Raw genomic sequence first — 57,480 nt, 5'->3', positions numbered from 1 at the left:
TCGCGAGACGGTGATGGGGGCCTACAAAAGGGAGAGGACCGGCCGTCTGGAGGCGAACGTCTCCGACCGGACCTACTCGTTCGTGCTGGCGCCCGTTCTTGAATCGGGATACGTGAACATCTACGGGCAGGACGTCTCGGAACTCAAGCAGTCCGAGGTGCTCCAGTCTGTGCTTTTTCGCATCTCGGAGTCGCTGAACGACGCCGCCGACCTCAAGGAGATGCTGGACACGATCCGCACGGACCTCGGGCGACTGCTCGACACGACCAACTTCTATGTGGCCCTCTACGACCGTGAGGCCGGGACCTACACGTTCCCGTGTCACTACGACGAGCAGGACGAGATCGACGACGTCACACCGATGGAACTCAAACGAAGCCTGACGGATTACGTTCGCCGGACCGGCAGGCCTCTGCTGGTCGACGAGGAGGTGCATGCAGTGCTTCAGGAGGAGGGGGAGGTCGATCTCGTCGGGACCGATTCCCCCATCTGGCTGGGCGTGCCCCTCCGCACGAGACAGGAGGTCTTCGGGGTCGTCGCGGTCCAGCGATACGACCAGGCGTCGGTCTATACGGAGAAGCACCTCGAGATCATGACCTTCGTGTCGGGCACCATCGCGGCCGCCATCGAGCGGATGCGCGCTCAGGAGGAGCGGCGGGAACTCGAGGAACAGATGCGGCACGCGCAGAAGCTCGAGAGCCTCGGTGTGCTGGCGGGCGGCATCGCTCACGATTTCAACAACCTGCTGACGGGCATTCTCGGAAACGCCGACCTCGCGCTCATGTCAACGACGAGCGACACGGCGGTCGGGAAGAGCCTCAAGGAGATCAAGAAGAGCGCGGAGCGCGCAGCGGATCTATCGAAGCAGATGCTCGCGTACTCAGGCAGAGGCAACTTCGTCATTGAGCCGATCGACCTCAATGACGTCGTGGCCGAGATGAGCAACCTCCTCGAGGTCTCGATCTCGAAGAAGGCGACGCTGCGCTGCGATCTGTCGAGCGGTCTTCCCCCCGTCACGGGAGACCCCACCCAGGTGCGTCAGGTGATCATGAACCTGATCACGAACGCCTCGGACGCGATCGGCGACGAGGACGGCGTCATCTCGCTGTCGACCGGCGTCGGCGAGTGCACCCAGGCAGACCTGGCGCAGTGCTACGCGGGCAGCGAGCTCGCCGAGGGGACGTACGTCTACGTCGAGGTCTCGGACACCGGGTGCGGCATGTCCGAGGAGACGCTCACGAAGATCTTCGACCCGTTCTTCACGACGAAGTTCACGGGCCGGGGTCTCGGGCTCGCGGCGGCGCTCGGCATCATCCGTGGGCACAAGGGAGGCATCCACGTTCAGAGCCGCGAGGGACGCGGCACGACGTTCCGCATCCTGTTCCCGGCCGATGAGGCACGTCCGGTCCCGGACGGAAAGCCCGCGGTGCAGTCGACCGCAGGGGCGTCTGACGGCACGGTGCTGCTGGTGGACGACGAGGAGACGGTCCGACTGGTCGGCGCCAGCATGTTGGAGCAGTCGGGCTTCAAGGTCGTGACGGCATCCGACGGGAACGAGGCGGTCGAGTACTTCAGGGACCACCAGGACGAGGTGGGCTGCGTACTGCTCGACCTGACGATGCCCCGCATGGACGGACGCGAGACCTTCGACGAACTCAGACGCATCCGGGAGGACGTGCGTGTCGTGCTGTCGAGCGGCTACTCCGAGCAGGAGGTGTACGGTCAGTTCGCCGGCGAGGGGATCGCCGGGTTCGTACAGAAGCCGTATCTCATGGACAGCCTGGTGAGCGAGGTCCAGCATGCCATGACGGACGGGACGGTTCCGCACTGACGGAACGTCACGCCAGTGTGACCAGCGCGACGCCGCCGAGCGCCAGCCCGACGGCGATGAGCTTCCTCGGCGTGATCGGCTCACGGAGCATGAGAGCGGCGACCGGAAGCACGAAGATGGCGCTCGTCTGATTGAGGATGGAGGCGATCGAGACGGGCGCGAACTTCATCCCCGCTATCCACACCAGCATCGTGAGGTACGTCCCGATGACGGACGCCGGAAGAGCGATCCTCCAGCTTCTGTGCGGGACGAAGGCCCTCCACGCGTTCCTCAGCCTCGGGACGAAGAGCGCGATGAGCGCCAGGGTGAGCACGCCTCCCGCGAGGCGGGCCGTGGTGGCCCAGAGAACCGGCGTGCGGTTGAGAACAGGCTTGCCGATGACGACACCGAGCGCGTTGAGCGCCATGGCGATGGTGCAGAGTATGATGCCCTTCCTGAGCTCGGAGGGCCCGACGCCGCGCGGCGGGTCGTGCCGGGCGGAGATGAAGATGCCCGAGAGGATCAGCACGGCACCGAGTCCGTCGCCGGGGGTGATCCGCTCGCCTAGTGCGAAGAACGACATCAGGATGACGAATGGGCTGTACGAGCAGCTGGCTATCTGAGAGAGGCCCGCGCCGACAAGGTTGAGGCCCTGGAAGAAGACGGTGTCGGCCACAGCGATGCCGACGGCGCCCGCCAGGAAGAGGATGAGAATGTCGAGCACGTGACCGCCGGGTGCATAGCCGCCTCCGAAGAAGTAGAGCGTGGGCACGAGAAGCAGGAGCGCCACGGCGCTCTTGAAGAGATTGAGGCCCACGGGAGTCATGCTCCGTCCCGACATGCGGAAGAGCACGACCGAGAACGCCCACAGGAGGGCTGAGAGCAGAGAGAGCAGCTGGCCGAGCATGATGTCGGGCACGTCGTCACCTTCACCGTGGGTTCTCGCGCTCCAGCGCGGCGTCGCCGGGCGAAGCGCGCGTTTCGTGTGCGCTTCCGGGGAGGATAGCACGGCGGCCTCCGGGGCGGAAGCACGATGGCGCCGCCCTACTTGCCGCTTGACAGAGACGGAGGAGCCGCTATAGTATGGGGGTTCGTAGCAGAGACGTGATAGACGGACTATCCCGAGGAGGAGATGTGAGCTACGCCGTCGTCCGGACCGGAGGATACCAGTACAGGGTGTCCGAGGGCGATCGGATCCGCGTCCCGAAGCTCGAGGTCGAGCCCGGAGACACGGTCCATCTCGACGAAGTGCTTGCCCTGAGCCGCGATGGCGAGCTCACCGTGGGCACGCCGCTCGTCGAGGGGGCTGCGGTCGACGCCGAGGTCGTCTCGCACGGGCGCCGCCCGAAGATCATCGTCTACAAGAAGAAGCGCAGAAAGGGCTACCAGAAGACGCAGGGTCACCGGCAGGACTTCACCGAGCTCAGGATCAAGGGCATCCAGGCGTCCTGACGCCGCCGGGGACTCGTTCTCAGGAGGTTTTTCGTGGCACACAAGAAGGGCGTCGGCAGTTCAAGGAACGGTCGCGACTCCAACGCGCAGCGCCTCGGGGTCAAGCGCTACGGAGGCGAGTTCGTACGAGCTGGTACGATCATCCTCAAGCAGCGCGGGACGAAGTTCTACCCCGGCGAGAACGTCGGGAAGGGTGGAGACGATACGCTCTTCGCGCTCAAGGACGGTCACGTCCAGTTCGAGCGCTGGGGGCGCAACAGGAAGCGCGTGAGCGTTCAGTAGCGTGCCGACCATGCCCGGACGAGGATCGCGTAGCGACGACGTGGGTGGCGAAGGCCTGGGCGAGGACCAACCGCCGGCCGAACCACCGGGGAGTACGTCGGAGCGCCGGATCGGAACGAATCGCAGGGACGCAGCGGGGCGAACCACACCTCGCGTGGCGTCCCTGTTTTCATTGTAAGGTGATACCGCACCGTCGGCAGGGTCGTGGATGAGGAGGAGAGTCGACAGAATGAGAATCACCTGGCTAGGACATGCGTCATTTCTGATCGAGTCGAAGAGCGGGACCCGCGTCATCACCGATCCGTTCGAAGCGGGCTCCTATGATGGTGCCGTGGGATACGAGCCGATCTCGGAGCGCGCCGACATCGTCACAGTCAGCCACGACCACGCGGACCACAACGCGGTCGACACGGTGACGGGCTCGCCGGAGATCATCCGTGGGACCGAGCCGAAGACCGTGCAGGACGTGGCCATCCGCGGATACTCGACCTACCACGACGAGACCAGGGGCCAGGAGCGGGGCCGGAACACGGTCTACGTCATGGAGGTCGACGGTCTCACGGTCGGCCACCTCGGCGACCTGGGACACGAGCTTTCGCCTGAGGAGGCCTCCGAGATCGGGAACGTCGATGTCCTGCTGGCGCCGATCGGTGGATACTACACGATCGGTCCCGACGAGGCCAAGAAGGCGGCCGAGGCGCTCGGGGCGCGCGTGATCATCCCGATGCACTACAAGACCGAGGCTCTTGGTTTCCCCATCCAGCCGGTCGACGACTTTCTGAAGCTCATGGAGAACGTGGACCGGGCGGGCGGAAGAACCGTCGAACTGGATACCGAGAACCTGCCGGAGCCGCCGCGCGTCGTCGTGCTGGACTACGAATAGACCGGACGGTCGCACAGAGCGGACTCCGTGTGCCGGGAGGGGACATTGTCCACGGGCGTCGTCGGTGTGATCCCTGCCAGACTGGGCTCGACCCGCTTTCCGGGTAAGGTGCTCGCCGACCTCGCCGGACGACCGGTCGTGTGGCACGTACACGAGCGACTCGCGGCCGCAGAGCTGGTCGACGCAGTCCTCGTGGCCACCGACAGCGACGAGGTCGCCGCAGCGGTCAGGGGGTTCGGGGGAGAGGCCGTGCTGGTGTCGACCCCGTGCTCGACCGGGTCCGACCGGGTCGCCGAGGCGGTCCGGGAGCGCGAGGCCCACGCGGTCGTCAATCTCCAGGCCGACCAGCCCCTCATCGAGCCGTCCGACATCGACAGGGCCATCGAGGTCCTGCGGGCGGACAGGTCGCTCGACATGACGACGCTCGCCTTCCGTTCGGATGACCCGGCCGCTCACGCAGACCCCCACGTCGTCAAGGTCGTCACGGACCACTCCGGACGAGCGCTCTACTTCTCCCGCGCCGCGATACCCTCCTCTCCGGAGGCGGGGGCGGGAAGAGGTTGGTATCTCCACCACGTTGGTCTATACTGCTTTCGTCGCGAGGCCCTGATGCGGTTCGCGGCGCTCGAGAGGTCGCCCCTCGAGCTTCGCGAGTCGCTCGAGCAGCTGAGGGCCCTCGAGAACAGCATGGCGATCGGCGTCGTGACGGCGTCGACCGAGACGTGGTCGATCGACCGTCCCGGCGATCTGACGAAGGTCGAGCGGCGGCTGGCGGAGGGATAGACACCTCTCCGGAGACCGGCGACCGGCATCCCACCGACGTCCACACGACTGGAGTCCCAGCAATGTCGAAGTACATCTTCGTCACCGGCGGCGTGGTATCCGCTCTCGGCAAGGGCATCGCCTCGGCGTCGCTCGGCTATCTCCTCAAGTCGCGCGGGCTGTCGGTGACACTCCAGAAGTGCGACCCGTACCTCAACGTCGACCCCGGCACCATGAGCCCCTTCCAGCACGGTGAGGTCTTCGTCACGAAGGACGGTGCGGAGACCGACCTGGACCTGGGCCACTACGAGCGCTTCATCGACCGGGAGCTCTCGCAGGCCAACAACGTCACGGCAGGACAGATCTACGACGCCATCCTGACGAAGGAGCGCCGCGGGGACTACCTCGGCGGAACCGTCCAGGTGATCCCCCACGTCACGAACGAGATCAAGGATCAGATCCTCCGTCTGGGGACGCCCGACATCGATGTGGTGATCACGGAGATCGGGGGGACGGTCGGCGACATCGAGAGTCTGCCGTTTCTCGAGGCCATCCGCCAGATGCGTCTCGACCTCGGCGCCAGGGAGACGCTCTTCGTCCACCTGACGCTCGTGCCGTACATCAAGGCCGCGGGCGAGCTGAAAACCAAGCCGACGCAGCACAGTGTCCGCGCCCTCAGAGACATCGGCATCCAACCCGATATCCTCCTGTGCCGCACGGAGCATGCGCTGTCGAGCGACCTCAAACGGAAGATCGCGCTCTTCTGCAACGTGGAGGAGAAGGCGGTCATCGACGCCCGCGACGTGCCGACGGTCTACGAAATCCCCATCTGCTTCCATCGCGACGGTCTCGACGATATCGCCCTCAGCAAGCTCGGCGTCGAGGCGCCGGACCCGGACCTCAACCCTCTCGATGACTTCGTCGAGCGCATCAAGGAGCCGACCGGGACCGTCAGGATCGCCGTCTGCGGGAAGTACATCGACCTGAAGGACGCCTACAAGAGCATCGTCGAGGCCTTCGTCCACGCGGGGGTCGAGAACGACGTCCGCGTCGAGCTCGTCTGGACGAACGTCGAGGACATCGAGTCGGGCGGCGACGCATCCGCATTCCTCGAGACGTGCGACGGGATCCTGGTACCGGGGGGATTCGGCGAACGCGGGATCGAGGGGAAGATCGCCTCGGTCGGCTATGCGCGTACCAGCGGGACGCCGTTCCTCGGGATCTGCCTCGGCATGCACTGCGCGGTCATCGAGTATGCACGGAGCGTCTGCGGTCTCACGTCGGCCCACTCGACCGAGTTCGATCCGGACACCCCGGAGCCTGTGATCGACTTCCTGCCCGACCAGCGAGGCATCGTCAACATGGGCGGGACCATGCGCCTCGGCGCATACCGGTGCGATCTGAGCGAGGGCACGAGGGCACGGGAGGCGTACGGCGAGCCGTCGGTCCGTGAGCGGCATCGACACCGGTACGAGTACAACAATGAGCATCGCAGCAGACTCGAGAACGCGGGACTCGTCTCATCGGGCATCTACCCGGAAGCCGACCTCGTCGAGATCGTGGAGCTTCCGGACCACCCCTGGTTCGTGGCCTGTCAGTTCCATCCGGAGTTCCGTTCGCGCCCGAGGCGTGCGCACCCACTCTTCCGGGAGTTCGTCGCGGCGGCGAAGAGAAAGTCCCTGGGATCGGAGGTGGAGCGTGTCGAAGAGCGTGCGGGTCGGTAGTGTCGAGATCGGCCCGGGACTGCCGCTGGCGCTCATCGCAGGGCCGTGTGCGCTCGAGAGCCTGGACCTCGCTCTCCGCGTCGGAGGGCGGGTGAGGGATCTCTGCGCCGCACTCGGGATTCCCTACGTGTTCAAGTCGTCCTACCTCAAGGACAACCGGACGTCTCCCGGTTCGTACGCCGGGCCGGGGCCCGAGAGGGGCCTGGAGATGCTCGGGGTGATCCGGGAGAAGCTCGGCGTCCCCGTCCTCTCGGACGTACACGAACGCGCGGAGCTCCCGGCGGCGGCTGACGCGCTCGACGCTCTTCAGATACCGGCGTTCCTCTGCCGGCAGACGCGGCTCGTGCGCGAGGCCGCGCGGACCGGGAAACCGCTCAACATCAAGAAGGGGCAGTTTATGGCCCCCGACGACATGGTCCGGACGGCCGGTAAGGCCATCGCCGAGGAGAACCGGAACGTGATGCTGACGGAGCGAGGGTCGTCCTTCGGGTATCATGATCTCGTGGTCGACATGCGCTCGATCGCCGTCATGCGACAGGCCGGTTTCCCGGTGGTCTTCGACGCCACACACAGCGTGCAGAGACCCGGCGCCGCCGGAGGCGTCTCGGGAGGCTCGCCTGAGTACGTGCCGCTGCTCGCTCGCGCCGCGGTCGCAGCGGGCTGTGACGCGCTCTTCCTGGAGACGCACCCCGATCCGCCGTCGGCGCTGTCCGACGCGCACTCGATGGTGCCGCTGGACGCGCTCGAGGAGATCCTCAAGGCCGCGCGGCGGGTGGCCGGCGCGGTCGGCAGACCCACCGGAGATTCGGCATGATATCGTTCGATCGGGACGCCGCTTCGCGCGTGAAGCTCGTCGTCGCGGACGTCGACGGGACCATGACCGACGGGTCGTTGGTCATCGGCAGAGCCGGAGAGGAGATCAAGAGCTTCTCGGTCCGCGACGGTATCGGCATCAAGTTCGCTCAGGAGGCCGGTATCCAGGTGGCCCTCCTCTCGGGCAGGCGATCAGAGATCGTGGAACGCCGCGCCGAGATGCTCGGGATCACGCTGATCCGACTGGGTCACGACCTCAAGCTCCCGGTCGTCGAGGAGCTGGCCGCGTCGCTCGGCATCGGCCTCGAAGAGGTCGTCTACATCGGCGATGACGTGGTCGACCTCGTGCCGATCCGCGAGGTCGGACTCGGTGTCGCCGTCGCCGACGCGGCGCAGGACGTGCTGGAGGCGGCGGATTGTGTGACCGAGGCGCGCGGCGGCCACGGGGCCGTCAGGGAGACGATCGAGGCGATCCTGAGGGCGCGCGGAGACTGGGATGATGTGGTGACGCGGTATCTCGCGAGGAAGGGGAGCGTGGCTTCCGGAGGTGTCGCATGAGCGGGCGCTCCGACGCCGACATCGTCGCATCGGGACGGGAGGTTCTCCGGCTCGAGTCCGACGCCGTCGCCGCGGTCGCGGAGCGGCTGGGACCCTCGTTCGCCGAGGCGGTCAGGACCGTGCTCGGGGCGAAGGGGACGGTCGTCATCTGCGGCACGGGCAAGTCGGGAACGGTGGCGAGGAAGCTCGCCGGGACCCTCACGAGCACCGGCACCCCGGCAGTCTTCCTGCACCCGGCCGATGCCGCCCACGGTGACGTGGGTGTCATCGACGGCGGCGACGTGGTCATCGCCATCTCCAAGAGCGGCGAGGGCGAGGAGATCCTGAGGATCCTGCCCGTCTTCCGGGAGATGGCCGCAGCGATCATCGCCATCACCGGGAACACAGGTTCGTCGCTCGCGTCGGAGGCGGACGTCGTCCTCGACGCATCGGTCGAGCGGGAAGCCTGCCCGATGGACCTGGTGCCGACGGCGAGCACGACGGCCGCCCTGGCGCTGGGTGACGCACTGGCCGTGGCGGTTCTCGCAGAGAAGGACGTCGATCCGGCGATGTTCGCTCGCTATCACCCCGGCGGGGCGCTGGGACGGAGGCTCCTGCTGCGCGTCGCCGACGTCATGCATTCCGGAGAGGACGTTCCCACCGTCCCGCGGGACGCAACGATGCGGGAGGCGATCTGCGAGATCGCGAACAAGCGGCTCGGCATGGTCGCCGTGACCGGTGTCGACGGGCGGCTTGAGGGCATTGTGACCGACGGCGACCTCAAACGCATCATCATGCGCCGAGCGGACATGCTCGACGCTCGGGTCGCGGAGTTCATGACGACGTCACCCAGGATCATCGGCCGCGATGAGCTGGTGGTTGCCGCTCTTCAGAAGATGGAGAGCGAGGGGCCGATCACGTCGCTCATCATCGTGGACGAGAGCGGTCGACCCGACGGCGTCATCCACATCCACGATTGCCTTCGCGCCGTCGGCTGAGACAGATCCCCCTGAACTCTCTCTCGGTGCGCTCCACCCCTGCGACCCGCCACATCAGGCAGACGATGGTGCATCTCTTGCACTGTAGGAGCCGAGGCGGTATTCAGTCCTCCATCCCCTGAAGACCAGGAACCGCGGGCACTCCTTGAGAGCGCCGGCCAACTCGGGTATATTGGCGCCGGTGGTATCGCGTCCGAATCGAGTCTCTGGAGGGTTGGTTCCCGTGCGCGTGTCCCGGATCGTGTTCGTGCTGTGTGCCGTGACGCTGCTCGTTCTCGGCGGGTGTCGCAGTCAGTCGCCCCCGGGAGAGGAGGAGGGCGGCGTCGTTCCCGATCAGGAGATCGACGCGTTCTCGCTGACCCAGACGCGCGAGGGCACACCCATCTGGCGCCTCGACGCTGACCGCGCGCTCGTCTTCGAGGATGCCGGTCGCATCGAGATGACCGGTGTCAGGGCCGTCTTCTTCGAGAAGGACGGCAGCGTGCGATCGACGCTTCGAGCCCGGGAGGGCGTTCTTCACGAGCGGACGAACTCGATGGAGGCGACCGGAGACGTCGTTGTCACGGCCGAGGACGAAACGGTGCTTGAGACCGAGTACGCTACCTGGTCGGAGCGGACCGGTACGATCGAGACCGACCGCTTCGTACGCGTGACGCGCGGCGACGACGTCATGACCGGAACCGGTCTGACGGCCGACCCCGATCTCAGGAACATCAAGGTCCACTCCGACTTCGAGGCATACATCAGAACCCCCGAGGGAGAGCTCGTTGAGGAAGAGTGAGGCGGCTCACGACGCCGCGCCCGGCCCGTCGCTCGCCGGACAGCGGGTTCTCGAACAGGGGCCGAGGAGTCTGGCGGCCCGCGGGCTCGTTAAGCGCTACGGGAGACGGACGGTCGTGGACGAGGTCGACCTGGATCTCGGCAGAGGTGAGGTCGTCGGGCTTCTCGGGCCGAACGGTGCCGGCAAGACGACGTCGTTCCACATGATCGTCGGACTCCTCTCGCCCGACGGCGGCGCTGTGCTGCTGGACGGACGCGATGTCACGTCGCTTCCGATGTACCGGAGAGCGAGACTCGGCGTCGGCTACCTGTCGCAGGAGTCCTCGATCTTCAGGGGACTCACGGTCGGTCAGAACATCATGTCGATACTCGAGACCATCGAGCCCGACCGGCGGGAGAGGCGCCGGCGCATGGAGCAGCTGCTCGGCGAGCTGGACATCGGAGCCCTCAGGGACCGGTCGTCCGACACGCTCTCGGGAGGTGAGAGACGGCGTGTGGAGATCACGAGGGCGCTCGTCGCGAGGCCGGCCTTCCTGCTGCTCGATGAACCGTTCGTCGGCATCGACCCCATCGTGGTGCAGGACATCCAGGCGATCATCCGGCGCCTGAGGGACCGCGGTATCGGCATCCTGATAACGGACCACAGCGTCCGAGAAACGTTGTCCGTCACCGACCGCGCGTATATCATGTACGAGGGTAGGATTCTCCTCTCAGGCAAAGCCGACGAGCTCGCCGCGAACGAGGAGGCGAAGAAGCTCTATCTCGGAGAGCGATTCCGGTTGTAGACTGACGGCGTCCGGCGCGAGACGAGGCCAGGGCGCGACACGTCCACCCCCGCTGCCCCAGAGGATCACAACCATGGAGATGAAACAGCACGTCGGCATGAAGATGCAGCAGCAGCTCGTCATGACGCCGCGGCTGCAGATGGCGCTGAAGATCCTCCAGGTCTCCACGCTCGAGCTCGAGCAGTTCCTGAAGAACGAGCTTCTGCAGAATCCGCTTCTGGAGCGGCTCGAGGAGGGCGACGAGCCCGAGAGCGAGGAGCAGGAGGAGTCCTCGAGCGAAGAGAGCGGGGACGACGATTCGGGCAAGGAGTCGACGGCCGACTCGGAGTCCGAGCAGGCCGATGCGGGTGAGGACGAGCGTCCGGACGACGCGGGTGACCTCGACTGGGACGACTACCTGGACGACGTCTATTCGCACGCCTACGGACAGAACCTGGCACGTGACGAGGACGACGAGGTCGAACGCGTGCCCGTCGCCGTCGCTACTTTTGAGGACGCGCTGAAGAACCAGCTCCACATGGAGTGCGCCGAGGAGGACATTCTCGGTATCGGCGAGTACATCATCGACGAACTCGACAGCGACGGCTACGTGCGCGACTCCGTCAGCGAGATGGCGGAGCTCCTTCGCGCAGAGCCCGAGAAGGTCGAACGCGCGCTCGAGATCGTGCAGTCGCTCGACCCGCCGGGGATCGCCGCGCGCGACATCGAGGAGTGTCTTCTCAATCAGCTCAGTCGCAAGGACATGGGCGACAGTCTGGCCGCCCGCGTGGTCATGGAGGCCTTCGACGACCTCAAGGCGTGCAAGCATGACCAGATCCGGCGCAGGCTGGGGGTGACGACCGACGAGCTGAGAGAGGCCATCAACATCATCTCGAAGCTCAACCCGCGCCCGAGGACCGACCCGACGCTTCCCGATCCGGCCTATATCACCCCCGATCTCGTCGTGGAGGAGGTCGACGGAGAGTACGTGGTCTACCTCAACGACTCGCACATCCCGCGCGTGCGGATCAGCCCGACCTATCGCAGGGCGCTGGCCGACGGCGCCAGCGGAGAGGGACGCGACTTCATATCGAAGAAGCTCAAGGCCGCGCGCTGGATCGTCCAGAGCATAGAGAACAGGCGGCGGACGATGGTGCGCGTCATGGAGTCGATCGTGCGCGCTCAGCGCGGCTTCTTCGAGAAGGGTGTATCTGCGCTCAGGCCTTTGACCCTGCAGCAGATCGCGGATGATGTCGGCATGCACGAGTCGACGGTCAGCCGGGTGACCCGCGGCAAGTACGTCCAGACGACCAGGGGCACCCTCGAACTCAAGTACTTCTTCTCGAGCGGCATCAAGACGCGGGACGGGACGGAGATGTCCTCCAAGGCCGTCAAGGACGCGATGCGGGAGATCATCAGCAAGGAGGACAAGCACAAGCCGCTCTCCGACCAGAAGATCGCCGGTGAACTCAAGAGAATCGGATTCACCATCTCGCGCCGAGCGGTCGCCAAGTACCGCGACCAGATGAACATACTCCCGGCGCGGCTGCGCAAGGAGATATGATCGAATGCAGGAGGTACCATGGTGAAGGACGTCGTGCTCGATGCGACCGAGTCCGACGCGGAGGAGTTCACTGTCTCGTTCTGGAAGGTCGACGTCGGGGGAGCCGTGAAGCGGGGCGACGAGCTCGTCGTCCTTGAGTCGACCGAGGAGAAGACCGCCCTCGCCGTCCGGTCCCCGTTCGACGGTACGGTGACGTCGGTAGTCGCTGGAGAGGATGAGACCGTCAGACAGGGTGACGTTCTGTGCAGAGTGGAGACCGGTTGAGAGAACGACCGAGACTACCTTCCTGGCTGACCAAACCGCTGTCGGATCCCGCGCGTGTGCGGGCCGTCCGTCAGACGCTGGCCCGATGTCATCTCAACACCGTCTGCGACGAGGCGAAGTGCCCCAATCGTGTGGATTGCTTCACGCGGGGCACCGCGACGTTCATGGTTCTCGGTGACGCGTGCACGCGGGACTGCCGTTTCTGCGCGGTGCGGCACACGACGCCCGTGAGCGTCGACGATGATGAGCCCGAGAGGGTCGCCGAGGCGGCGCGCTTGCTCGGCCTCTCTTTCGTTGTGCTCACCTCGGTGACCCGGGACGACCTCCCGGACGGGGGCGCCGGTCACTTCGCGGCTACGGTCGATGCGGTGCGCCGCGCTCTCCCGCAGGCCGGCATCGAGGTCCTCGTTCCGGACTTCCATGGCAGCAGGGAGTCGATCGACAGGGTGCTGGACCCTGGTCCCGACGTCTTCGGACACAACGTCGAGACCGTCTCGAGGCTCTACGCAGCGGCACGTCCTGAGGCGGACTACGCGCGAACACTGTCGGTTCTGAGATACGTTGCTGAGATGCCACACGCACCGATCGTGAAATCGGCCATGATGCTCGGTCTGGGCGAGACGACGTCGGAGATCGAGTCGACGCTTCGGGACCTCCGGACCGCGGGGGTCGAGATACTCTGCCTGGGACAGTACCTGAGTCCCTCCGATGTGCATCTTCCGGTCGAGCGGTTCGTTCCGCCCGAGGAGTTCGACCAGCTGGCCGACCTGGCCCGTGACATGGGGTTCGCTGCGGTGGCCTCAGGCCCGTTCGTCCGCAGCTCGTATCTGGCCGATGAATCGGCGGCCAGGGCACGTGACGAGAGAACTACCCAGACGACCTTCGCCCGGCGAAAGGAGCACGCATGAGAGTTCTGGTCACGGCGCGGCACTTCGACCTGGATCCGGCGCTCAAGACATATGTCAACGAGAAGGCCGAGCATCTGACCAGGTACTTCGACCGCATCGACGAGGCGCACGTCGTCCTCGAGGCCGAGGGGCATCGGCGGATCGCCGACGTCACGGTCCACGCCTCGAGGGTGATCGTCTCCAGCGAGCAGGAGGCCGAGGACATGCGGTCGGCCATCGACCTGGCGTTCGAGAAGGTCGAGCGGCAGATCAGACGCCACAAGGAGCGTGTCAGGAACAGAAAGGGAGCGACGCCCACGGCGGAGGCCGCGAGAGCGCTCGACGGGGCTGCCCCGCGGACGATCGGCGTGGCCTCGGAGCAGCTGGGCGAATCGCCGATGACACCGGAGGAGGCGCTCGCATCACTGGATGAGCTCAAGGTCGGCTTCCTCGTCTTCCTGAACTCAGAGACGAACTCGCTGAACGTCATCTACAGACGAGACGACGGAGACTACGGTCTCGTCGAACCCAGGGGACAGGCAGAGTGAGCGATCAGGCCGAAGCGACAGGGGCGAGCGGCGGAACCACGAACGTAGGGCAGCTCCTCGAGAGCGTTCGCGGCCGCGTCGAGCTCAAGCTGGTTGCCGGGACGACAGAGGTCGTCCGCGACATCACGAGCGCCGAGATCCACAGACCGGGGCTCTTCCTCGCCGGCTTCGAGGAGGGCTACGAGCCGGACCGCATCCAGGTCCTCGGCGGGCAGGAGATGGCCTATCTGGCGTCCCTGGAGGCCGACGAGCGACGTCGCTCACTCTCGCGTCTGCTGACGAGGTCGCTCCCGTGCGTCATCGTGGGAGACGGAGCCCGGGCGGGCGAGGAGCTTGTGGAACTCGCCGGAGAGCGCGACGTCCCGGTCTTCGAGAGCCCGGTGCCGGCGGCGCGTCTGGCCCGGCAGATCGGAGCGATGCTCGAGGACCTGCTGGCGCCCTCGACGACGATCCACGGTACGCTGGTCGACGTCTACGGCGTCGGTATGCTCTTCACCGGCAAGTCGGGGATCGGCAAGAGCGAGTGTGGACTCGACCTCGTCGAACACGGGCACCGCCTGGTGGCCGACGATGTCGTGCAGGCGTTCCGCACGCCGCAGGGGTATCTGGTCGGCACCGGTTCAGACCTTCTCAGACACTACATGGAGATCCGGGGCGTCGGCATCATCGACGTGCGGTCGATGTTCGGCGTCAGAGCGACACGGCAGAAGAAGCGCATCGAAATGCAGGTCAACCTCGTCCGGTGGGCCGAGCTCACAGACTACGAGCGTCTCGGCTTCGAGGACGAGATGACCGAGATCCTCGGCGTGAGGATCCCGGTCGTCGCGCTCCCCCTCGTGCCGGGGAAGAACATCACCGTCATCTCCGAGGTGATCGCGCTCAACCATCTTCTGAAGCTTCGCGGCGTCCATCCGGCCCGTGAGTTCGACCAGCGACTCAAGGCGCTCACGATGGCGAAGGGCCGCGCCGACAGGATCCTACGGAGCGACAGCGAATGAGCGACCTTCCGAAGAAGACCGGCTGTGTCATCGTGGCGCACGGGAACGTGGCGAAGTGCTTCATGGAGGCCGTCGAGGGTATCCTCGGCACCCAGTCGCACTGGACGGCGGTGACGAACAGCGGACTGGGACTCAAGGAGCTCAAGAGAACCGTCACGAACTCGATCGACGAGCTGTGTGAGACGTGTCGTGTCGTTGTACTGAGCGACATGCCCGGTGGCAGCTGCCATCACGTCTGCCAGGAGATCGCGCGGGAGAGAGACGACGTCAGAACGCTCTCGGGCGTCAATCTGATGATGCTCCTCGAGTTCTTCGTGAAGCGGGACCGCCACGACGTCGACGAGCTGGTCGGTCTTGTCATGCAGCGCGGGCGCGACGCCGTCCGGATGCTCTAGAGGAGGCGCGGTGCCCGTCATTCTCGCCCGCATCGACGACAGGCTCATCCACGGTCAGGTGACGGTGGCGTGGGGCGGATGGCTCGAGCCCGACCGCATGGTTCTCGTCAATGACGAGGTCGCGACCACTGAATGGCGACGCGAACTCTACGCCGAGGCGGACAGCCTCGGCGCAGCCGTGTCCGTGATGACCAAGGCCGAGTTCCTCGAGGCGGCGTCGGCGGGCCGCTGGGCGTCCCAGCGCGTGATCGTCATTGTCGAGACGCCGGCCGACATGCGGGACCTGATCGAGGGCGGCTTTCGACCGGAGACCGTCAATGTCGGCGGAATGCACTTCTCACCCGGCAAGAGGGAGATCCTGTCGTACGTCTACGTCGATGACGTCGACGTCGAAGCCATGCAGAAGATCATCGAGGAGGGCGTCGAGCTGACGGCGCAGGATGTGCCGCAGTCGCAGCCTGTCGACATGGCCCGAATGCTCTCCGACGCATCGAGCACCGACTAGAAAGGCGGGAGGCCAACGGTGAAGCGGACCACCCTCATCCTCTGCATCCACAATCACCAGCCGGTCGGCAATCTGCCGCACGTCTTCGAAGAGGCGTACGAGAAGGCCTACAGACCGTTCCTCGACGCTCTGGAGCGACACCCGGGCGTCAGAATGGTCCTGCACAACACCGGTCCCCTCCTGGAGTGGTACGAGGAGCACGCCCCGGAGTACATCGACCGCGTGAGAGCGCTGGTGGAGAGCGGACAGGTTGAGCTCCTGACGGGCGGCTTCTACGAGCCCATCCTGTCGGGCATCCCCTCGCGCGACGCCGAGGGACAGATCCGCATGCTCACGGAGTACACGGAGCGGGTCTTCGGCGTCCGTCCGCGCGGTATGTGGCTGGCGGAGCGCGTCTGGCAGCCCGATCTTGCCGCGACGATCCGCAGCGCCGGCGTCGAGTATCTCCCGCTGGACGACTACGAGTTCCGCCTCGCGGGTCTCTCGGACGATGAACTGACGGGGGACTTCATGACGGAGCACGAGGGCGGCACGGTGCGCGTCTTTCCGATCAGCAAACGCCTGCGATATCTCATACCGTTTCAGGACCCCGAGGAGACACTCCGGCACATGAGGGATCTCGCCGACCGTGGGTTCGGGCTCACGGCCGTGTTCGGCGACGACGGCGAGAAGTTCGGCATCTGGCCGGGAACCTACGACCACGTTCACTCCGGAGGCTGGCTCGAGCGCTTCCTGGAGGCTATCGAGGGTGCCTCGGACTGGCTCGAGACCGCCACCTTCGCCGACGTCATCGACCGCTGCGAACCCAGGGGGCGGGTCTATCTGCCGACATCCTCCTATCCCGAGATGATGGAATGGGCTCTACCGACGCCCGCGCGGCGCACCTACGCCCGTCTGCTCAGGGAGGTCGACGAGAGCGGCAGGGGAGACGAGTGGCGACCGTTCCTGTCGGGCGGTATCTGGAAGAACTTCCAGACGAAGTACGAGGAGTCGAAGCTGATGACCCGCAAGATGTGGCGCGTCAGCGACAAGCTCCTCGAGGCCGAACGGTCCGGCGGCGGACAGGACGTTGCGCGCGAGCTCGGCGAGGAGACGAGGGCACACCGGGGCACGCCGACAGCGGAGGATATGAAGGGGGCCAGGACGGAACTCTGGCGCGGGCAGTGCAACTGCGCGTACTGGCACGGCGTCTTCGGAGGGCTCTACCTCCCGCATCTGCGTTCGGCGGTGTTCGAGCATTTGATCCGGGCCGAGAACCTCCTGGAGGAGAAGCGCGGCACGTCCTGGGACGCACTCGACGTCCTCGACCACGACCTCGACGGGCGCGACGAGGTTCTCATGGAGACACAGTGGGCCAATGTCTACGTGTCGCCCGAGCGAGGAGGCTCCATCTTTGAGCTCGACCTGCGGCGCGAGGGCGTCAACCTGCAGGCCACGATGGGACGCTACGAGGAGGCGTACCACGAGGACCTCCGGCAGGCGTCTCACGACGACGGGGAAGACGGTACGGTCAGCATACACGACGTGGTACGGGCCAAGGAGAAGGGGCTCGAGGCGTTCGCGCATCCGGACGATCATCCGCGCTGGTCGGCGTTCGACCGTGTGCTCGCGCGGGACGCGGGCCCCGACTCGATGGACGATCCCTCGTCGGACCTCGGCGACTTCGTGGGAGCCGCCTACGATTGCTCGCCCTGCCGCGACGGCGGGCGGGTAGCCGCGTCACTTTCGACGAACGGCTTCGTCCACGACGGCGGTCTCGTGCTGCCGGTGGCCCTCGAGAAGACCATACGGCTCAGCGTCGAGGGGGAGCTCACCGTCGAGAACGTCCTGAGCTCGGACGCCGACCTCGACCTTCGCTTCGCATCGGAGTGGAACCTGGCCTTCCTGACCGGCCACGGCGACTACTCGACCGTCTCGGCAGGGGGCGGGCCGGTCGCGCTCGACGAGCCGGTCACGTTCGAGGAGACCGGCGGGGTGCGCTTCATCGACAGGCTCCGGGGCTTCGCGCTCGACATGAAGCTCTCGCCTGAGGCGCAGGTGTGGGTGCGTCCGCTCGAAACGGCCAGTCAGTCCGAGGGCGGCTTCGAGCGCGTCTTCCAGGGCGTCACCGTCTGGTTCGTCCGGCCGCTGCGGGCACGGGGCGGGGCGCCGCAGGAGTTCGAGATCACCATTTCCACCAGCAGGCTCCGGGAGGAGACGTGAGTCCGAACGTCGCGTTCGGTCTGATCCTGTTGGGCGGAGCCCTGTCGCTCGATACGACGGCCTTCCTGCAGGTGATGGTCTCACAGCCGATCGTCAGCGGGGCTCTGGCCGGCTGGATCGTGGGAGACCCGGTCCTCGGCCTCGTCCTCGGCGCGGTGCTCCAGCTCGTGTGGATCGGTGTGCTTCCGGTGGGAGCCACACCGTTCCCTGACACGGCGCCGGCAACGGTCGCGGCCGTAGGCGCCGCGGTGACGATCTCGAACGGTCTTCCTCCCGGTGCCTGGGCTGTTGCCATCGCGCTTCTCATCGCCCTGGCAACGGGTATCGCGGGACAGCGTGCGATCCTCATGCTCCGGCGCCTCAATGTCCGCCTGGCGGAGCGCGCGTTCGAGGGGGTGGAGCGGGGTAACACCGCGGCGGTCGGGACGTCCGTTGCGGCCGCGCTCGCGGCCCGTTTCGGAGCCGGCTCTCTCCTGACGGCCGCGGCTCTCGGGATCGCCTGGGCCGCGGCGCCGGCCGTGCCGTCCGGTGGAGGAGCCCTTCCGCTGGCCGTCTGGGCGGCCCCGCTGGCGGCCGCAGGAATCGCCGGCGTCGGCCGCCAGAGCGAACGGAACGCCGTCGGGGTCGGACTCCTCGCCGGGCTGGTCCTTCTCATTCTCGTGTAGGAGGGTGCGTGGCTGACAGACACTGCGGCATGCGGCTCCCCCTGGGACTGAGGCTGGCGATCTTCCTTCGGTCGTTCCTGCTCCAGTCCGTCTGGAACCCTCAGGGGATGCAGCACGTCGGATTCTGCTTCGCGCTCCTCCCGGTCGCGTCGAGGAAGAGCGACGAGGAACGGAGGGCCTTCGCGAAGCGCCATCTGGAGTTCTTCAACTCGAATCCCGTGCTCGCGTCGTACGTCCTGGGCGCCAGCGCGGCGGCCGAACTGACCGCCGACGATGCTCAGTGCATCGAGGTCGTCCACCTCAAGCGGAGCCTCGTCGGTCCGCTCGGCATGGCCGGCGACGCGCTCTTCTGGGGGGCGCTCCGCCCTCTGGCGGGGCTGGCCGCCGTGCTCGTCGCAATCGGAGGCGGGCTGTGGGCGCCGCTGCTCTTCCTGGCGGTCTACAACGTCCCGCATCTGGCGCTCAGGTGGCGCGGTCTTGGCCGGGGAGCCGAGCGCGGTCCCGGCGCGGCGCGCGAGCTTCTGGGACCGGTCTACCGGAGTACCGTCAGACGGCTGCGGCTCTCGGTGGCCTTCCTGGCGGGCCTCACGGCCACAGCCGCCGTCGGGCTGGGACAGGGGGCGACGACACCCAGAGCGGCCGTCGCGCTCGTCTTCCTCGCGGCCGGGTTCATCGGGGCGAGGGTCCACATCCCGGCGTCCCTTCTGGGAACAGCGGGGGTGCTCTGCGGGCTGATCCTGGCACTGACAGGAACGATAGGGGGGTAGCTTGGTCGAGCGGACTGTCGTGCTCGCGAGCGTGCACGGGCTTCACGCCCGGCCGGCCGCGGAGTTCGTCAAGCTGGCGTCCCGCTTCGAGGCGGACGTCAAGCTCAGAAAGGACGACCTGACGGTCGACGGGAAGAGCATCATGGGCGTCATGATGCTCGCGGCCGAGATGGGAAGCCGTCTGACGCTGATCATCGACGGAAGCGACGAGTCGCAGGCACTCGAGGAGCTGGCTCGATACCTCGAAACGAACACAGAGGAAGAGGGCACGTGATCGATCTGAGCGGCATAGGAAGGGCAAAGGTCATCCAGGGCATTCCGGCCTCGCCGGGGATCGTCATCGGACCGGCGTTCATCCTCGACACCGAACGGCCTCACGTCGAGGAGGAGACCATCCCCGAGGACGAGATCGAGAACGAGGTCGAGGCCTTTCAGAGCGCACTCGACGAGACGAGACTCGAGGTCCGGAAGTTGAAGACCGAGCTCGAGGACGAGATCGGCGAGCGCAAGGCGCGCATCTTCGATGCGCACCTCATGATGCTCGAGGACTCGATGATCGTCGAGGGCACCGTCAAGCGGATCCGCGAGACGAGATCGAGCGCCGCCCTCGCCTTGACCGAGGCCGTCGGGCACATCATCACCGCGATGAAGCGGGCCGACGACGAGTACCTGAGAGACCGGATCTACGACATCCGCGACCTCGAGCGGCGGCTCCTGATGAAGCTCCTGGGGAAGAAGCCGAAGACGATACGTCACCTCGATCACGACGTGATCGTGCTCGCACACCAGCTGGCCCCCACGCACACGGCGGCCATGCACAAGGAACGCGTCATCGGCTTCGCGACCGAGGCGGGGGGCAAGACGTCCCACGCCGCCATCATGGCCCGGTCGCTCGAGATCCCCGCCGTGGTGGGGCTCCACGAGGCGACCGGCTTCATCCGGCAGGGCGAGCGTATCATCGTCGACGGGACGTCCGGCGCGCTCGTCCATGACTACGACGAGGCCGTGCTCGCGTACTACGAACAGAGGAAGCGTGAGTTCGAGGAGTTCGAGCGGGAGCTTCTGAAGTTCGCTGAGTACCCCGCCGAGACGAAGGACGGCCGACGGTTCAAGCTGAGGGCGAACATCGAGATCCCCGAGGAGGTCGACTCGGTCATCTCCCACGGGGCCGACGGGATCGGCCTCTACCGGACAGAGTACCTCTTCATCGCCCGCGATACCCTGCCGGACGAGGAGGAACAGTACGAGGCCTACCGCTCGGTCGTCCAGGCGATGGCGCCCTCAGAAGTGGTCATCCGCACGCTCGACGTCGGTGGTGACAAGTTCGGCGCCGGGACCGAGGAGGGGAGCGAGGCCAACCCGTTCCTGGGATGGCGCGGCGTCCGCTACAGCCTCTCGCATCCCGACCTCTTCATGACCCAGCTCCGGGCGGCGCTGAGAGCGAGCGCGCACGGTTCGGTGCGCATCATGTTCCCCATGATATCCTCGGTCGGTGAGGTCAAGGACGCGGTGCAGGTCCTCGAGGCGGCGCGTCAGGAGCTCCGCTTCAAGCGCGTCCCGTTCGACGAGAAGGTGCCGGTCGGGATCATGATCGAGACCCCCGCCGCCGCGACGGTCGCCGACACGCTGGCGGCCGAGGTCGACTTCTTCTCGATCGGTTCGAACGACCTCATTCAGTACGCCCTGGCGGTCGACCGCGGCAACGACCGCGTGGCCTATCTCTACGACCAGTATCATCCGGCGGTCCTCAGGCTGATCTCCCAGACCGTTCAGGCCGCGCGGCGCCACAGAACGGGCGTCGGGCTCTGCGGAGAGATGGCGGGTGATCCGCTGGCTGTGCTCATCCTCATCGGCCTCGGGATCGACGAACTCTCGACCAGCCCTCGGATGCTGCCGGAGATCAAGAGCATCGTCCGGTCGATCACGTATTCGTTCGCCCGCAAGGTGGCGGGCCGCGCGCTCAAGATGAAGAGCGGGCCTGAGGTCCGGCGCTATCTCGAGCAGATCCTCCTGAAGCGGTTCCCGCGCATCAGCGCGACGGAGATGATATCGTGACCAGGCTGGACAACAGAGAGCACATCGAACGCAACGACCCCGACGGCATGCTTGGCCACATCATGTCGTTCGGGGATCATCTGAGGACCGCGGGCAGGACCGCGGGCGGCGCGCTTGCCGGCATGTCCATCGAGCGTCCCGCTGCGGTCGTCGTGGCGGGCATGGGAGGCTCGGCCATCGCGGGCGACCTCATCAGGGGGGCGCTCGCTGACCTTCTTTCTGTGCCGATGAGCGTCGCGCGGGGATATGTTCTGCCCGCGTTCGTCAAGCGGGATACTCTCGTCGTCGCGTCGAGCTACTCGGGCAATACGGAGGAGACGCTCTCCGCCCACGCGGACGCGGTCGCACGGGGGGCCAGGGTCGTCTGCATGACCACGGGAGGCAGGCTCGCGGAACTCGCGGATGCGAGGGGCGAGCCGGTGGTTCCGCTCGCTGCGGGTCTACCGCCGCGCGCGGCGCTCGGGCACGGCCTGGCATCGCTGCTCAGCGTGCTGGCGGCGGCCGGGCTGACCGCCGACCCATCGGACGAGCTCGCGTCGATGGCGTCGGCAGCCGATTCGGCTGCAGCGCGCTTCGCTCCCGAGGTGCCGTCGGACTCGAACGGGGCGAAGGGGCTCGCGGTCTGGCTGGACACGGGCGTCCCGGTCGTCTACGGCGCCGAGCCGCATACTGCGGCCGTCGCCACGCGATGGGTTGGCCAGCTCGCGGAGAACGCAAAGACGGTCGGACACGCGAACGTGCTCCCTGAGATGAATCACAACGAGATCGTGGGATACGGCGATCGCAGAGCACTGGGCGGCATGCAGCGGGTCGTGTTCCTGAGGGACGCGGACGACCACGAGCGGATCGCCCGGAGAATTGCCATCACGGCCGACGTGCTCTCGGAGGAGGGGGTTGAGAGCCGCGAGGTGCGGAGCTTCGGCGACACGCGCCTGGGCAGACTCGTCTCGCTCGTCCTTGCCGGAGACTACGTGAGCGTCTATCTTGCGGCTCTCCGGGGCATCGATCCGACACCGGTCGAACCGATCGACCGTCTCAAGCGGGCGCTGTCCGAGTGACCTGCCGCGCCCGAGGGGGACCTGTGAGCACCACGCCATGAGAGGAGCGCCATGAAAGCGATCATACCTGTCGCGGGCATCGGAACCCGTCTGAGACCGCACACCCACACGATCCCGAAGGCTCTCGTTCAGGTAGCCGGAAAACCGATCCTCGGACACATACTCGACGAACTCGTCCCGCTGGGGGTCGAGGACGTCGTGCTGGTGACCGGCTATATGGGCGACAGGGTGCGCTCCTACATGGAGCAGGCGTACGCCGACCTCAACGTCTGCTACGTTCATCAGGAGGAGCGACAGGGACTCGGACATGCGATCTTCCTGACGCGCGAGTGCATCGGCGACGAACCGGTCCTGATCATTCTCGGGGACACGATCGTCACGGCAGACTACTCCGCGCTCCTGTCGGACGAGCGAACGCTCATCGGCGTCAAGGAGGTCGAAGACCCGACACGCTTCGGCGTCGTGGAGGTCGAGGACGACATGGTGCAGGGCCTCGTCGAGAAGCCCGACGTTCCGCCCAGCAATCTGGCGATCGTCGGCCTGTACAACATCGCCGAGACGGGAGCACTCTTCGACGGACTCGCCGAGATCATCGACCGCGGCATCACGACGAAGGGCGAATACCAGCTGACTGACGCTCTCCGCATCATGCTTGAGGCCGGGATCGAGATGGGGACGTTCGAAGTAGAGGGTTGGTATGACTGCGGTCTGCCTGATACTCTACTGGAGACCAATCGATTTCTCCTGGAGCGCTCGGGCGGCAACGGCTCGGGCGTCGCCGGGGAAGACTCGGTGATCATCCAGCCTGTGTCGATCGACCCGACGGCCGTCATATCGAGGTCGATCGTCGGACCGTTCGTGTCGGTGGCGGCCGGATCGAGGATCACCGACTCAGTTGTGCGAGACAGCATCCTGAACGCGAACGCCGAGGTGGAGCGCAGCCTGCTCGACAGGTCGCTCATCGGCGAGGGCGCGCTGGTGCGGGGGCACTACCAGCGCCTCAACGTAGGCGACTCATCGGAGATCGTCATCGGCGCGTGACGGAACGGACCACGTGGCGGTAGGGAGAACGGAGGGAACGTTGGAGAAGCACCTGTTCACATCGGAATCCGTGACGGAGGGGCATCCGGACAAGGTCGCCGACCAGATATCGGACGCCATTCTCGACGCTGTACTGAAGGACGACCCCGAGGGCCGCGTCGCCTGTGAGACGCTCGTCGCGACGGGGTTGGCTTTTGTGTCGGGCGAGATCTCGACGAGCGGGTATGCCGACATACCGTCGATCGTGCGCGACACGATCGAGCGCATCGGCTACACGGAGGCGAGCTACGGGTTCGATCACGAAACGTGCGCCGTCGTGACGTCGATCAGAGAGCAGTCTGCCGACATCTGGTGCGGCGACGACTCGGGACATGCCGTCTCCGGGGGAGGCGCAGGCGATCAGGGAATGATGTTCGGATACGCGACGAAGGAGACCGAGGAGTACATGCCGGTTCCGATCAACCTGGCCCACAAGCTGTCGCGCAGACTGGCGAAGGTCAGGAAGGAACGGATCCTGGAGTACCTCAGGCCGGACGGCAAGACCCAGGTGACGGTCGAGTACGAGAACGGGAAGCCGACGCGGGTCGATACCGTGGTCGTCTCGACGCAGCATGACCCGGACGTGACGCTGGCTGAGCTCAAGGACGACATCGTCGAGAAGGTCGTGCGGCCTGTTCTGCCGTCCGGGATGGTCGACTGGGACCGCCTGAACGTGCATGTCAACCCGACGGGCCGCTTCGAGAAGGGCGGACCGCACGCCGACTGCGGACTGACGGGACGGAAGATCATCGTCGACACGTACGGCGGCGTCGGGAGCCACGGCGGCGGAGCGTTCTCCGGCAAGGACCCGACGAAGGTCGACCGGTCGGCCTCGTACGCAGTGCGGCACGCTGCGAAGAACATCGTCGCGGCCGGGTTGGCGGAGAAGTGTGAGCTTCAGGTCGCCTATGCCATCGGCGTTCCCGAACCGGTCTCGGTCATGGTCGACGCCAAGGGGACCGGGGCGGTCTCCGATCGGGAGCTCAACGAGATCGTCAGGAAGCACTTCGACCTCAGACCCCGCGCCATCATCGAACGACTGGATCTGAGACGGCCCATCTTCAGCAGAACCGCCGCGTACGGGCACTTCGGCCGGGACCACGACGATTTCACGTGGGAGCGGCTCGACATGGTCGACGACCTCAAGCAGGGCTGCTGAGTCGTCGGCTGCCCCATCGCAGCCTCACAAGGGAAACGGAGCACTTGATGAAGCACGACATCGCCAGCAGGGATCTCGCCGACGCGGGACGCTTCCGAACGGAGTGGGCCGCCCAGAGCATGCCGGTCCTCCAGAGCATCAGGGAGCGCTTCACGGCCGAGAGGCCCCTGGACGGCATTACGATCGGCGCATGTCTCCATGTGACGACCGAGACGGCCAATCTCATGATCGCGCTCAAGGCCGGCGGGGCCACCGTGGCGCTCTGCGCCTCGAATCCCCTGTCGACGCAGGACGACGTCGCGGCCCATCTCGTCGAGCATCACGAGATCCCGGTCTTCGCCGTCAGGGGAGAGGACAACGACCGGTACTACGATCACATCAGGGCGATCCTCGACATGAACCCGGACATCACGCTCGACGACGGCGCCGACCTGGTCTCGACGATCCACCAGGAGCGGACCGAACTCATCGACAGCATGCTGGGGAGCATGGAGGAGACGACGACCGGTGTCATCCGGCTCAAGGCCATGGAGCGCGACAAGGAGCTCAAGGTTCCGATCATCGCGGTCAACGACGCCAACACGAAGCACATGTTCGACAATCGCTACGGCACCGGACAGAGCACGCTGGACGGCGTTCTCAGGGCGACGAACGCGCTGCTGGCCGGCTCGACGTTCGTCGTGGCCGGCTACGGATGGTGCGGTCGCGGCCTGGCGCATAAGGCGCGCGGGATGGGGGCCAACGTCATCGTGACGGAGGTCGATCCTCTCAAGGCACTCGAGGCGGTCATGGACGGCCTCCGTGTCATGCCGATGGACGAGGCCGCTCCCGTAGGCGATGTGTTCGTCACTGTGACCGGCGACATCCGCGTCATCGCGAGGCGCCACTTCGAGGCGATGAAGGACGGAGCGATCGTCGCCAACTCCGGGCACTTCGACGTGGAGATCGACCGGGAGGCTCTCCAGTCGCTGGCGAAGAACGTCGAGACGCCGCGCGAGTCGGTCGAGACGTACATCATGGCCGACGGGCGGCGCATCAACCTTCTGGGACAGGGGCGGCTCATCAACCTCTCGTCCGCGGAGGGGCATCCGGCGTCGGTCATGGACATGAGCTTCGCGAACCAGGCCCTCTCGTCGGAGTTCCTCGCCAAGGCCGACGAGAAGCTCCCTGTCAGGGTCCACGGCGTGCCGGCCGAGATCGACGCCGAGGTCGCGCGCCTGAAGCTCGAGGCGATGGGGATCGAGATCGATACCCTGACCGACGAGCAGCGGGAGTACCTGGCGTCCTGGACGGTCGGCACCTGACGGAACCGATCCAGTCGGACTGCAGGCACGGGGCGGCGGCCGGCACGGCCGCCGCCCCGTCGCGCGTTCCGGGCATGGAGAGAGACGGCGGGGTGGCCGGAGTATCTACTTGGGGGTTCTGACAAGCAGGTAGACGCCGAGGATCCCGAAGATGATGTTCGCCATCCAGGCCGCGAGCCAGGGCGGGAGAATGGTCTCCTCACCGAGGACCTGGCCGATCTGGATGACGCCGTAATAGACGAATGAGATGGCGAGCGCGGAGGTGAAGGCGATGGCGAAGCCGCTTCTGCGCGTTCCGGCGGCGAGCGGCGCTCCGAGGAGGGTCATGATCAGCGTCACGAACGGGAACGCGATCTTCAGACGAAGCTGGACCTCGAGGTCACGGGGGTCGTTGCCGCCGGCGCGAAGCCGCGCGATGTAGTCGCGAAGATCGAGGTACCCCATCTCCTCGGGCTCCACGGGCCGAGCCGCCAGTTCCTCGGGGGTCGGCTCGTCACCGGGCAGCGGCACGCGGTCGAACGAGCGTATGGTCTCCTCGCCGTCCTCGAAGCGGCGAACGGACCCCCCCTCCAGCACCCAGCGGTCGCCCGTCCAGCGTGCCAGCGGAGCGTCGATGCGTCGCGTCGGCAGATGCCCCTCGCCGAACTCCTCGTAGGTCACATCCTCCATCGTGCCGCTCCGGAGGTTGAAGCGTCGAGCGAGCAGCACGTTCCCATCGGGGTACATGTAAATGAGGTCGGTGCGGATCATCCGGGACGGCTTCCTGTCGATCGTCTGCTCCTCGATGTCGAGTCTGCGCTGGGTTGCGGGCGGCAGCAGCTCCTCACCGACGACGAGTGTGACCAGACTCAGGCAGAGAGCCAGCAGGAGGACGGGAGCGAGGATCCGGTAGAGACTGACCCCCGACCCCTTCATGGCCATGATCTCGTTCTTCCGCGACAGGCGTCCCAGTGCCAGGAGCGTGGCCAGCAGCATGGCGACCGGCGCTGTCAACACGATGATCATCGGCGTGTAGTAGAGGTAGTAGAGTCCGACGAGCTGGACCGGCACGTCGTTGTCGATGAACCTGTTGGCGTGGTCGAAGAGGTCGACGAGGATGAAGATCCCCACGAACGTCACGAACACGAGGATCAGAGGAAGCGCGATCTTCCGGAGTATGTAACGATCCAGGAGCTTCATCGCTCATCCTCCACCGGGCGGGACGGCCGCGGAGGTCGAAGCACGAAGTCGATCACGCGCATGAGGGGACGCATGCGCCACTCGAACGATACGGCGAGGGTCAGGAGCGCGCCCAGTCCGCCGAAGATGATGTTCGGCGCCCACATCGCCCACACCGGAGAGACGATGCCGCGGTCTCCGAGCTGCTCGCCTCCGATCAGGAACAGGTAGTAGATCAGGAAGAAGAGGATCCCGATCCCAGCGCCGATGCCGACGCCTCCGCGGCGGCTCCTGATGCCGAGGGGGGCTCCGACCAGGACGAAGACGATGCATGAGAACGGGATCGAGAGCTTCTTGTGATACTCTACCTGGAAGCTCCGGATCCGCTTCATGCTCGTCTGGATCTCCCGGACCGCCTCGTCGATGTCGACGCCGGCGCCGACCGCGCCCTCGCGGAGACTCCGGCCGATATCGGGCGTGAGAGCGATCTCGGGAAGCGAGGGCAGGTCCCCGGCCGCCGAGCCGACCAGTTCCGCCAGCCGTTCCCTGGCGCGCTCGGCGTCCGAGCGGTTCCTCTCGATGCGCTCGGCGAGCTCTTCGAGCGACAGCTCGCGGTCGCCGCGTCTCGAGGAGTCGCTCCTGCTGAGTGTGCCGCCGGACTCGACGACGTTGATCGCGTGGCGGTCGAATACCAGTCGGTTGTAGCGCGTCGGATCTTCAGGGTCGAGCTCGTGGATCTCGCCGTCCATGAGCTCGATCTTCAGCAGGTCGCGCGACGGGACGGTCGACACGACGCCGCTTTCGGATATGATGGTCTGAACGGGCTTCTCACCCTCGAAGCGGTGGATCCGGACGTCGAAGATCTCGTTGGTTCCGCGGTCGATCTCCGAGACGAGGATCATGTAGCCGCCCGGAAGCTCGGTCAGCACGCCCGGCTCGATGGTCGCGAGCGGTCTGACCTTGTGGATGTCGACAAGGAGCGTCTTGAGCCGGTGGTTGGCCGTCGGAAGGAAGGCGTTTCCGAACGTGAAGAGCCCCGCCGCGACGAGGACGGAGGCCGCGAGCACGGGGAGGATCAAACGGAACACGCTCGTTCCGGTGGCCCGGAGCGCCGTGATCTCGTTGTCGCCGGCCAGTCTGCCGAAGGCGGTAAGGACGGCGACCATCACGGCCATGGGTACGGCGAGCAGCGTCATCCACGCCAGGCTGAGTCCGAAGGCCTCCAGTACGGCGAGGAGCGGCACGCCCTTCTTGATGAAGAGCTCCAGATAGTCGACCAGAAAGTCCATCGAGAGCACGAAGTAGAAAATGGCGAGACCGGCGAGGGCCGGAACAACGTGTGCTCTCAGTACGTAACGGGACAGGATCCGCATGGTGTCCGTTCGTGTGAAGGCCGGTCGCACAATGGGCACAACCTGCGGCGAAACTCCAGTGAATCGTTGGCAACGCCAGCAAACAAGGTATACTACCACCAATCGCAAGTCCACAAGACCGATGTCCCCGGCGGGTGCGCCCGCGGGGTCATCGGAGCCCACTGGACCTGAGGAACGCCGAGTGCCCACGACGAGCCGCCGAAGCAATCCGCTCTCCGCCTGCGCCGTGCTCTGTGTGACGGTGCTGGCCGTCGCATGTTGGGCGCTCCCTGCCCTCTCTCAGGGGTCCGGTGAGGCGGTTCCAGACAGCGTCTTCCCGAACGCCGCGACACCCGATTCGACGACCGCCGGGGCGAGTGATTCGACCGCGGCGCCGCCCGACACGACGGCAGCGGTCCTTCCCGGCGGGGCCGTGACGGCACAGCCCGATACGGCGGCTGTGCTGCCCGACAGCTCTTCCGCAGCGTCTCCCGACACCGCTGCAACTGCTGTCACGGACAGCTCGGCGTCCATCTCCCTCGACCGGTCTGGAGCGGAGCAGTCTCTGGAATCCGCCCCTCAGGACTCGGCGCCCGGCGTCGCGCCGGCCGACACGCTTGCTCGGGAGCAGCTCCCGGGGGCTCAGGCGGCCGACAGCACGGCCGCCGCGGCCCCGGACACGGCGCGCCCGCCCGTCGAGCGGCCCTCCTACGAACTGGGAGTCGGGCGCCTCCTCGAACGCCCCGCTGAGTTCCTCAGGCCCTGGGACCTGTCGCGGACCGGCACCGGCGTGGGGCTGAGACCCCGTAGGGTGTCGTTCCCGGATGCCCTTCCGTCGTCGGCCCCCGTCGACCGTCGCGTCCTCCTCAAGCGCGACCTGTCGTACACCGTTCTGGAGCTCAAGCCCTCCGGGTTCCCCGGCTACGTGATGTACGCCGCGCCGCGCGACGAGTTCCAGAAGCTCGCCGGCGACATGGCCGTCCGGAGAACCTGGCGGAACACGGTCCTGACAGGGCTTCAGAGAGCCCAGACAGACGCCCCCGGAGGCCTTCTCGACATCGACATCCCCATGCCGCTTCCAGGTCCTTTCGTGCGGGCGATCGGACCCGGCGCCAACCTGAAGGTCCGCGGCAGCGAGCGCATCACGTTCGGCGGGCAGACGAGCTACGTCGTCGAGGCACTCGAGCAGGAGTCCGGCAGACCGTCGCGGTTCCCGCAGCTCGACATGGAACAGCAGCTGACGGTCAACCTCGAGGGCACGATCGGGCGGAAGATCCATGTCTACGTCGACCACAGGAGCGGCGGCGACGCTTTCGGGACCGGCAAGACCAACCAGATCCGCGTCCACTACGACGGCGACGAGGACGAGATCATCCAGAAGATCGAGCTCGGCGAGGTCAATCTGTCGATCCCCGGAACGGAGTTCGTCAGCTACAGCGGGCGGCACGAGGGTCTCTTCGGCGCGAAGATGACCGCGAAGATGGGCAAGTTCGATCTGATCGCGATCGCCAGTAAGGAGGAGGGCGAGTCGTCGGGCGCGAGCTTCACCGGCACCTCGGAGTCCGATTCGCTCGTCATCGACGACATACGGTACATGTCCGACAGCTTCTTCGCCGTCGATGAAGAGGCCCTGAAGTACTCGAACGTCTACCTCGAGGAGATCAGCGTCTACGTCGACGACCGGAACGGTGCCAACGACATCGAGACGGGCGCCGAGCCCGGCGTCGCCTATCTAGAGGACCCCACCACACCGGCATCGCCGCCGGACGGCCCGCGCCAGCGGGGGATGTTCGACGAGCTCATCGAGCTCGAGGACTACCTGGTCGACTACCAGAGCGGCATCATCGAGTTCGAGCGCTCGCTCCAGACGGGCCGCGTGTTGGCGGTCAGCTACCGACTCAACGGCGGCGTCGCCGTGGGCGGCAGCGACGGCGACTCGCTTCGTCTCAAGATGATCCGGAGCGACGAACGCGTCACCGGAACCGAGTGGGAACCGATTCGCCTTCACGAGCTCAAGAACGTCTACGACCTCGGCGCCGAGGATATCCCCGAGGAGGGCTTCGAACTGACGATCCGCAAGCGGACGCCCTCCGGTGAGATCCTCGACACACAGGACGGGACGCCGTACATCGAGATCCTCGGCCTCGACACGGCCGGGGTCGGCGGCGTCGGCGACCCCGACGGTATCGTCGACCTCGAGTGGATCGACTTCGAGAAGGGCTATCTCATCTTTCCGCACTTCACGCCGTTCTGTCCCGAGTTCGACACGACCGGCTTCTACTATCCGGAGGGTGAGCCCGACGACATCTACACCGCCGACGAGCTCGAGGAGAAGAACTGTCTCGTCTATTCGGAGGAGAACTTCGACGCCGGCGACGACATCTACTTCATCGAGGTCGGCTACAATCGTCCGCGAACGACCTTCTACCTGGGCAACATCAACATCATCGAGAACAGCGAGGTCGTGCGTCTGAACGGCGTGCGACTGACGTCGGGCGTCGACTACACGATCTACTACCCGGCAGGGCAGCTGACCCTCCTCTCGGACGAGGCCAAGGAGCCCGACGCGCGCGTGACGGTCGAGTACGACTACAAGCCGTTCGGCCTGACGGGGGAGAGCACCCTCCTGGGAACGCGCGGCGTCTACAACTGGAGTGAGAACGTCGTCCTGGGGTCCACCTGGATGTACCAGAGCAAGGGGACGCCCGAGGACCGCCCCCGTCTGGGGGAGGAACCGTCCAGGACGGTCGTCGGCGACGTCAATGTCAACGCCCAGTTCCAGCCGAGGATCATGACGACGCTCGCCGACATGGTGCCGTTCGTCGACACGGACGCGGAGTCGCACCTCAAGATCGCCGCAGAGGCGGCGGTCTGCCTTCCCAATCCGAACACGAAGGGCTTCGTGTCGATCGACGACATGGAGGGAACCGAGGACATCTACATGCTCGGCGTCTCGAGGAAGACCTGGACGCCCTCGAGCCTACCGGCGACCGGAGACGTCCTGGCCGTCGACCGCATGTCGATCGACTGGTACAACCCCGACAGAAAGGTCCGTGAGGGCGACCTCTTCCCGGATCTTCCCGACGAGGAAGCGAACGACATCAGGACCGTCCTCGAGATCGATCACGAATCGTCCGGGCTCGGGTCGTGGGCCGGTCTGATGCGTCTGCTCTCGAAGACCGGCGACGACTACTCCGAGTCGGAGTTCATCGAGGTGTGGGTCAACGACAACGGCTCGCGTCAGGGTCTCATCCACGTCGATCTGGGAACGCTGAACGAGGACTACTATCCCCTCTTCGAGGAGCCGAACGGCGAACTCGACACGGAGGACGTCGATCGCAACGGGTTCGACGCCGACGAGGACACCGGTCTCGACACGGTCTTCGGGGACGACGAGGACTGGTCTCCGGGAGATGCGGACGACGGCTACGACGACTACGACTTCGAGTACGGCTCCGATGACTACTCCCGGATCAACGGGTCCGAGGGAAACGAGCGGCTCGACACGGAGGACCTGAACGGCAACTTCTACCTGGACACCGACAACAAGTACTGGCAGCTGACTGTCGATCTGTCCGATACGTCGACCTACCTTGTTCAGGACAACAGCGTGGCGCCCGTACCCGCCGACAAACGGACGAACTGGCGGCTCTACCGGATCCCGCTGGAGGACGCGTTGTCGGTGAACGGCATGAACGACTGGACTGTCATCAAGTCGGCGCGTATCTGGTTCGAGAACCTGCCGGTCGGCGGCGAGCCGATCATGCTCGGAGGCGTCGACATCGTCGGGAACAACTGGTTGGCGGGGCCGATCCGGGACGAGGACGGCGAGATCGTGCCCGAGGCCGAGCTCGGCGACATGGCCTTCCGCATCACCTCCAAGAACACCAAGGAGGACCTCGACTACGTGCCGCCGTTCGACCCGGGCGTCGACGAGGAGACCAACCTCCCCAAGCGCGAGGGGTCGCTGGTCCTTCTCTACAGCGACATCGAGGGCGGCCACACGGCGTCCGCGACACAGAACTTCTTCAGCGAGGAGAACTACACCGGCTACCAGTCGCTCGAGTTCTACGTGCACGGTGAGAGCGTGACCGAGGGCGGAGAGGAGGACGTCGACGACGGAACCGAGTTCTTCCTGCGGATAGGCGCCGACTCGCTCAACTACTACGAGTACAGCCTCGAGCTCCGGCCGGGGTGGTATCAGGACTCCGGGAGCACCGCGACGAAGCTGTCGATCCCCTTCACCAGCTTCACGAACCTCAAGCTGGACGCGTACGCCGAGCAGGACACTGCGTGGGCCTGGGGAGACACCTCGAGGATTCAGCGCGAGCGCTTCACACGTGTCGGCGCGCCCTCGCTGTCCCGCGTCAGCCAGCTGACCATCGGTCTCCGGAACGCGAATGAGGGACCGCTCGCCGATGAGATCTCGGGGGAGATCTGGCTGGACGACATCCAGCTCGGGGAGGTCTGGAAGGAGATCGGCTGGGCTGAGAGGGCGACCATAGACGCGCGGTTCGCCGATCTCGCGACGTTCAACTTCGACCTCAGGCACGTGGACGGCAACTTCCACTCTCTCAAACAGGAGCGCGGCAGCGGCCAGGACAACCTGTCGTACAACATGACGAGCACGGTCAACGCCGACCGGTTCGTCACCGGGCTCGGAGTCTCGCTGCCCGTCAACATCCAGTGGAAGCGACAGGTCACCGAGCCGCGCTTCTCAACGGGTTCGGACGTCGTGCTCTCCGAGGAGCAGAGCAACGATGAACGGACCATCGTCAAGGACCGGAGCATCTCGGCATCGCTCTCGAGACGTCGGCAGTCTCCCGGGTTCTGGACGCACCTGCTTCTGGACGGCCTCTCGCTCTCCGCGTCGGCCGCCGACCACGTGCGGACGTCGCCGACGAGGAACGACACGTCGACGACGCTGCGCGCCCGCGCCTCGTACCGCTACTCGCCGGAGCGGACCGGCATCCGGCTCTTCCGCGACACCGAGCTCTTCCTCAAGCCGAGCTCGGTTCGTTTCACGGCGTCGACGCATCTCATCCATACCCTCGCGTACGACGTAGACGTGGAAGGCGTTCAGAGCAAACGGACCGACAACTACGACAAGAAGCTCGACGCCAGCGGGAACATCGACTTCCAGTTCCTCGAGAACCTGCGGACGTCGCACGGCGTCACGGTCAAACGTGACCTGGCGCAGGAGAACAGGCCCGTGAGCGGGATCAACATCGGCGTCGAGACGCAGCGCCAGTACAACAACAGCCTCTCGTTCAGCCCGCGCTTCGGAAGCTGGTTCTCGCCGGAGTACAGCTTCTCGTCGAGCTTCACGGACAATCACGGGCCCGAGGCGCGTGGAGCCAACGATCCGCCGGACGCCCGCGACATCCGCGGCACGACGAGCCAGGAGATCCGGACGAGCCTGGACCTCAAGCGCCTCTTCGGCGGTTCGGGCAGTTCGGGCAGGAGCAGGCCGCGTCGGCCGCGGCGCGGCGAAGAGGACAACGACGAGCAGGAGGGCGAGGACGACGGGGACGGCGATGAGGACGAGGGCGGAGCGAGCATCGGTGACCTCGTCTCGCCGGTACTCTACGTCTTCAGGAACATGGACGCGATCGACGCCCGCTACTCCATGCGGTGGAGTTCGAGGTTCGACGGCATCCGGAGCGCCGACATGCCGGGATGGGACTACCGCCTGGGCCTCGCCAAGGGCGAAGGGGCCGACGACCGCACCGAGGAGACGACGCTCACCCTCGACTCCGGGATCAAGCTGACAAGGGACGTCCGCATCAAGGGAAGCTACCGGAGGACGGTCGACGGGCGGTGGTACAAGAACACGGTCTCGGACACCGTGGACCTGTTCACGCAGACCGAGTCGATGACGGAGTCCACGAAGGGCTCGCTGTCGTGGTCGGGGTTCGAGAAGGTCGGCCCGCTCAAATCGATCTTCAAGTCCGCCCGGGCGCGAAGCGGCGTGGAGTACAAGAGGAACTACTCGGGCCCGGTGGGCGAGCCCTCGACCGAAGGCAACGCGCTCGTCCTGAACCCGATCATCTCAGTCGACATGACGTTCCAGAACGGACTCTCCGGGAGCTTCACCTGGGACCGGAGACGCTCGACGAACTACAGCCTCTCCGGGACAGGCTCCGTCACGCGGGAGATCAGCGGTTCGACGAGCCTGACGCTCAACTACCGCTTCTCGGCACCCCAGGGGCTCAAGCTCCCGTTCTTCGGCCAGAAGCTCCGCTTCCAGAGCAATCTCGACTGCTCGCTGACCCTCCGGACGGGCTCGAAGCTCACGAAGACGGCCTCGGACGAGGCGTCGCTCGACCAGGTCGACCCGACGGCCGACACGAGCGACTTCTCGATCACGGGTGATGCGACCTACAGCTTCTCCCGCAGCGTCTCGGGAGGCCTGCAGGTCAGCTTCGCACAGAACCGCGACGAGAAGCGCGACCAGACGCGCCGGACGATCGGCGTCCACCTGACGGCGGAGTTCAAGTTCTGATGCGTCTCACGAGAGCGGTCGCGCCGCTTCTGGTCACCGCGATACTGCTTGGAGGATGCGGGGAGCGTCCGTCGTTCGACGGCGAAGCCGCACACGAGCTCATCGCTGAGCAGTGCGCTCTCGGTCCAAGATACCCCGGGAGTGAGGGGCACGCGGCGATGATCGACTGGTTGACGGGGAGGCTCCGTCCGCTGGCCGACGAGGTCGCGGTGCAGCGCTTCTCGGCCCCGTTCTTCGGCGAGGAGACCGAGCTTGTCAACGTCATCGCCTCCTTCAGACCGACGGAGCGGGAGAGGGTGCTCCTCGGCGCCCACTACGACACGAGGGCCGTCGCAGACCGGGACCCTGACCCGGAGGCCAGGCTGACCCCGATACCCGGAGCGAACGACGGCGGTTCAGGTGTGGCCGTGCTCGTCGAGCTGGCGCGTCTCCTCTCAGAGACGCCGCCGGACATCGGCGTCGACATGGTCTTCTTCGACGCCGAGGACGGGGGAGACGGCGGAGGCTTGGACGCGTGGTGCGTCGGCTCGACCCATTACGCCCGGCACCTCGGCGGCTACTGTCCCCGATACGCCGTCGTCGTCGACATGGTCGGCGATGCCGATCTGGCCATCCCGATCGAGTCGAACTCGAGGGCTGCAGCACCGCAGGTCGTGCGGCGCGTATGGGACGCCGCGGCCGGGGTCGGAGCCGACAGCTTTCTCGACGAGAGCGGCCCGTTCGTCTTCGACGACCACATTCCCCTCATTCGCGCCGGCATACCGACGGCGCTCGTTATCGACTTCGACTACGAGCACTGGCACACGCTCGAGGACACGCCGGACAAGTGCAGCCCGGCGAGCCTGGCCGAGGTCGGCTCGGTGCTCGTCGAGCTGGTCTACGGGGCCGCCGACCGCTGAGCAGTCGCTCACACCGCCGCGTCCGACCGGTCGCTCCGTTTGTGCCCGCTTCGTCCCGGCCGGCCGGTCCCCCGTCAGGCGTCCCGCAGTCCCGTCCCTCCAGGGCCATCCGCTCCCTCAAGGACACCCCCGGCAGCCGTCGTTTTCCGCTTGCGCGACGGGGGTGACCGTGTTACTGTGTCCGGGGAAGTGGGCTGGGCGGCCCACTTTTTCGGTGTCTGGGGGTGAGCCCGGCGATGCGGGATCGCAGCGAACGGATCTACGAGAGAACGCACGCGCTCATCGAAGGGATGGGCTACCGCCTCGTCGACGTGCGCGAGGCCCGAAGGGACGGTCGACGGCTGGTGCAGTTCTTCATCGACGAGCCGAGGGGCGTCTCCGTCGAGGACTGCGCGGACGTCAGCCGGGAACTGGGATACGTCCTGGATGCCGAGCCCGAGTTCGATGACGGCTACGTGCTCGAGGTCAGCTCGCCCGGCCTCGACCACGACCTCCGGCGGGAACGGGAGTACCGCTACTTCACCGGACGGAAGGCCCGTCTCGTGATGAAGGGCGGGAAGCTCAAGGGCCGAGCGATCGTCGGTACGATCGCCGCTGCCGACGAGGGAACCGTCCTGATCGATGCGGAGGATGGAGAGCGTCTCTCGCTGGCGATCGACGACATTGCGCGGGCACGGCTCGTGATCGAGGGGCTCTGACACCCCGGCTCGAACCAGGGCAGTACGGGAGAGAAAGACAATGAACACCGGCGTGCTCGAAGCACTGAGACGGATCGCACGCGAGAAACAGCTCGACAACGAGCTTCTCATCGAGGCGCTCGAGGCGGGGCTCCTTTCTGCCGCGCGCAAGAAGTTCGGTGCCGAGGCCGACATCGAGGTCGTCGTCGACGGTGAGAGCGACACGCTGGCCGTCTACCTCAACCGAAAAGTCGTTGATATGCCCGACGACTTCACAGCGGAGATAGACATCGAGGAGGCGCAGGAGATCGACCCCGCGGCCCAGATCGGCGATGTCATCCGGACCGAGATCTCGCTCGATGAGTTCGGCAGGAACGCCATCCAGGCGGCGAAGCAGATCGTCGTGCAGAGGGTGCGCGAGGCGGAGCGCGAGCAGATCTACGAGGAGTTCCAGGACAGGATAGGCGACATCGTGACCGGCGACGTGCAGCAGATCGAGCGCGCGGGGATCGTCGTCAACCTCGGCAGGACCGAGGCGCTGCTGCCCACGAGAGAGCAGATCAGGCGCGAACGGTACCGGCAGGGCGACCGCATCCGCGCGTACCTGCTGTCAGTTGAGAAGACCACGAAGGGACCACAGATCATCCTGTCGCGGACCCATCCGAACTTCCTCAAGAAGCTGTTCCGGATGGAGGTCCCGGAGATCTACGACTCGGTCGTCGAGATCATGGCGATCGCGAGGGAGGCCGGGGGGCGCTCGAAGGTCGCCGTGGCCTCTCACGACGAGCGGGTCGACCCGGTCGGCGCGTGCGTCGGAGTGAAGGGGTCGCGTATCCAGACGATCGTCCGTGAGCTCTCCGGCGAGAAGATCGACATCGTAGCATGGAGCTCGGACCCGTCGGTGCTCGTGAGCCGGGCCCTCAACCCCGCGAAGGTGTCGCGGGCCATCGTCGACGAGAGCGAACGGAGTGTCCGTGTCGTTGTTCCCGATGATCAGCTCTCCCTGGCCATCGGGAAGGGCGGACAGAACGCAAGGCTCGCGGCGAAGCTCTCCGGATGGAAGATCGACATCGTCGGTGAGACGGAGCACACGAGGCTTCTCGAGATCGACCTCTCCCAGCGCGTCGAGGTCGGTGAGCTGCCCGGCGTCGGAGAGAAGCTGGCGACGGAGCTCATGGCCGCCGGCTACAGGACCGTGCAGGACCTCGAGGGACTCTCGAGCGAGGAGCTCGAGAAGGTGCCCGGGATCGGTCGCAAGACGGCCGAGAAGATCTCGATCGCCGTGGCCGCCGTGCTCGAGGTGCTCGAGGAGGAGAAGCAGAGGCTCCTCGATGAGATGGACGAGCAGGAGGCTCAGGACGAGATCGGCGAGGAGGACATCTTCGGCGTAGCCGTCGAGCCTGAAGAAGAAGAGTACGACGAGGAGGAACCGGTCGACCGGCCCGAGAAGGACGAGGACGCGGGTGAGGAGCCGGAGACCTCCGACGAGACCCTGGAGGACGAGCCGACCGCGGCCGAGGACGAAGCGGCCCCGGAGGACGACGAGAAGCCCGGCGACGGAACCGACTCCGGTGACGACGAGGATGAGACCGGTGACGAGGACGACGAGGCCGGTGAAGACGACGAGGCCGGAGACGAGGAAGACGAGTCGGAGAAGTAAGCCGTACAGATTCTCTTCCGCCCCAGTGCCGGATCCTGATCGAACGAGGAGGTAGTCGTGGCGAAGAAGCGCGTTTACCAGGTCGCGAAGGAGTTTCGCATATCGAGCGAAGCTCTGATCGGCATGCTTCAGAAGCTTGGCTACGACATCTCGAGCCACATGAACGCCATCGATGAGGAGACCATCGAAGCGGCGCGCGCTGAGTTCGAGAAGGAGAAGGACGCCGTCAAGCGGGAGTATGCCAAGAAGATCAAGAAGGCGATCCGAAAGAAGAAGGGCAAGGGCGCGCTCAAGGTCAAGAAGACCCCGACGAAGGAGAAGCGGCGCGTCGCGGAGACCCTTCCTCCGAAGAAGGAAGCGGCGAAGCCCGAGCCGAAGGTGCCGGAGCCTCCGAAGAAGCCGAAGGTCGATCGCAAGAAGATCGTCGCCGAGGCTGCCCGCCAGGCTGCGCGCGACGTGCTCGCGAAGCAGCGGGAGGAGCGCGCCGCGAAGAAGGCGGCCGAGAAGAAGCGGCTGGCCGAGGAGAAGAGGCGCAGGGAAGAGGAGAAACGGGCCGCGCAGGAGCGGGCCGCCCGGGAGGCCGAGGAGGCGAAGCGCGAGCGGGAGAAGAAGGAGAAGGCCCCCGAGAAGGAGAAGAAGGGAGCCGCGCCCGCGAAGCGTGAGAAGAAGCCGAGGAAGGGCAGGGGCGACCGCCGCAGGAAGCGTCGACCGAGGGTCGATCAGAAGACCGTCGAAGAGACGGTCCGGAAGACCATGGCGGCCTCAGGCGAGCGGAGGACCAGACGTCGCAAGAAGCGCGACAGGGGCGACGGGACGGTCGCGGACGACGAACGCGCCATCCAGATCCCCGAGTTCGCGTCGGTCGGCGAGTTCGCCGAGCAGGTCGAGATGCCGGTCAACGACGTGATCAAGAAGTGCCTCGACCTCGGTCTGATGGTCACCATCAACCAGAGGCTCGACGCCGACACCATCCAGCTTCTCGCCGAGGAGGTGGACGCGGACGTCGAGCTGATGAGGGAGTACGGCGAGGACATCCTCGAGCAGGATCTCGAGGAGGCCACGTCCGAAGAGGATGTCGAGACCGCACCGCGCGCACCGGTCGTCGTGGTCATGGGACACGTCGACCACGGCAAGACGCTGCTCCTGGACTACATCCGCAGCACGAACGTCGTGGGAGGCGAGTCCGGCGGCATCACACAGCACATCGGTGCCTACGAGGTGGAGTACGAGGGGGAGCGGGTCACCTTCCTCGACACCCCGGGTCACGAGGCCTTCACGGCAATGCGGGCCCGGGGCGCTCAGGCGACCGATGTGGTGGTGCTCGTCGTCGCGGCCGACGACGGGGTGATGCCCCAGACCCTCGAGGCGATCGACCACGCAAAGGCGGCCGGGGTCCCGATCATCGTGGCTGTCAACAAGATCGACCTGCCGGGCGCGAACCCCGACAAGGTGCGATCCGAACTCGCTCAGCACGGACTGACTGTCGAGGAGTGGGGCGGCGAGACGGTCGCCGTCGAGACCTCCGCGAAGACCGGCCAGGGCGTCGACAAGCTCCTGGAGATGATCCTCTTCCAGTCGGGGCTTCTCGAGCTCAAGGCGGTCGACTCGGGTCCGGGGCGCGGCGTGGTCATCGAGGTCGAGAAGGAGCGGGGCCGCGGCATCGTCGCGACGGTGCTGGTAGAGTCCGGAACGCTGCGGGTCGGAGACCCGTTCGTGGTCGGGCTTGCCGACGGGAAGGTCCGCTCGATGCACGACGAGTTCAACAACGAGGTCGAGGAAGCGGGCCCCTCGAAGCCCGTCCAGATCTCCGGTCTCACAGGCGTGCCGCAGGCCGGTGACGTGCTGGCCGTCGTCTCCGACGAGAGGCTCGCCCGCGACATCAGCGGGAAGCGTCGCCAGCAGCAGTGGGAGCGCCAGACGCGCTTCCAGCACCGTGTCACGCTCGAGGACCTGCACGATCAGATCCTCGAGGGTCAGGTCAAGGAACTCCGCATCATCATCAAGGGAGACGTCGACGGATCGATCGGCGCACTGGCCGATTCGCTGGAGAGGCTGTCGACCGAGGAGGTCAAGGTCGAGGTCATCCGGAAGGCCGTCGGCGCCGTGACGGAGTCGGACGTGCTGCTGGCCGCGGCATCGAACGCCATCATCGTCGGATTCCATATCGGAGCGTCGGTGAGGGTGCGGGATCTCGCCAGGCGCGAGCAGGTGGAGATCCGCCTGTACAAGATCATCTACGAGGCGGTCGAGGACATCAGGGCCGCCATGGAGGGGCTGCTCGAACCCGAACGGCGCGAGGTCGTCATCGGGACGGCGGAGGTCCGCGAGACCTTCAAGGTCCCGAACAAGGGGACGATCGCGGGCTGCTACGTGCTCTCGGGGGTCATTCGGCGCGGCGCCAAGACGCGCGTCATCCGCGACGAGATGCTCCACCACGAGGGTACGGTCGAGTCCCTGAAACGCTTCAAGGACGACGTCCGAGAGGTTCAGCAGGGCTTCGAGTGCGGGGTCGGCATCGCCGGCCTCGACGACATCGAGACGGGAGACCGGATCGAGGTCTACGAGATCGAGGAGGTGGCGCGGAAGCTCGCCGACTCTAAGTAGCGGAGGCTCGGGGAGACGCACGTGGTCGTCGGTACGCTTCAGGTCGACATGATCGTTTCGGAGAGCCACTCGCTCAAGGCCCGGCGCAGGGTGGTCAGGAGTCTCAAGGACAGGATCCGGGGACGGTTCAACGTCTCGGTCGCCGACGTGGGCGACCAGGATCTCTGGCAGAGGATCTCGCTCGGAGTGGCGGTCGCAACCAGCGACCGCCGCTTCGCCGACGAGGTCCTCGATAAGGTGCTCGACCTGATAGAGCTCGACGGCAGAGTGAACATCGTGTCACAGTCACGACGCATCGAGTGATCGGCGCCGGTGGGGGAGGACGTCATGACATCGACGAGAATCCTCAGATTGTGCGAGCTGATCCAGCGTGAGCTCGGGCGCATCATCGACCAGGAGGTCAACGACCCACGCATCGGCATGGTGACGGTGACGGGGGTCGAGCTGTCGGAGGACCTCCGGCACGCCAAGGCCTTCGTCAGCGTGCTCGGCGACGACGACCAGAAGGAGCGCTCGCTGCGTCTTCTTCATCACGCCGGCCGGTTCATCAGGGGCCGGCTCGCCGAGAGCATCAACCTGCGCCTGGTACCGCGGATCCGCTTCATCCTGGACGAGTCCGCAGAGAACTACCTGCGTATCGCAGAGGTGCTTCGCCAGATCCACGACGAAGAGGAGCCCGGGGATGACGACGGAGGCAGCGGAGACCCTGAGGGGTGAGGGTCCGTTCATCGTCGGAGCTCACGAACGTCCTGACGGGGACTCTGTCGGCTCGATGCTGGCGCTTGTCAGATGGCTTCGCGAACGGGGACGGAAGGCCGACGCCGTGGTCCCCGGAGGCGTTCCCGATCCCTACGCGGCGCTCCCCGGCGCCGGTGACGTGCTCGACTTCTACCCGGAGGACCTCTCCGACACGACGCTGATCCTCGTCGACACACCGTCGCCCGATCGTGTGGCGGGGCTCGAGAACGGACACGAGCGCGCAGCCAGCGTCGTCGTCATCGACCATCATCCCGACAATCAGGGCTACGGGGACATCAACCTCATCGACACCGGGGCGTCGTCCGCCGCCCTTCTGCTGTACGAGACGCTGACGGAGGCCGGCGACGGCCTCGACGCGGAGACCGCCACGCTGCTCTACACGGGCGTTCTGACCGACACCGGCGGCTTCCGCTTCGGGAACACCGACGAGCGGACCCTCCGTGCGGCCGCGGCGCTGGTCGGCTGCGGGGCCCGCCCGGCGGAGGTGGCGACGCTCGTCTACGGTTCGCAGCCGATCGGCAGCCTCAGGCTTCTCGGTCTGGTCCTCTCGACGGTCGAAACAGCGCTCGACGGACGTCTCGCCTTTCTGACGCTGACCGACGAGATGCGCCGGAGGGCCGGCGCGACAGGTGAGGAGATCGAGGGGCTGGCGGCCTACGGCCGCGGGATCCAGGGCGTCGAGGTCTCCGTGCTCCTGAGAGAGGAGGACGGCCGCGTCCGGCTGAGCATGCGCTCCAGGGGGCGCGTCGACGTCAACGCGCTGGCGCGACGACTCGGGGGAGGCGGTCACAGGGCCGCTTCCGGCGCACTCGTCGAGGGCACCATCGCGGACGCGAGGGGCCGCGTGATCGAGGCGCTCGGAGGACTGCTCGATTGAGCGACAGACTGCTGATCATCGACAAACCGTCGGGGCCCACCTCGCACGACGTCGTGGCCAGGGTCCGAAGAGCCACGGGCGTGCGCCGCGTCGGCCACGCGGGGACGCTCGATCCCCGAGGCACGGGCGTACTGGTCGTCATGGTGGGACGGACGACGCGTCTGTCGGCCTACCTCATGGACCACGACAAATCCTACAGCGGCCGGATGGTCCTCGGTGTGACGACCGACACACAGGACGCCGAGGGCGAGGTGCTCGAGCGCAGGGACCCCTCGGGAGTCGACCGCGACCGTCTCGACTCGGTCCTTGATTCCTTCAGGGGCGACATCATGCAGACGCCGCCGATGGTGTCGGCTCTCAAGCGCGGCGGCGTGCCGCTCTACGAACTGGCCAGACAGGGGATCCGTGTCGAGCGCGAGGCCCGTCCCGTGACGGTCCGCGATCTTCGCATCGTGAGCTTCGACCTCCCGTACGTCGAGTTCGTGATCGAATGTTCGAAGGGCACGTATGTCCGCACGCTCGCGGCCGACGTCGGCGAGCAGCTGGGATGCGGAGCGCATCTCGACCGTCTGAGGCGCACACGGGTCGGTCCCTTCCGCGTGGAGGAGGCCGTCGCCCTTGCGGACATCATGGAGGCCGGCGACGCCTGGCTGGAGCTGGGGGTGCCGCCGCTCGGCGCCCTTCCAGATCTCGATGTCGTCACGCTGAGCGAGGAGCAGGCCGAGCGCGTGATGGATGGGGGCGGGGTCAGGCTGGACGATGCTCAGGCGTCGGGTGTCTCGACCGATCGAGCTCTTCTGACGGAGGACGGAGCGGCGCTGATGGCCGTGGCGAGGGTCACGAGGAACGGTGGGACCGTCCGGGTCGATCCCGAGAAGGTCTTCGTCCCGCCCATCTGAACGTCCGGGGGGAGTCAAGGCGACGTGCGGACCGTGCGCGACGTGAAGGCCCTGGCGGGCATCGACACGAAGGATCTCACGCTGACCGTGGGCAACTTCGACGGGGTCCACAGAGGACACCGTGAGGTGCTGTCCGAACTCAAGCGTAGCGCCGCATCGCGCGGGACGCCGGCCGTCGTGGTGACGTTCGCCCCTCATCCGCTGCAGATCGTAGGACGGCGGGCCCCTATGGGCCTGCTCTCTCCGGGGACGGAGCGCGAACGGCTGATCGAGGCCGAGGACGCCGACCTGCTGGTCGTCGTCGAGTTCACCGAGTGCGTGGCCTCTCTGTCGGCCGAGGCGTTCCTCAGGCTCATCTCGGTCGGGACCGGCTCGCACCTCGTGCTTGGATACGACTTCCATATGGGCGCGGGTCGGGCGTGCGACATCCACCGGATGGGGGCCATCGGACAGGGCATGGGATTCGGGCTCGACGTCGTGCCTCCGGTGAGTTTCGAGGGGCGCCCGGTCTCGAGCTCCCGCATCCGCGAACAGCTGGCGGCGGGGGAGCTTCGGTCCGCCAACGCCATGCTCGGTCGCGCGTACGAGCTCGCGGGCGACGTCGTCAGCGGCGCGGGGCACGGGACGGAGCTCGGCTATCCGACGCTCAACCTCGCCCTGCCCGACCTGAAGCTGCTGCCGGCGGACGGGGTCTACGTTGCGCGCGTCCACGGAACGGGACCGGCCGAGACGGCGGGACTCGTCTACGTGGGACGCAGGCCGACGATCGACGACGACGGAACGAGACGGGCCGAGGTTCATCTCCCGGGGGGACCGCCCGAACGAACGGAGCGGCTCTCGGCCGAGCTCCTGACTCTCCTCAGGCGGGACAGGACCTACGCCTCGAAGGACCAGCTCGCCGCGGCCATCGGTCGGGACGTGGCCGAAGCGCGCCGCCTCCTCGAGGAGGGGCCGGAGGACTGGCGGGCGATTTCCTTTTGACAGCATAGGGGTGCTGTGTTACGTTGTCTCTGTTCAGATACAGATGACGCCAAGGACCATGGAGGAAGACGCACGTGTCGCTCAGCAAGGAGAAGAAGCAGGAGATCGTGAAGCGCTTCGAGACGCACGCCGGTGACACCGGTTCCGCCGAGGTGCAGGTCGCGCTCCTGACTGAACGCATCGAGACCCTGTCGAAGCACTTCGAGAAGCACAAGAAGGACAACCACTCGCGACTCGGTCTCCTGAAGATGGTAGGCAAGAGGCGTCGCCTCCTGAACTACCTCAAGACCCACAAGACCGACAGCTACAGACAGATCATCAAGGAACTCGGGCTGCGCAGGTAGGCGAGGACTCGAGAGAGCCCCATTGTGCGCACTCCGACTGCTGGCCCTCCCGCGAGCGTTCGGGAGGGCCTTTGTTCAGGAAGCCCGAGGAGTGCAACTCACGTCAGTGGAGGAAGTAGATGCAGAGGGTACAAATGGAGTGGGCCGGACGGCCCCTCACGATAGAGACAGGCCGCGTGGCGAAGCAGGCATCGGGCTCCGCGCTCGTTCGATACGGAGACACGATGATCCTGGCCGCGGTCACGCACACGGACGAACCGGTCGACCGCGGCTGGCTGCCGCTCTTCGTCGACTACCGCGAGAAGTTCTACGCGGCGGGGAAGATCCCCGGCGGCTTCTTCAAGCGCGAAGGTCGTCCGCAGACCAAGGAGATCCTCTCGGCGCGGCAGATCGACCGGCCGATCAGGTCGCTCCTTCCGTCGCACATGCGGAACGAGGTCCAGGTCCAGGTCATCGTACTGTCGGCCGACGGTGAGAACGACTCCGATACGATCAGCATCATCGGCGCCAGCACGGCGCTCGCGCTCTCGCCGGTCCCGAACGACGGACCGGTCAGCGCCGTTCGCATCGGGCTCGTCGGCGACGAGCTCGTCGTCAACCCGACCTTCGAACAGCTCGAGGAGAGCGTTCTCAACCTCGTGATCGCCGGCACAGACGAGGCCATCGTGATGGTCGAGGGAGGCGCGAACGAGGTCAGCGAGGAGAGGATGCAGCAGGCGCTCGAACTCGGCCACGAGGAGATCAGGAAGTCGCTCAAGCTCCAGAACGAGCTGCTGAGCCACTTCACCGTTGAGCGCTTCGAAGTGCCCGAGCCCGCGATGCCCGAGGGTCTCAAGGACCGCGTCGAGTCGATGTGCGCGTCGCGGATCGAGGAGGCGCTCAGGATCCACGACAAGCAGGAGCGCGGAGACGCAATCTCCGCCGTCAAGACGGAAGCTCAGGAGGCGCTGGCCGGGGAGTTCCCCGAGTCGGAGAAGCTCGTGTCCGGCATCATCAAGGACATCGAGAAGCGTCTGATGCGCGCGTCCGTCCTCGACCGCGGCGTCCGGACGGACGGCCGCTCGCTGGACGAGGTGCGGCCGGTCTCGGCCGAGGCGGGTATCCTCCCGCGCGTCCACGGCTCATCGCTCTTCACGCGCGGAGAGACGCAGGTGCTGGCCGCGCTCACGCTCGGCTCCTCGAGCGACGAGCAGAAGATCGACGCGCTCGAGGGCGAGTCCTGGAAGAGCTACATGCTGCACTACAACTTCCCGCCGTTCTCGGTGGGCGAGGTGCGGCCGATCCGCGGCCCGGGCAGGCGTGAGATCGGGCACGGCATGCTGGCCGAGCGCTCCATCGAGCCGGTCATCCCGACGGAGGACGTCTTCCCGTACACGGTCCGCATCGTCGCCGACGTGCTGGAGTCGAACGGTTCCTCGAGCATGGCGACCGTCTGTTCCGGCTCGCTGGCGCTCATGGACGCGGGTGTTCCCGTGAAGGCCGCCGTCGCCGGCGTCGCGATGGGGCTCATCAAGGAGGGCGACCGGTACGCCATTCTGACCGACATTCTCGGTGTCGAGGACCATCTCGGTGACATGGACTTCAAGGTCGCCGGTACGAAGAACGGCATCACGGGCTTCCAGCTGGACTCCAAGATCGGAGCCATCCCGACGAAGCTCCTCAGCGAGGCCCTTGAGAAGGCCAAGACGGCCCGGATGCACATCCTGGCCAAGATGGACGAGGCGCTGGCGACGCCGCGGCCCGAGCTCTCGCAGTTCGCGCCGAGGATCGTGATGCTTCGCGTGCCGCAGAGCAAGATCGGCGCGATCATCGGCCCCGGCGGCCGCGTGATCCGCGGACTCCAGGAGGAGACCAACACGTCGATCGACATCGACGACGAGGGCATCGTCAAGGTCTCCGGCACGGACCCCGCCGGCGTCGAGGAGGCGCGGCAGACGATCGAGCTCATGATCAAAGAGCCGGAGGTCGGAGAGGAGTACGAGGGCGTCGTCCGGAGCATCACCGACTTCGGCGCCTTCATCGAGATCCTCCCGGGCCGCGACGGTCTGTGTCACATCTCCGAGCTTGAGCACGGTCGCGTCGGCTCCGTTGAGGACGTCCTCAAGATGGGGGAGAACGTCAAGGTCAAGGTCATCGGTGTCGAGGACAACGGGAAGATCCGTCTGAGCCGCCGGGCGCTGCTGCCGAAGCCGAAGGGCGGAGGGTCAGACTCCGGTGGCGGATCAAGTTCCGGTGGCGGGTCGCGCGGGGGAGGTTCCCGCGGCGGACGCTCGTCGGACAGGAGGGGCGGACGAGGCGGCAGGTCGCGTGGTCGAGACAAGCGGTAGCTGCTGCGTCCTTTCGCGAGACGAGATGAAGAACGAACCGATCACGATCGAGGTGAAGCGGCAGCCGCATGCTGATGGGCTGCCGCTTCCCTCGTACATGACAAGCTCGGCAAGCGGCATGGACGTGCGCGCGGCCGTGGACGAACCCGTGACCATTGAGCCGGGGCGCGTCACACTGGTTCCGACGGGACTGGCCGTCGCTGTACCCGACGGCTTCGAGATCCAGGTCCGGCCCAGGAGCGGTCTGGCGCTCAGGCGCGGAGTGACCGTCCTCAACGCGCCGGGAACGGTCGACGCCGACTACCGCGGCGAGGTCGGCGTCATCCTGGCCAACCTGGGCGACGAGCCGTTCCGTGTAGAGCGGGGCGACCGGATCGCTCAGCTCGTCGTCGGTCGGGTCCATCGCGCGCACTGGAACGAGGTCGCCGAGCTTCCGCAGACCGATCGCGGAGACGGAGGATTTGGACACACCGGTGGAGGACGCACGGAGGACGAGTAGCGCGCCGTCCGGAAGCACAGCCCGCGGAGAGCAGCCGAACGGTGACGGTCCGTCCTCCCGGAAGGACGAGGCTCCCGGGAGCCGACGGGCCCGGCTCGTCGATTACATCTTCCTCCTCCGGCCGACGGCCCTCGTGCCGGCATGGGTCTTCGTCGCCCGCGGCGCCCGGCTCGCGCTGGCACCGCGTCCGTTCGACGGACTCGTCCCACAGCCCCTGCTGGCCCTCGCCCTGACGACCCTGACGGCCGTGCTCGCCGGCGGGTACATCCTCAACCAGATCACCGACATCGAGTCCGACCGCAGGAACCAGAAGCTGTTCCTTCTTCACAGAGGGATCATCCCGAAGGGCCGCGCAGCGACGCTCATGATCATCCTGTGGGCCGTCGCCGGCGTCCTGACGCTCTGGCTGCCCCCGGGCGTTCGGTGGGCCGTTCTCGCGGCGCTCGTTCTCAACGTCACCTACTCGACGCCGCCAATCAGAGCGAAGGCCCGCCCGTGGTTCGACATCGCGTGGAACGGACTGGGCTTCGGTGCCGTGTCGACGGTCGTCGGGTGGTTCGCCGTCGCGCCGGAGGTCGCGTGGGTCGAGCCGGGGGCCTTTCCTCTGCTCGAGACGGCGGGGTACGCAGCGGCCGTGGCCGGTCTCATCGCCTCGACGACGATCCCCGATGTCGAGGGCGACCGGGCCGAGGGCCTGAACACGATAGGCGTCGCCCTCGGCGCGCGGAGGACCGGGCTCGTCGCTCTCGGGTTGATGAGCGGCGCCGTCGCGTTCGCGGCCCTGTCGGCCGACGCCGCAGGACTCGTCGCGGCGCTCGCGGGGTTCGGGCTCCTCCTGCAGGCTCAGCTTCGACGCAGCCGCGCCGCCCGCGTGCTCGCCAGTCAGTGGACGGTCGCGGCCTACGTTCTCGTCGCCGCTTTCTTCGACCCTTACCTGCTCGTTCTTCTGGCGATCGTCGTCCTCTCATCGCGCGTTTACTACCGGAGACGGTTCGATGTCGCTTACCCCGGGAGGGGGACGCGCTGAGCGAGCAACAGGCGGAGGCGTGAGAAGTGGCTCCGGCCGTGGAAGCGGGCCTCCGAGGACCGGGCGCCGTCGCGCCAACTGCCCGCGCCTCGCGGGGTTTCGAGTTGACACGCTCCGCCGACCGTCTTTATCCTCACCCCGTCCGTGTGGTACCTCGGTGCAGACATCGGTGGAGCGTGCATGACGCGCGAGAGATTCCTGCAGTGGCTCTCGAGAGCCATGTTCCTGGTGGCCGCCCTGGCGGTCGTCTCGCTCGTGCTCGAATACGGGTTCTACCTCGGCACGAGCCAGGAGCGCCTGCTCCACGCGATCGACCTGGCCATCGTCGTCGCGTTCCTCGCCGACGCCGTCATCCGGTTCGTCCTTGCCCGGGAGAAGGTCTCCTTCATCGTCTCGCGGTGGCCGGGTCTGGCCATCGCGGTGCTGCTCGTCTCGCAGTTCCTCGTCGTCGCCCATTTCCAGGGACAGGGCCTCCTGCCGGCCTTTCTCGAGGCCAGGAGCGTCTTCTCCCTCGCGAAGGGCTACATCATCGTTCTCCAACTCTACCTCGTCGCGATGATCATCGTGCAGACCGTCCGGGCGAACCGGAAGGTCGCCTCGTACAGACTGCATCCGGCGAGGACCGTGTTCCTCTCCTTCCTCATCATCATCCTCGTCGGCACGATGCTGCTCCTGACGCCGCGGGCGACGGGGGAGAACCGGATCGAGCTGATCGACGCCGTCTTCTCTGCGACCTCGGCCGTGTGTGTGACGGGACTCATCGTCGTCGACACGGGCAGCTTCTTCACCCAGTTCGGTCAGGGAGTCATGCTGACGCTCATCCAGATCGGTGGCCTCGGGCTCATCACGCTGACGGCCTTCTTCGCCATCGTGCTGAGACGGGGCCTCGGCGTCCGCGAGAGCCTCGTGCTGCGCGGCATGCTGTCCTTCGAGAGCGTCGGACGGATCGGCAAGACGCTGCGTGTGATGATCGGTGTGACCTTCCTGGTGGAGGGCACCGGGGCGCTCCTGCTCTTCGTGGCCACGAGGGAAGACTTCGCGACTATCGCCGACGCCATCCATCACTCCGTCTTTCACGCTGTGTCGGCCTTCTGCAACGCCGGCTTCTCGCTCTACTCGACCAGCTTCGAACGCTACGCGGGACATCTCGGCATCAACGCGGTCATGACGACGCTCATCATCGTCGGTGGCATCGGGTTCCCGGTGATCATGAACCTCCTGGGACGGCGCGTTCTCTACAGCGGAACGGCAAGGATCGGTCCGAGATACTCGATCCACTCGAAGCTGGTTCTCCTGACGACGGCCGCGCTGCTCGTGGCGGGCACCGCCTGCTTCTACCTGCTCGAGCGAAACGGCGTGCTGGCCGACATGACGACCGGTCGGCGTATCATGGCGTCGTTCTTCGGGTCTGTGACAGCGAGGACCGCGGGCTTCAACACGACGCCGACGGCCTCGCTCGCGCTCCCGACCCTCTTCATGCTGGCGGTCCTCATGTTCATCGGCGGGTCGCCCGGCGGCACGGCGGGCGGCGTCAAGACCTCGACCATGGGGCTCGTCATCGCGTCGATCGGCTCGATCTTCACCGGCCGGTCGCGCGTCGAGCTGTTCAGGCGCCACGTGCCCGATCCCGTGGTCAGGGAGGCGCTCGTCGTCGTGGCGATGGGAATCCTGGTCGTCAGCGGCGGCACGTTCTTCCTGCTGGTGATCGAGGATTTGACTTTGTCGCAGGTGCTCTTTGAGGTAGTCTCTGCGTTCGGTACAGTGGGACTCTCCACGGGGATCACACCGACGCTGTCGCCGGCCGCCAAGATCGTTCTCATGCTGATCATGCTGACAGGGCGCATCGGTCCGCTGACGCTCGCGCTGGCGATCGGGCAGCGGCGCCGGGGCGCCGCGTACGACTACCCCAGAGAGCGGGTGGTCATCGGCTGACGTCGCATCCGGCGCCACAGGGTGCCCGGCGGCGTGCCGGAGGTTTGCTTGCTATGAAGCGTTACGCAGTGATCGGTCTCGGTCTTCTCGGTAAGACGGTCGCCCGCGAGCTGTCGGACCGCGGCGCGGAGGTGGTCGCCGTCGATGTGCACCAGGAGCTCGTCGAGTCGATCGCCGACGAGGTCGCCCTGGCGGTGCGCCTCGACTCGACCAACCGCGAGGCGCTCCTGACTCAGGGTATTGATCGTGTCGACGCGGCCCTCGTGGCGATCGGACAGAACTTCCAGGCGGCCGTCCTGACGACGGCGCTCCTCAAGGAGTTCGGAATTCCACGCGTCATCTCCCGCGCCGTCACCGAGGAGGAGGCACGCGTCCTCAAGCTCGTGAACGCCGACGAGGTCGTCCTCGTCGAGGAGTGGGTCGCCAAGCGTCTCGCTCAGCAGATGATGAGCCCGAGCCTCGTCGACATGGTCGAGCTGTCGCCGGGGATGAGCCTGGGACGCGTCGCGGCATCGAAGGAGATGTGGGGAAAGACACTGGCGTCGCTGAAGTTCCGTCAGAAGTACGGTCTCAACGTCGTTGCCGTCATCAAGCCCGAGGGACGCGAGGGCGAGACGGCGACCACGAAGCTCCCGGACCCCGAGGAGGTCATCGGGGAGGGGGACGTGCTGCTCGTCGACGGTCCGGACGAGGCCATCGAGGCTCTCGCATCGGAGGCGGAGGAACAGTAGGAGAGAGGCCCGTTCGGAGGGAGCATGCACCAGCGTCACACCATCGAGAGCATCGCCGAGCATGTCGGTCAGGAGATCACGCTCGAGGGCTGGCTCGCCGCCAGACGATCGAGCGGGAAGATCCAGTTCCTCCAGGTGCGTGACGGCACGGGTTTCATCCAGTGCGTCGTCAGCGTGTCGGACGTCGGCGAGGACGTCTTCGAGCGGGTCTCCGGTCTGACGCAGGAGTCGTCGGTCCGCGTCACCGGCGTCGTCCGCGCCGACGAGCGCGCCCCGACGGGCTTCGAGCTCTCCGCGACCGGCGTGGAGGTCGTCTCGCTCGCCGACGAGTATCCCATCACGCCGAAGGAGCACGGTACCTCCTTCCTGATGGACCATCGGCACCTCTGGATTCGTTCCAGCAGACAGTTCGCCGCCCTGAGGGTTCGGGCGACGGTCATGCGCGAGGCACGCCGCTACTTCGACGAGCGCGGGTACCTGCTGCTCGACACGCCGATCCTGACGCCGTCGGCCTGCGAGGGGACGACGACGCTCTTCGAGACGGAGTACTTCGGGGAGAAGGCCTACCTGACACAGAGCGGACAGCTCTACAACGAGGCGACCGCCATGGCCTTCGGGCGGGTCTACTGCTGCGGCCCTTCGCTCCGCGCGGAGAAGGCCAAAACCCGGCGTCATCTCATCGAGTTCTGGCAGATCGAGCCTGAGATGGCTTACGCGGACCTCGACGACGTCATGGAGGTAGCGGAGGAGCTCGTCACCTGGGTCGTCGCCGCGGTCCTCAGGGAGCGCAGGTACGAACTGTCCATCCTCGATCGGGACGCAGCGCCCCTCGAGAGGATCGAGCCGCCGTTTCCCCGACTGACATACGACCAGGCGGTCGAGCGTCTCAGGGAGAAAGCGAGCGACTTCAACTGGGGCGACGACTTCGGTGCGGAGGAGGAAACTCTGCTCTCGGAGCTCTTCGACAGGCCGGTGCTCGTGCACCGGTACCCCAGGTCGGTCAAGCCGTTCTACATGGAGAACGATCCGGACGACGACCGGCTCTCGCTCTCGGTCGACATGCTGGCGCCGGAGGGTTACGGCGAGATCGTCGGTGGAGGGCAGCGTCTGACCGATCCGGTCGAGCTCAAGCGACGGATGGACGAGGAGGGCATGTCCGAAGAGGACTATGGGTGGTACCTCGACCTGAGGAAGTACGGCTCGGTGCCCCACGGGGGCTTCGGAATGGGCATTGAGCGGGTCGTCACGTGGATCTGCGGACTCCCGCACCTCAGGGAGACGATCCCGTTCCCCAGGATGCTCTCGCGCCTGAGACCCTGAACAGCGTGACCGGTGCGGTTTGATGCCGGTCGGCCTGAACAGCGCGACCGGTGCGGTCCGATGCCGGTCGGCCCGAACAGCAGAGCGCTCCGGACCCGTCGGGCCCGGAGCGCTTTTCTGCTTCCTCGCCGCGGGACGCGGGCCGGTCGCGCGCCGTCGTCGCCTCAGCAGTCGAACGAGAGGTCGAACTCGCCCGGATGCGGCGCGGAACGGATGGCATCGACCTCCTCCCACTTGAGCCCGGTCCACACCGGAACGAACGTCTCCGGGAAGATGCCCGAGGAAGCAAGGAACCCGCCGTCGTCCGCGAGGGCCTCGAGCGCCTCGTGAAGCGTCAGCGGCAGCGCCGGGATGCCTCGCCGCTCCTTGTCGGAGAGTCTGTGGATGTTCTTCTCGAGCGGGCCGAATCCACGCTCCCTCGGGTCGATACCGCGCTCCATGCCGTCGAGTCCGGCGGCGATGAGCGCGGCCGCGGCGAGGTACGGATTGCAGGTGGCGTCCGACGGGCGGTACTCGACCGTCTTGGCCGACGGCTCCGTCGTGTACTTGGGAATGCGTATCGCGGCACTCCGGTTAGCGGCCGAGAAGACGCGGTTCGTCGGCGCCTCGAACCCGGGCCTCAGCCTCCTGTAGGAGTTCGTGCTGGGGTTCGTGACGGCGGTCAGTGCGGCCCCGTGCTCGAGAATCCCGCCGATGAAGTGCAGGGCCGCCTCCGAGAGGCCCGCATAGCCTCTCTCGTCGTGGAAGACCGGGCGTCCGGCCTTCTCGAGACGCATATGGAAGTGGAGCCCGCTCCCGCTCTCGCCGAGGAGCGGCTTCGGCATGAACGTGGCCGAGAGGCCCCATTCGATGGCGGTCATCTTGGCAATGTACTTCCCGATCATGCAGTCGTCGGCGGCCTCGACGAGCGGCCTGCTCAGGAGCTCGATCTCGACCTGCCCCGGCGCCCCGTTTTCATGGTGGTGGTACTTGACCGGGATGCCGGCGGCCGCCATGCGCGCGACAATCTCGTTGCGCACCTGGAAGGTGCGGTCGCACGGGGGCATGGCGTGGTAGCCGCGTCCGGGGAGGATCCGATGGCCGGTGGTCGGCTCGTCCGCATCGGTCCAGCCCGCCTCGTCCGAGCCGAGCGAGTAGAAGGCGCTGCCGCAGGAACTCCCGTAGTCGACCGTCGTGAAGAGGTAGAACTCGAGCTCGGGCCCCAGAAGCGCCGTGTCGGCGTGCCCGGAGGCGGCGAGGATCTCCTCGGCCTTCTTCGCCAGGACCCGTGGGTCGAGGGGGAAGAGCTCGCGGGTGTCGGCCTCGGCAGCCGAGGCGAGATACGACACGACGAGGTAGGGGCCGGATTCCTCGACGATCGCGGTCGCGGGATCGGCGAGCAGGACCATGTCGCCCTTCTCGACGGTCAGATAGCCGGGGACGCTCGATCCGTCGAAGCCGACGCCGTCCTCGAAGAGCTTCGCGCCGACGCGCGCGGCCGGCAGGGTGACGTGATGCCACCGGCCCGGGAGGTCGGCGAACCGGAGGTCCACGTAGTCGACTCCCGCCTCGGAACAGATGGTCCCGGCCTCGTCGTACGACGCGGCCTCCCTCAGTCGGAGCGACAGCTCCCTGAGATACTGCATGGGGCTCTCCTTTGCCGGGCCGAAGTGCGAAGAAAACGGGCGCGGCTTGTAACGTGGCCTCGCCCGGTCGACGAACCCGCACGCACGCGGGCCGCCCAGCTGATTCTACGGCACGCGGGCCCGACGGTCAACCGCGCTGCGGGGCGGGTACGGCGCCTCCCCGCGGTCCGGCAGCGATGAACGCCGGGGGGAGAAGCGCCTTGACACCCGGAATCCGGCGCAGTTAGATTAGGGAGCGCGGAAAACGGCGATGCACAGTGACTTGTGAGGAGGAACCATGCGAACGAATTCAGCGGCGCTCCTGGTCTTGACATTGCTTCTGACGGTCGGTCTGGCGTCCATGGCCGGCTGCGGCGGCGGTGAAACGGCGGAGTCGAACACGGAAGGCGCCGCGGCGGAGACGCACGACGCGTCCAGCGAGACCGCGGAGCAGGCCGAGGAGGCGATGAGCGAGGAGAAGCCGATGGCTGAGCACGACGGCCCCACAGCGACCCTGACGTACATCGAGGGCGGCGAGCGAAAGACCCGCGAGGTTGCGTACCTCCCGGAGGGCCGGAAGGTCGCCACGATCGAGACCAACAAGGGGACCATCAAGATCGAGCTGTGGGAGGACGAGGCTCCCAACACGGTCACCAACTTCGTCCACCTGGCGAACTCGGGCCGCTACGACGGCGTCGAGTTCCACAGGGTGATCGACGGCTTCATGGCGCAGACGGGCGACGTCGAGCACAGCGGCGGTTACGGCGGTCCCGGCTACATGATCCCCGCCGAGTTCAACGAGGAGCTCACCCACGAACGCGGCGTGGTGTCGATGGCACGTTCGCAGGATCCCGACTCCGCCGGCAGCCAGTTCTTCATCATGCTGGCTGAGGCCGGTCACCTGGACGGCAAGTACGCGGCCTTCGGCAAGGTCATCGAGGGAATGGACGTGGTCGACTCCATCAAGAAGGGCGACCGCGCCCAGAACGGAAAGGTCGAGAACCCCGACGTCATGGAGAAGGTCCGCGTCGAGACGGTGGAATAGCACGACAGCGAGGAGCTCAGATGAACCGCACGATCGTCACATGCGTCGCTCTCTGTTGTCTGCTTGCGGCCGTTTCCGCCGCCGGCGCCCAGGAGATGGTGCCTGACAAGGCCGCGGCCCTTGCAGACCGCATCGCCGAGCTCGAGGAGGCCATCGAAGCATCCCCTGAGGACATCGAACTCAGGATTGAGCTCGGGAACCTCTACTACGAGTCGAACATGCTGGACCAGGCCCAGACGGTCTACGTTGAGGCCTCCCGCATCGACTCGTCCCACACGGGCGTCCTGGTGAACCTGGCCTCGCTCTACTCCGACATGGGGCGGGCGAAGGAAGCGCTGCCCCTCCTTGAGCGCGCGCTCAGGCACGAGCCGAGGGATCCGATCATCTACACCAATCTCGGCAGTGTGTACTACGACCAGCAGCGCTATCAGGAGGCCGTCGACATGTACCAGATGGCCATCTCGATCGACCCGGAGTGCATCGAGGCGCACTTCAATCTGGGGGTGGCCTTCGCCGACGCCCGCATTTTCGAGGAGGCCATCAGGGAGTGGCAGAGGGTCATCGAGATCGAACCGACGTCGCAGGCGGCCAAGATATCGAGAGACAATATCCAGATGATCCGTCAGTTCCGGGGGGAATAGGAGCGTGGAGCAGCGCTCCGGCTCGCCCCGCGGGCTGCATCGTGAGGATCGCTTCGCGCGTACGAGAAGAGAGGCTTACGAGATGGAGAGATCAACGACAGTCCTTCGCGCCGCGCTGCTGGTCACAGCGGCCCTGTTCGTCCTGAACGGCTGCACGGGCACAATGCCGGTCGAGGACGAGAACCAGGTTACGAGCATCCTGGGCTCGGACGGCCAGCCCATCGAGCAGACCGAGCAGCTGAGCCCGGCCGAGCAGGCCGTCAGCAACGCATCCGAGTTCCTTCGCGTCCGCGAGATCGGGAAGGCCATCGAGAACTACCAGCGGGCAATCGAGCTGGACCCGACCTACGTCGAGGCCTATCAGGGGCTCGGCCGCATCTATCTCGTAGAGACCCAGGAGTTCGATAAGTCGCTCGAGATGTACGAGGAGGCGAGGGACCTCGCCCCGGATGACGCGGGGTCGCACACGGGACTCGCGTACGCCTACTTCGTCACGGGGCGCTATCAGGAGTCGGTCGAGGAGTACATCAAGGCCGTCGAGCTCGACCCGACCGACGCGAACGCCTATCTGAATCTCGGGTACGCCTACGAGAAGATGGAACTCGATCTGGCCGCCATCGGCGCCTACCGCAGGGCGCAGGAGCTCTCGCCCGACGATCCGCGCCCGCCGAGGCAGCTGGCACAGATCTACTACCGGGCCAAGATGTATGACAGTGCGATCACGTCCTACGAGCGCGTGCGGTCGATGGGGCAGGCGAGCGACCGCTCGCTGGCGACGCTCGGCTTCCTCTACATGAAGGTCGACGAACTGGAGAAGGCTGAGACCGCTTTCCGAACGGTCCTTCAGACGAACCCCACCGACTTCGGAACGAGGGCGAATCTGGCGAGCGTCTACCGCAGGCAGGGAGACTACACGAAGGCGGTCGAGCAGTTCGAGGCTCTCGTGGCGCAGCAGCCGAGCGAACCGCGGTTCCTGGCGGCGCTCGCCGACGCGTACAACGAGGCCGGCAGGTACGACTCGGCCATCGCGACAGCGCAGCGTCTCCTCTCCGTGTCGCCCGGCAACGGCAGCGCATACGTGACCTGGGCAAAGGCGCTCGAGTACCGCGGGGCGTCGCTGCAGGCGCAGGCCAAGTCGAGCGGTAACGGCGACCTCTATGATCAGGCCATCGCCCACTACGAGGAGGCGAAGGAGAAACTCCGGCTGGCCAGGAGCGACTCGGCCTGGCGCAGCCATGCGGACAAGGAGATCGCCCGACAGGACAAGCTGATCGAGATCGCGCAGCAGGAGAAGCTGCGCGGCATCTGGGACCAGGGCTAGACGACGCGACCCGGGCCTCGCTGGGGCTCAGGTCCAGACCGTCATGAGACGAGCTCCCGACC

51 protein-coding genes are annotated in these 57,480 nt (G+C 66.3%); 47 read left to right on the top strand and 4 right to left on the bottom strand.

The window, feature by feature from the left end:
- The first annotated feature begins 13 nt into the window (after positions 1–13).
- Positions 14–1,831: a response regulator gene (locus GF405_08630; GenBank protein ID MBD3368218.1), complete on the top strand. Its 1,818-nt coding sequence runs from the start codon at positions 14–16 to the stop codon at positions 1,829–1,831.
- 7 nt (positions 1,832–1,838) lie between these two features.
- On the opposite strand, the gene GF405_08625 is transcribed toward GF405_08630, so the two are convergent.
- Positions 1,839–2,819: an EamA family transporter gene (locus tag GF405_08625; protein ID MBD3368217.1), complete on the bottom strand. Its 981-nt coding sequence runs from the start codon at positions 2,817–2,819 to the stop codon at positions 1,839–1,841.
- A gap of 74 nt (positions 2,820–2,893) precedes the next feature.
- Here GF405_08625 and rplU point away from each other — a divergent pair, with 74 nt between their 5' ends.
- The 26 genes from rplU (at position 2,894) to GF405_08495 (ending at position 26,256) form a co-directional block, all read left to right on the top strand.
- Complete coding sequence (gene rplU, locus GF405_08620) at positions 2,894–3,262, top strand: 50S ribosomal protein L21 (GenBank protein MBD3368216.1); 369 nt, start codon at positions 2,894–2,896, stop codon at positions 3,260–3,262.
- Between the two features lie 33 nt (positions 3,263–3,295).
- Complete coding sequence (gene rpmA, locus GF405_08615; protein ID MBD3368215.1) at positions 3,296–3,544, top strand: 50S ribosomal protein L27; 249 nt, start codon at positions 3,296–3,298, stop codon at positions 3,542–3,544.
- A gap of 229 nt (positions 3,545–3,773) precedes the next feature.
- A complete protein-coding gene (locus tag GF405_08610) occupies positions 3,774–4,427 on the top strand; it encodes an MBL fold metallo-hydrolase (protein ID MBD3368214.1) in 654 nt (217 codons plus the stop codon).
- A gap of 66 nt (positions 4,428–4,493) precedes the next feature.
- Positions 4,494–5,210, top strand: coding sequence for a 3-deoxy-manno-octulosonate cytidylyltransferase (gene kdsB / locus GF405_08605; protein MBD3368213.1), 717 nt, complete (start codon positions 4,494–4,496; stop codon positions 5,208–5,210).
- Positions 5,211–5,272: 62 nt separating this feature from the next.
- Positions 5,273–6,913, top strand: coding sequence for a CTP synthase (locus GF405_08600; protein MBD3368212.1), 1,641 nt, complete (start codon positions 5,273–5,275; stop codon positions 6,911–6,913).
- Complete coding sequence (gene kdsA, locus GF405_08595; protein ID MBD3368211.1) at positions 6,888–7,727, top strand: 3-deoxy-8-phosphooctulonate synthase; 840 nt, start codon at positions 6,888–6,890, stop codon at positions 7,725–7,727. Before GF405_08600 ends, kdsA begins: the two co-directional genes overlap by 26 nt.
- Positions 7,724–8,284 (top strand): HAD hydrolase family protein, encoded by a 561-nt coding sequence (locus GF405_08590; protein ID MBD3368210.1) that lies wholly within the window; start codon positions 7,724–7,726, stop codon positions 8,282–8,284. Before kdsA ends, GF405_08590 begins: the two co-directional genes overlap by 4 nt.
- On the top strand, positions 8,281–9,261 hold the full coding sequence (locus GF405_08585) for a KpsF/GutQ family sugar-phosphate isomerase (GenBank protein ID MBD3368209.1): 981 nt from the start codon (positions 8,281–8,283) through the stop codon (positions 9,259–9,261). Before GF405_08590 ends, GF405_08585 begins: the two co-directional genes overlap by 4 nt.
- Before the next feature lie 118 nt (positions 9,262–9,379).
- Entirely contained in the window at positions 9,380–10,042 is a 663-nt protein-coding gene (gene lptC / locus GF405_08580; GenBank protein ID MBD3368208.1) for an LPS export ABC transporter periplasmic protein LptC, read from the top strand.
- Complete coding sequence (gene lptB / locus GF405_08575; protein ID MBD3368207.1) at positions 9,963–10,826, top strand: LPS export ABC transporter ATP-binding protein; 864 nt, start codon at positions 9,963–9,965, stop codon at positions 10,824–10,826. The genes lptC and lptB overlap by 80 nt, the downstream gene beginning before the upstream one ends.
- Positions 10,827–10,899: 73 nt before the next feature.
- Positions 10,900–12,369, top strand: a complete 1,470-nt coding sequence (rpoN, locus tag GF405_08570; protein MBD3368206.1) for an RNA polymerase factor sigma-54 — start codon at positions 10,900–10,902, stop codon at positions 12,367–12,369.
- 18 nt (positions 12,370–12,387) lie between these two features.
- Positions 12,388–12,633: a hypothetical protein gene (locus GF405_08565; protein ID MBD3368205.1), complete on the top strand. Its 246-nt coding sequence runs from the start codon at positions 12,388–12,390 to the stop codon at positions 12,631–12,633.
- Positions 12,612–13,541, top strand: coding sequence for a lipoyl synthase (gene lipA, locus GF405_08560; GenBank protein MBD3368204.1), 930 nt, complete (start codon positions 12,612–12,614; stop codon positions 13,539–13,541). Before GF405_08565 ends, lipA begins: the two co-directional genes overlap by 22 nt.
- Positions 13,538–14,068, top strand: coding sequence for a ribosome-associated translation inhibitor RaiA (gene raiA, locus GF405_08555; protein ID MBD3368203.1), 531 nt, complete (start codon positions 13,538–13,540; stop codon positions 14,066–14,068). Before lipA ends, raiA begins: the two co-directional genes overlap by 4 nt.
- Positions 14,065–15,066, top strand: a complete 1,002-nt coding sequence (hprK, locus tag GF405_08550) for an HPr(Ser) kinase/phosphatase (GenBank protein MBD3368202.1) — start codon at positions 14,065–14,067, stop codon at positions 15,064–15,066. Before raiA ends, hprK begins: the two co-directional genes overlap by 4 nt.
- A complete protein-coding gene (locus tag GF405_08545) occupies positions 15,063–15,461 on the top strand; it encodes a hypothetical protein (protein ID MBD3368201.1) in 399 nt (132 codons plus the stop codon). The genes hprK and GF405_08545 overlap by 4 nt, the downstream gene beginning before the upstream one ends.
- Positions 15,421–15,966 carry a hypothetical protein gene (locus tag GF405_08540; GenBank protein MBD3368200.1) on the top strand — a complete coding sequence of 182 codons (546 nt, stop codon included), beginning with the start codon at positions 15,421–15,423 and terminating at the stop codon, positions 15,964–15,966. The genes GF405_08545 and GF405_08540 overlap by 41 nt, the downstream gene beginning before the upstream one ends.
- Positions 15,967–15,984: 18 nt before the next feature.
- Positions 15,985–18,168: a DUF1926 domain-containing protein gene (locus tag GF405_08535; protein ID MBD3368199.1), complete on the top strand. Its 2,184-nt coding sequence runs from the start codon at positions 15,985–15,987 to the stop codon at positions 18,166–18,168.
- Positions 18,165–18,833, top strand: a complete 669-nt coding sequence (locus GF405_08530; GenBank protein ID MBD3368198.1) for a hypothetical protein — start codon at positions 18,165–18,167, stop codon at positions 18,831–18,833. The genes GF405_08535 and GF405_08530 overlap by 4 nt, the downstream gene beginning before the upstream one ends.
- Before the next feature lie 8 nt (positions 18,834–18,841).
- Positions 18,842–19,600, top strand: coding sequence for a hypothetical protein (locus tag GF405_08525; GenBank protein MBD3368197.1), 759 nt, complete (start codon positions 18,842–18,844; stop codon positions 19,598–19,600).
- A 1-nt stretch (position 19,601) separates the two neighbouring features.
- Positions 19,602–19,874 carry an HPr family phosphocarrier protein gene (locus tag GF405_08520; protein ID MBD3368196.1) on the top strand — a complete coding sequence of 91 codons (273 nt, stop codon included), beginning with the start codon at positions 19,602–19,604 and terminating at the stop codon, positions 19,872–19,874.
- Entirely contained in the window at positions 19,838–21,655 is a 1,818-nt protein-coding gene (gene ptsP, locus GF405_08515) for a phosphoenolpyruvate--protein phosphotransferase (protein ID MBD3368195.1), read from the top strand. Before GF405_08520 ends, ptsP begins: the two co-directional genes overlap by 37 nt.
- Positions 21,652–22,713, top strand: a complete 1,062-nt coding sequence (locus GF405_08510; GenBank protein ID MBD3368194.1) for a bifunctional phosphoglucose/phosphomannose isomerase — start codon at positions 21,652–21,654, stop codon at positions 22,711–22,713. Before ptsP ends, GF405_08510 begins: the two co-directional genes overlap by 4 nt.
- Before the next feature lie 51 nt (positions 22,714–22,764).
- Positions 22,765–23,754, top strand: coding sequence for an NTP transferase domain-containing protein (locus GF405_08505; GenBank protein MBD3368193.1), 990 nt, complete (start codon positions 22,765–22,767; stop codon positions 23,752–23,754).
- A gap of 40 nt (positions 23,755–23,794) precedes the next feature.
- On the top strand, positions 23,795–24,952 hold the full coding sequence (locus tag GF405_08500) for a methionine adenosyltransferase (protein MBD3368192.1): 1,158 nt from the start codon (positions 23,795–23,797) through the stop codon (positions 24,950–24,952).
- Between the two features lie 47 nt (positions 24,953–24,999).
- Positions 25,000–26,256, top strand: coding sequence for an adenosylhomocysteinase (locus tag GF405_08495; GenBank protein MBD3368191.1), 1,257 nt, complete (start codon positions 25,000–25,002; stop codon positions 26,254–26,256).
- Positions 26,257–26,361: 105 nt separating this feature from the next.
- Here GF405_08495 and lptG read toward each other — a convergent pair whose 3' ends face one another.
- A complete protein-coding gene (gene lptG / locus GF405_08490; GenBank protein MBD3368190.1) occupies positions 26,362–27,435 on the bottom strand; it encodes an LPS export ABC transporter permease LptG in 1,074 nt (357 codons plus the stop codon).
- Positions 27,432–28,787 (bottom strand): LptF/LptG family permease, encoded by a 1,356-nt coding sequence (locus GF405_08485; GenBank protein ID MBD3368189.1) that lies wholly within the window; start codon positions 28,785–28,787, stop codon positions 27,432–27,434. Before GF405_08485 ends, lptG begins: the two co-directional genes overlap by 4 nt.
- On the opposite strand from GF405_08485, the gene sprA reads away from it, so the two are divergent.
- The 17 genes from sprA to asnS all read left to right on the top strand — a co-directional run bounded on the left by sprA (position 28,786) and on the right by asnS (position 52,807).
- Positions 28,786–35,271: a cell surface protein SprA gene (gene sprA / locus GF405_08480; protein ID MBD3368188.1), complete on the top strand. Its 6,486-nt coding sequence runs from the start codon at positions 28,786–28,788 to the stop codon at positions 35,269–35,271. The two genes, GF405_08485 and sprA, sit on opposite strands and share 2 nt — an antisense overlap.
- Complete coding sequence (locus GF405_08475; protein MBD3368187.1) at positions 35,271–36,170, top strand: M28 family peptidase; 900 nt, start codon at positions 35,271–35,273, stop codon at positions 36,168–36,170. The genes sprA and GF405_08475 overlap by 1 nt, the downstream gene beginning before the upstream one ends.
- A gap of 236 nt (positions 36,171–36,406) precedes the next feature.
- Complete coding sequence (locus GF405_08470; protein ID MBD3368186.1) at positions 36,407–36,868, top strand: ribosome maturation factor; 462 nt, start codon at positions 36,407–36,409, stop codon at positions 36,866–36,868.
- 40 nt (positions 36,869–36,908) lie between these two features.
- Positions 36,909–38,507: a transcription termination/antitermination protein NusA gene (gene nusA / locus GF405_08465; GenBank protein ID MBD3368185.1), complete on the top strand. Its 1,599-nt coding sequence runs from the start codon at positions 36,909–36,911 to the stop codon at positions 38,505–38,507.
- A gap of 57 nt (positions 38,508–38,564) precedes the next feature.
- The gene (gene infB / locus GF405_08460) at positions 38,565–41,111 is read left to right on the top strand and encodes a translation initiation factor IF-2 (GenBank protein MBD3368184.1); all 2,547 of its coding nucleotides are present in this window, start codon (positions 38,565–38,567) and stop codon (positions 41,109–41,111) included.
- Between the two features lie 21 nt (positions 41,112–41,132).
- Complete coding sequence (locus GF405_08455) at positions 41,133–41,414, top strand: DUF503 family protein (protein ID MBD3368183.1); 282 nt, start codon at positions 41,133–41,135, stop codon at positions 41,412–41,414.
- Positions 41,415–41,438: 24 nt separating this feature from the next.
- Positions 41,439–41,828 carry a 30S ribosome-binding factor RbfA gene (rbfA, locus tag GF405_08450; GenBank protein ID MBD3368182.1) on the top strand — a complete coding sequence of 130 codons (390 nt, stop codon included), beginning with the start codon at positions 41,439–41,441 and terminating at the stop codon, positions 41,826–41,828.
- Positions 41,794–42,747: a bifunctional oligoribonuclease/PAP phosphatase NrnA gene (locus GF405_08445; GenBank protein MBD3368181.1), complete on the top strand. Its 954-nt coding sequence runs from the start codon at positions 41,794–41,796 to the stop codon at positions 42,745–42,747. The genes rbfA and GF405_08445 overlap by 35 nt, the downstream gene beginning before the upstream one ends.
- Positions 42,744–43,646 (top strand): tRNA pseudouridine(55) synthase TruB, encoded by a 903-nt coding sequence (gene truB, locus GF405_08440; protein ID MBD3368180.1) that lies wholly within the window; start codon positions 42,744–42,746, stop codon positions 43,644–43,646. Before GF405_08445 ends, truB begins: the two co-directional genes overlap by 4 nt.
- 24 nt (positions 43,647–43,670) lie before the next feature.
- A complete protein-coding gene (gene ribF / locus GF405_08435; GenBank protein MBD3368179.1) occupies positions 43,671–44,627 on the top strand; it encodes a riboflavin biosynthesis protein RibF in 957 nt (318 codons plus the stop codon).
- A 74-nt stretch (positions 44,628–44,701) separates the two neighbouring features.
- Positions 44,702–44,971 (top strand): 30S ribosomal protein S15, encoded by a 270-nt coding sequence (rpsO, locus tag GF405_08430; GenBank protein MBD3368178.1) that lies wholly within the window; start codon positions 44,702–44,704, stop codon positions 44,969–44,971.
- Between the two features lie 119 nt (positions 44,972–45,090).
- Positions 45,091–47,298, top strand: coding sequence for a polyribonucleotide nucleotidyltransferase (locus GF405_08425; GenBank protein ID MBD3368177.1), 2,208 nt, complete (start codon positions 45,091–45,093; stop codon positions 47,296–47,298).
- Positions 47,299–47,323: 25 nt separating this feature from the next.
- Entirely contained in the window at positions 47,324–47,797 is a 474-nt protein-coding gene (locus tag GF405_08420; GenBank protein MBD3368176.1) for a dUTP diphosphatase, read from the top strand.
- A complete protein-coding gene (locus GF405_08415; GenBank protein ID MBD3368175.1) occupies positions 47,700–48,824 on the top strand; it encodes a hypothetical protein in 1,125 nt (374 codons plus the stop codon). The genes GF405_08420 and GF405_08415 overlap by 98 nt, the downstream gene beginning before the upstream one ends.
- Positions 48,825–49,004: 180 nt before the next feature.
- The gene (locus tag GF405_08410) at positions 49,005–50,756 is read left to right on the top strand and encodes a Trk family potassium uptake protein (protein ID MBD3368174.1); all 1,752 of its coding nucleotides are present in this window, start codon (positions 49,005–49,007) and stop codon (positions 50,754–50,756) included.
- Positions 50,757–50,809: 53 nt separating this feature from the next.
- Positions 50,810–51,487 (top strand): TrkA family potassium uptake protein, encoded by a 678-nt coding sequence (locus GF405_08405; GenBank protein ID MBD3368173.1) that lies wholly within the window; start codon positions 50,810–50,812, stop codon positions 51,485–51,487.
- Between the two features lie 24 nt (positions 51,488–51,511).
- Positions 51,512–52,807 carry an asparagine--tRNA ligase gene (gene asnS / locus GF405_08400; GenBank protein ID MBD3368172.1) on the top strand — a complete coding sequence of 432 codons (1,296 nt, stop codon included), beginning with the start codon at positions 51,512–51,514 and terminating at the stop codon, positions 52,805–52,807.
- A 164-nt stretch (positions 52,808–52,971) separates the two neighbouring features.
- Here asnS and glnA read toward each other — a convergent pair whose 3' ends face one another.
- Positions 52,972–54,432, bottom strand: coding sequence for a type I glutamate--ammonia ligase (gene glnA / locus GF405_08395; GenBank protein ID MBD3368171.1), 1,461 nt, complete (start codon positions 54,430–54,432; stop codon positions 52,972–52,974).
- A gap of 445 nt (positions 54,433–54,877) precedes the next feature.
- On the opposite strand from glnA, the gene GF405_08390 reads away from it, so the two are divergent.
- The 3 genes from GF405_08390 (at position 54,878) to GF405_08380 (ending at position 57,418) form a co-directional block, all read left to right on the top strand.
- Positions 54,878–55,456, top strand: coding sequence for a peptidylprolyl isomerase (locus GF405_08390; GenBank protein ID MBD3368170.1), 579 nt, complete (start codon positions 54,878–54,880; stop codon positions 55,454–55,456).
- Between the two features lie 20 nt (positions 55,457–55,476).
- Positions 55,477–56,097: a tetratricopeptide repeat protein gene (locus tag GF405_08385; GenBank protein MBD3368169.1), complete on the top strand. Its 621-nt coding sequence runs from the start codon at positions 55,477–55,479 to the stop codon at positions 56,095–56,097.
- Positions 56,098–56,179: 82 nt separating this feature from the next.
- Positions 56,180–57,418 carry a tetratricopeptide repeat protein gene (locus GF405_08380; GenBank protein MBD3368168.1) on the top strand — a complete coding sequence of 413 codons (1,239 nt, stop codon included), beginning with the start codon at positions 56,180–56,182 and terminating at the stop codon, positions 57,416–57,418.
- Positions 57,419–57,480 lie beyond the last annotated feature (62 nt).

This window comes from Candidatus Effluviviaceae Genus V sp. (assembly GCA_014728125.1).
GTDB lineage: Bacteria > Joyebacterota > Joyebacteria > Joyebacterales > Joyebacteraceae > WJMD01.
The sequence above is the reverse complement of the archived record's forward strand: the minus strand, read 5'-3'. Positions and strand labels throughout refer to the sequence as shown.

What these genes read in the sequence shown, in the direction of transcription:
- GF405_08630 (MBD3368218.1), top strand. Translation starts at nt 14, where the DNA reads ATGGGGGCCTACAAAAGGGAGAGGACCGGCCGTCTGGAGGCGAACGTC.
- rplU (MBD3368216.1), top strand. Translation starts at nt 2,894, where the DNA reads ATGGGGGTTCGTAGCAGAGACGTGATAGACGGACTATCCCGAGGAGGA.
- GF405_08610 (MBD3368214.1), top strand. Translation starts at nt 3,774, where the DNA reads ATGAGAATCACCTGGCTAGGACATGCGTCATTTCTGATCGAGTCGAAG.
- GF405_08600 (MBD3368212.1), top strand. Translation starts at nt 5,273, where the DNA reads ATGTCGAAGTACATCTTCGTCACCGGCGGCGTGGTATCCGCTCTCGGC.
- GF405_08590 (MBD3368210.1), top strand. Translation starts at nt 7,724, where the DNA reads ATGATATCGTTCGATCGGGACGCCGCTTCGCGCGTGAAGCTCGTCGTC.
- GF405_08585 (MBD3368209.1), top strand. Translation starts at nt 8,281, where the DNA reads ATGAGCGGGCGCTCCGACGCCGACATCGTCGCATCGGGACGGGAGGTT.
- rpoN (MBD3368206.1), top strand. Translation starts at nt 10,900, where the DNA reads ATGGAGATGAAACAGCACGTCGGCATGAAGATGCAGCAGCAGCTCGTC.
- GF405_08565 (MBD3368205.1), top strand. Translation starts at nt 12,388, where the DNA reads ATGGTGAAGGACGTCGTGCTCGATGCGACCGAGTCCGACGCGGAGGAG.
- raiA (MBD3368203.1), top strand. Translation starts at nt 13,538, where the DNA reads ATGAGAGTTCTGGTCACGGCGCGGCACTTCGACCTGGATCCGGCGCTC.
- GF405_08545 (MBD3368201.1), top strand. Translation starts at nt 15,063, where the DNA reads ATGAGCGACCTTCCGAAGAAGACCGGCTGTGTCATCGTGGCGCACGGG.
- GF405_08505 (MBD3368193.1), top strand. Translation starts at nt 22,765, where the DNA reads ATGAAAGCGATCATACCTGTCGCGGGCATCGGAACCCGTCTGAGACCG.
- GF405_08495 (MBD3368191.1), top strand. Translation starts at nt 25,000, where the DNA reads ATGAAGCACGACATCGCCAGCAGGGATCTCGCCGACGCGGGACGCTTC.
- lptG (MBD3368190.1), bottom strand. Translation starts at nt 27,435, where the DNA reads ATGAAGCTCCTGGATCGTTACATACTCCGGAAGATCGCGCTTCCTCTG.
- sprA (MBD3368188.1), top strand. Translation starts at nt 28,786, where the DNA reads ATGGTGTCCGTTCGTGTGAAGGCCGGTCGCACAATGGGCACAACCTGC.
- GF405_08485 (MBD3368189.1), bottom strand. Translation starts at nt 28,787, where the DNA reads ATGCGGATCCTGTCCCGTTACGTACTGAGAGCACACGTTGTTCCGGCC.
- GF405_08475 (MBD3368187.1), top strand. Translation starts at nt 35,271, where the DNA reads ATGCGTCTCACGAGAGCGGTCGCGCCGCTTCTGGTCACCGCGATACTG.
- GF405_08470 (MBD3368186.1), top strand. Translation starts at nt 36,407, where the DNA reads ATGCGGGATCGCAGCGAACGGATCTACGAGAGAACGCACGCGCTCATC.
- nusA (MBD3368185.1), top strand. Translation starts at nt 36,909, where the DNA reads ATGAACACCGGCGTGCTCGAAGCACTGAGACGGATCGCACGCGAGAAA.
- rbfA (MBD3368182.1), top strand. Translation starts at nt 41,439, where the DNA reads ATGACATCGACGAGAATCCTCAGATTGTGCGAGCTGATCCAGCGTGAG.
- GF405_08445 (MBD3368181.1), top strand. Translation starts at nt 41,794, where the DNA reads ATGACGACGGAGGCAGCGGAGACCCTGAGGGGTGAGGGTCCGTTCATC.
- GF405_08425 (MBD3368177.1), top strand. Translation starts at nt 45,091, where the DNA reads ATGCAGAGGGTACAAATGGAGTGGGCCGGACGGCCCCTCACGATAGAG.
- GF405_08420 (MBD3368176.1), top strand. Translation starts at nt 47,324, where the DNA reads ATGAAGAACGAACCGATCACGATCGAGGTGAAGCGGCAGCCGCATGCT.
- GF405_08410 (MBD3368174.1), top strand. Translation starts at nt 49,005, where the DNA reads ATGACGCGCGAGAGATTCCTGCAGTGGCTCTCGAGAGCCATGTTCCTG.
- GF405_08405 (MBD3368173.1), top strand. Translation starts at nt 50,810, where the DNA reads ATGAAGCGTTACGCAGTGATCGGTCTCGGTCTTCTCGGTAAGACGGTC.
- asnS (MBD3368172.1), top strand. Translation starts at nt 51,512, where the DNA reads ATGCACCAGCGTCACACCATCGAGAGCATCGCCGAGCATGTCGGTCAG.
- glnA (MBD3368171.1), bottom strand. Translation starts at nt 54,432, where the DNA reads ATGCAGTATCTCAGGGAGCTGTCGCTCCGACTGAGGGAGGCCGCGTCG.
- GF405_08390 (MBD3368170.1), top strand. Translation starts at nt 54,878, where the DNA reads ATGAGCGAGGAGAAGCCGATGGCTGAGCACGACGGCCCCACAGCGACC.
- GF405_08385 (MBD3368169.1), top strand. Translation starts at nt 55,477, where the DNA reads ATGAACCGCACGATCGTCACATGCGTCGCTCTCTGTTGTCTGCTTGCG.
- GF405_08380 (MBD3368168.1), top strand. Translation starts at nt 56,180, where the DNA reads ATGGAGAGATCAACGACAGTCCTTCGCGCCGCGCTGCTGGTCACAGCG.